Origin of the sequence: Actinomycetospora lemnae (assembly GCF_028737315.1) — a bacterium.
Classification (GTDB): domain Bacteria; phylum Actinomycetota; class Actinomycetes; order Mycobacteriales; family Pseudonocardiaceae; genus Actinomycetospora; species Actinomycetospora lemnae.
The window spans coordinates 1-54827 of sequence record NZ_JAQZAO010000002.1 but is presented as its reverse complement, the minus strand read 5'-3'; the positions used below and the strand labels follow the sequence as shown (position 1 = coordinate 54827).

60 protein-coding genes and 1 riboswitch (1 of these 61 running past the window's edge) are annotated in these 54827 nt (G+C 75.1%); of the genes, 30 read left to right on the top strand and 30 right to left on the bottom strand.

What is annotated here, in order from left to right; all coding sequences use genetic code 11:
* A protein-coding gene (locus tag PGB27_RS03980; protein ID WP_274199057.1) for an SRPBCC family protein crosses the window boundary here: on the top strand, positions 1-612 show its 3' portion. The gene continues 210 nt to the left of window position 1, outside the view; only the last 612 of its 822 coding nucleotides appear in the window; its start codon lies beyond the left edge, outside the window; it ends in the stop codon at positions 610-612.
* Between the two features lie 3 nt (positions 613-615).
* On the opposite strand, the gene PGB27_RS03975 is transcribed toward PGB27_RS03980, so the two are convergent.
* Positions 616-1530, bottom strand: coding sequence for an AraC family transcriptional regulator (locus tag PGB27_RS03975; protein ID WP_274199056.1), 915 nt, complete (start codon positions 1528-1530; stop codon positions 616-618).
* An 89-nt stretch (positions 1531-1619) separates the two neighbouring features.
* Between PGB27_RS03975 and PGB27_RS03970 the strand changes: the two genes are divergently transcribed.
* Entirely contained in the window at positions 1620-2354 is a 735-nt protein-coding gene (locus PGB27_RS03970) for a class I SAM-dependent methyltransferase (RefSeq protein ID WP_274199055.1), read from the top strand.
* On the opposite strand, the gene PGB27_RS03965 is transcribed toward PGB27_RS03970, so the two are convergent.
* Together PGB27_RS03965 and PGB27_RS03960 are read right to left on the bottom strand one after the other, a co-directional pair.
* Positions 2330-3730, bottom strand: a complete 1401-nt coding sequence (locus tag PGB27_RS03965; RefSeq protein ID WP_274199054.1) for a pyridoxal phosphate-dependent decarboxylase family protein — start codon at positions 3728-3730, stop codon at positions 2330-2332. The two genes, PGB27_RS03970 and PGB27_RS03965, sit on opposite strands and share 25 nt — an antisense overlap.
* 11 nt (positions 3731-3741) lie before the next feature.
* On the bottom strand, positions 3742-4476 hold the full coding sequence (locus PGB27_RS03960; protein ID WP_274199053.1) for a DUF998 domain-containing protein: 735 nt from the start codon (positions 4474-4476) through the stop codon (positions 3742-3744).
* A gap of 292 nt (positions 4477-4768) precedes the next feature.
* On the opposite strand from PGB27_RS03960, the gene PGB27_RS03955 reads away from it, so the two are divergent.
* Genes PGB27_RS03955 through PGB27_RS03940 form a run of 4 tightly spaced genes read left to right on the top strand, consistent with a single transcriptional unit; the run spans position 4769 to position 9364 of the window.
* Positions 4769-5797, top strand: a complete 1029-nt coding sequence (locus PGB27_RS03955) for a 3-oxoacyl-ACP synthase III (protein WP_274199052.1) — start codon at positions 4769-4771, stop codon at positions 5795-5797.
* Entirely contained in the window at positions 5794-6747 is a 954-nt protein-coding gene (locus tag PGB27_RS03950; protein WP_274199051.1) for an alpha/beta fold hydrolase, read from the top strand. The genes PGB27_RS03955 and PGB27_RS03950 overlap by 4 nt, the downstream gene beginning before the upstream one ends.
* Entirely contained in the window at positions 6744-8363 is a 1620-nt protein-coding gene (locus PGB27_RS03945; RefSeq protein WP_274199050.1) for a fatty acid CoA ligase family protein, read from the top strand. The genes PGB27_RS03950 and PGB27_RS03945 overlap by 4 nt, the downstream gene beginning before the upstream one ends.
* Positions 8360-9364, top strand: coding sequence for an NAD-dependent epimerase/dehydratase family protein (locus PGB27_RS03940; protein WP_274199049.1), 1005 nt, complete (start codon positions 8360-8362; stop codon positions 9362-9364). Before PGB27_RS03945 ends, PGB27_RS03940 begins: the two co-directional genes overlap by 4 nt.
* A 4-nt stretch (positions 9365-9368) precedes the next feature.
* Here the strand turns inward: PGB27_RS03940 and PGB27_RS03935 are convergent, their stop codons facing one another.
* Entirely contained in the window at positions 9369-10289 is a 921-nt protein-coding gene (locus tag PGB27_RS03935) for an acyl-CoA thioesterase (RefSeq protein ID WP_274199048.1), read from the bottom strand.
* Between the two features lie 101 nt (positions 10290-10390).
* On the opposite strand from PGB27_RS03935, the gene PGB27_RS03930 reads away from it, so the two are divergent.
* Positions 10391-10996 carry a class I SAM-dependent methyltransferase gene (locus PGB27_RS03930; RefSeq protein ID WP_274199047.1) on the top strand — a complete coding sequence of 202 codons (606 nt, stop codon included), beginning with the start codon at positions 10391-10393 and terminating at the stop codon, positions 10994-10996.
* Here PGB27_RS03930 and PGB27_RS03925 read toward each other — a convergent pair.
* Positions 10986-11780 carry an MmyB family transcriptional regulator gene (locus tag PGB27_RS03925; protein ID WP_274199046.1) on the bottom strand — a complete coding sequence of 265 codons (795 nt, stop codon included), beginning with the start codon at positions 11778-11780 and terminating at the stop codon, positions 10986-10988. The two genes, PGB27_RS03930 and PGB27_RS03925, sit on opposite strands and share 11 nt — an antisense overlap.
* A gap of 120 nt (positions 11781-11900) precedes the next feature.
* On the opposite strand from PGB27_RS03925, the gene PGB27_RS03920 reads away from it, so the two are divergent.
* Positions 11901-12317 carry a hypothetical protein gene (locus PGB27_RS03920; RefSeq protein WP_274199045.1) on the top strand — a complete coding sequence of 139 codons (417 nt, stop codon included), beginning with the start codon at positions 11901-11903 and terminating at the stop codon, positions 12315-12317.
* Positions 12318-12387: 70 nt separating this feature from the next.
* Here PGB27_RS03920 and PGB27_RS03915 read toward each other — a convergent pair whose 3' ends face one another.
* Positions 12388-13167: a YqjF family protein gene (locus PGB27_RS03915; protein WP_274199044.1), complete on the bottom strand. Its 780-nt coding sequence runs from the start codon at positions 13165-13167 to the stop codon at positions 12388-12390.
* A gap of 88 nt (positions 13168-13255) precedes the next feature.
* Between PGB27_RS03915 and PGB27_RS03910 the strand changes: the two genes are divergently transcribed.
* Both PGB27_RS03910 and PGB27_RS03905 read left to right on the top strand, forming a co-directional pair.
* Positions 13256-13912, top strand: coding sequence for a GOLPH3/VPS74 family protein (locus PGB27_RS03910; RefSeq protein ID WP_274199043.1), 657 nt, complete (start codon positions 13256-13258; stop codon positions 13910-13912).
* A gap of 76 nt (positions 13913-13988) precedes the next feature.
* Positions 13989-14786: a DUF427 domain-containing protein gene (locus tag PGB27_RS03905; RefSeq protein WP_274199042.1), complete on the top strand. Its 798-nt coding sequence runs from the start codon at positions 13989-13991 to the stop codon at positions 14784-14786.
* On the opposite strand, the gene PGB27_RS03900 is transcribed toward PGB27_RS03905, so the two are convergent.
* From PGB27_RS03900 to PGB27_RS03885, 4 genes are all read right to left on the bottom strand, one after another.
* The gene (locus tag PGB27_RS03900) at positions 14787-15359 is read right to left on the bottom strand and encodes a mycothiol transferase (RefSeq protein WP_274199041.1); all 573 of its coding nucleotides are present in this window, start codon (positions 15357-15359) and stop codon (positions 14787-14789) included.
* A gap of 58 nt (positions 15360-15417) precedes the next feature.
* Positions 15418-15897: a MarR family transcriptional regulator gene (locus PGB27_RS03895; protein WP_274199040.1), complete on the bottom strand. Its 480-nt coding sequence runs from the start codon at positions 15895-15897 to the stop codon at positions 15418-15420.
* 69 nt (positions 15898-15966) lie between these two features.
* Positions 15967-16941: a type I pantothenate kinase gene (gene coaA / locus PGB27_RS03890; RefSeq protein WP_274199039.1), complete on the bottom strand. Its 975-nt coding sequence runs from the start codon at positions 16939-16941 to the stop codon at positions 15967-15969.
* A 63-nt stretch (positions 16942-17004) separates the two neighbouring features.
* Positions 17005-17733 carry an SDR family oxidoreductase gene (locus tag PGB27_RS03885; protein ID WP_274199038.1) on the bottom strand — a complete coding sequence of 243 codons (729 nt, stop codon included), beginning with the start codon at positions 17731-17733 and terminating at the stop codon, positions 17005-17007.
* 51 nt (positions 17734-17784) lie between these two features.
* Between PGB27_RS03885 and PGB27_RS03880 the strand changes: the two genes are divergently transcribed.
* The 8 genes from PGB27_RS03880 to PGB27_RS03845 all read left to right on the top strand — a co-directional run bounded on the left by PGB27_RS03880 (position 17785) and on the right by PGB27_RS03845 (position 26666).
* Positions 17785-18258 carry a PPOX class F420-dependent oxidoreductase gene (locus tag PGB27_RS03880; RefSeq protein WP_274199037.1) on the top strand — a complete coding sequence of 158 codons (474 nt, stop codon included), beginning with the start codon at positions 17785-17787 and terminating at the stop codon, positions 18256-18258.
* Positions 18259-18274: 16 nt separating this feature from the next.
* Positions 18275-19636, top strand: coding sequence for a hemolysin family protein (locus tag PGB27_RS03875; protein ID WP_274199600.1), 1362 nt, complete (start codon positions 18275-18277; stop codon positions 19634-19636).
* Complete coding sequence (locus tag PGB27_RS03870; RefSeq protein ID WP_274199036.1) at positions 19633-20820, top strand: hemolysin family protein; 1188 nt, start codon at positions 19633-19635, stop codon at positions 20818-20820. The genes PGB27_RS03875 and PGB27_RS03870 overlap by 4 nt, the downstream gene beginning before the upstream one ends.
* Positions 20817-21800 carry an NAD(P)/FAD-dependent oxidoreductase gene (locus tag PGB27_RS03865; protein ID WP_274199035.1) on the top strand — a complete coding sequence of 328 codons (984 nt, stop codon included), beginning with the start codon at positions 20817-20819 and terminating at the stop codon, positions 21798-21800. The genes PGB27_RS03870 and PGB27_RS03865 overlap by 4 nt, the downstream gene beginning before the upstream one ends.
* A gap of 336 nt (positions 21801-22136) precedes the next feature.
* Entirely contained in the window at positions 22137-22928 is a 792-nt protein-coding gene (locus tag PGB27_RS03860) for a hypothetical protein (protein WP_274199034.1), read from the top strand.
* Positions 22929-23045: 117 nt separating this feature from the next.
* Positions 23046-24350, top strand: coding sequence for an MFS transporter (locus tag PGB27_RS03855; RefSeq protein ID WP_274199599.1), 1305 nt, complete (start codon positions 23046-23048; stop codon positions 24348-24350).
* Positions 24351-24462: 112 nt separating this feature from the next.
* Positions 24463-25869: an APC family permease gene (locus tag PGB27_RS03850; RefSeq protein ID WP_274199033.1), complete on the top strand. Its 1407-nt coding sequence runs from the start codon at positions 24463-24465 to the stop codon at positions 25867-25869.
* Entirely contained in the window at positions 25866-26666 is an 801-nt protein-coding gene (locus PGB27_RS03845) for a universal stress protein (protein WP_274199032.1), read from the top strand. The genes PGB27_RS03850 and PGB27_RS03845 overlap by 4 nt, the downstream gene beginning before the upstream one ends.
* Here PGB27_RS03845 and PGB27_RS03840 read toward each other — a convergent pair.
* Positions 26663-27619 (bottom strand): helix-turn-helix domain-containing protein, encoded by a 957-nt coding sequence (locus tag PGB27_RS03840; RefSeq protein ID WP_274199031.1) that lies wholly within the window; start codon positions 27617-27619, stop codon positions 26663-26665. The two genes, PGB27_RS03845 and PGB27_RS03840, sit on opposite strands and share 4 nt — an antisense overlap.
* Before the next feature lie 144 nt (positions 27620-27763).
* On the opposite strand from PGB27_RS03840, the gene PGB27_RS03835 reads away from it, so the two are divergent.
* From PGB27_RS03835 to PGB27_RS03825, 3 genes are all read left to right on the top strand, one after another.
* The gene (locus PGB27_RS03835) at positions 27764-28630 is read left to right on the top strand and encodes an alpha/beta hydrolase (RefSeq protein WP_274199030.1); all 867 of its coding nucleotides are present in this window, start codon (positions 27764-27766) and stop codon (positions 28628-28630) included.
* Positions 28631-28707: 77 nt separating this feature from the next.
* Entirely contained in the window at positions 28708-28923 is a 216-nt protein-coding gene (locus PGB27_RS03830) for a helix-turn-helix domain-containing protein (RefSeq protein WP_274199029.1), read from the top strand.
* Positions 28924-28939: 16 nt separating this feature from the next.
* The gene (locus PGB27_RS03825) at positions 28940-29485 is read left to right on the top strand and encodes a Clp protease N-terminal domain-containing protein (protein WP_274199028.1); all 546 of its coding nucleotides are present in this window, start codon (positions 28940-28942) and stop codon (positions 29483-29485) included.
* A 52-nt stretch (positions 29486-29537) separates the two neighbouring features.
* Here the strand turns inward: PGB27_RS03825 and gcvP are convergent, their stop codons facing one another.
* From gcvP to PGB27_RS03785, 8 genes are all read right to left on the bottom strand, one after another.
* Positions 29538-32510: an aminomethyl-transferring glycine dehydrogenase gene (gcvP, locus tag PGB27_RS03820; RefSeq protein ID WP_274199027.1), complete on the bottom strand. Its 2973-nt coding sequence runs from the start codon at positions 32508-32510 to the stop codon at positions 29538-29540.
* A gap of 201 nt (positions 32511-32711) precedes the next feature.
* A riboswitch (glycine riboswitch) is annotated at positions 32712-32815 on the bottom strand.
* 121 nt (positions 32816-32936) lie between these two features.
* Positions 32937-33554, bottom strand: coding sequence for a MerR family transcriptional regulator (locus PGB27_RS03815; RefSeq protein WP_408630005.1), 618 nt, complete (start codon positions 33552-33554; stop codon positions 32937-32939).
* A gap of 121 nt (positions 33555-33675) precedes the next feature.
* Complete coding sequence (locus tag PGB27_RS03810) at positions 33676-34149, bottom strand: bifunctional nuclease family protein (RefSeq protein WP_116710890.1); 474 nt, start codon at positions 34147-34149, stop codon at positions 33676-33678.
* A gap of 260 nt (positions 34150-34409) precedes the next feature.
* Complete coding sequence (locus tag PGB27_RS03805; RefSeq protein WP_274199026.1) at positions 34410-35318, bottom strand: MerR family transcriptional regulator; 909 nt, start codon at positions 35316-35318, stop codon at positions 34410-34412.
* Positions 35315-35782 carry a glycogen accumulation regulator GarA gene (garA, locus tag PGB27_RS03800; RefSeq protein ID WP_274199025.1) on the bottom strand — a complete coding sequence of 156 codons (468 nt, stop codon included), beginning with the start codon at positions 35780-35782 and terminating at the stop codon, positions 35315-35317. The genes PGB27_RS03805 and garA overlap by 4 nt, the downstream gene beginning before the upstream one ends.
* Positions 35783-36026: 244 nt before the next feature.
* On the bottom strand, positions 36027-36416 hold the full coding sequence (gene gcvH, locus PGB27_RS03795; protein WP_274199024.1) for a glycine cleavage system protein GcvH: 390 nt from the start codon (positions 36414-36416) through the stop codon (positions 36027-36029).
* Positions 36417-36496: 80 nt separating this feature from the next.
* Positions 36497-37093 carry a CDP-alcohol phosphatidyltransferase family protein gene (locus tag PGB27_RS03790; RefSeq protein ID WP_274199023.1) on the bottom strand — a complete coding sequence of 199 codons (597 nt, stop codon included), beginning with the start codon at positions 37091-37093 and terminating at the stop codon, positions 36497-36499.
* Between the two features lie 28 nt (positions 37094-37121).
* On the bottom strand, positions 37122-37871 hold the full coding sequence (locus PGB27_RS03785; RefSeq protein ID WP_274199022.1) for an SDR family oxidoreductase: 750 nt from the start codon (positions 37869-37871) through the stop codon (positions 37122-37124).
* A 24-nt stretch (positions 37872-37895) separates the two neighbouring features.
* On the opposite strand from PGB27_RS03785, the gene PGB27_RS03780 reads away from it, so the two are divergent.
* Positions 37896-39089: a glycosyltransferase family 9 protein gene (locus PGB27_RS03780; protein ID WP_274199021.1), complete on the top strand. Its 1194-nt coding sequence runs from the start codon at positions 37896-37898 to the stop codon at positions 39087-39089.
* Here PGB27_RS03780 and selD read toward each other — a convergent pair.
* From selD to PGB27_RS03765, 3 genes are all read right to left on the bottom strand, one after another.
* Entirely contained in the window at positions 39070-40071 is a 1002-nt protein-coding gene (gene selD / locus PGB27_RS03775) for a selenide, water dikinase SelD (RefSeq protein ID WP_274199020.1), read from the bottom strand. The genes PGB27_RS03780 and selD overlap by 20 nt on opposite strands.
* 9 nt (positions 40072-40080) lie before the next feature.
* Positions 40081-40848: a DUF742 domain-containing protein gene (locus PGB27_RS03770; protein ID WP_274199019.1), complete on the bottom strand. Its 768-nt coding sequence runs from the start codon at positions 40846-40848 to the stop codon at positions 40081-40083.
* Positions 40849-41285: 437 nt separating this feature from the next.
* Entirely contained in the window at positions 41286-41537 is a 252-nt protein-coding gene (locus tag PGB27_RS03765) for an RNA-binding S4 domain-containing protein (protein ID WP_408630004.1), read from the bottom strand.
* Between the two features lie 62 nt (positions 41538-41599).
* Here PGB27_RS03765 and PGB27_RS03760 point away from each other — a divergent pair, with 62 nt between their 5' ends.
* On the top strand, positions 41600-42343 hold the full coding sequence (locus PGB27_RS03760; protein ID WP_274199018.1) for a sulfite exporter TauE/SafE family protein: 744 nt from the start codon (positions 41600-41602) through the stop codon (positions 42341-42343).
* Between the two features lie 80 nt (positions 42344-42423).
* Here PGB27_RS03760 and PGB27_RS03755 read toward each other — a convergent pair whose 3' ends face one another.
* From PGB27_RS03755 to PGB27_RS03740, 4 genes are read right to left on the bottom strand one after another with little or no spacing between them, the layout of a single operon-like run.
* Positions 42424-43149 (bottom strand): SDR family NAD(P)-dependent oxidoreductase, encoded by a 726-nt coding sequence (locus PGB27_RS03755; protein ID WP_274199017.1) that lies wholly within the window; start codon positions 43147-43149, stop codon positions 42424-42426.
* Positions 43146-43601: a GatB/YqeY domain-containing protein gene (locus PGB27_RS03750; RefSeq protein ID WP_274199016.1), complete on the bottom strand. Its 456-nt coding sequence runs from the start codon at positions 43599-43601 to the stop codon at positions 43146-43148. Before PGB27_RS03750 ends, PGB27_RS03755 begins: the two co-directional genes overlap by 4 nt.
* A gap of 13 nt (positions 43602-43614) precedes the next feature.
* A complete protein-coding gene (locus PGB27_RS03745; RefSeq protein WP_274199015.1) occupies positions 43615-44346 on the bottom strand; it encodes an SDR family oxidoreductase in 732 nt (243 codons plus the stop codon).
* Between the two features lie 20 nt (positions 44347-44366).
* A complete protein-coding gene (locus tag PGB27_RS03740; RefSeq protein WP_274199014.1) occupies positions 44367-44711 on the bottom strand; it encodes a VOC family protein in 345 nt (114 codons plus the stop codon).
* Between the two features lie 87 nt (positions 44712-44798).
* Here PGB27_RS03740 and PGB27_RS03735 point away from each other — a divergent pair, with 87 nt between their 5' ends.
* Positions 44799-45362 (top strand): RNA polymerase sigma factor, encoded by a 564-nt coding sequence (locus PGB27_RS03735; protein ID WP_274199013.1) that lies wholly within the window; start codon positions 44799-44801, stop codon positions 45360-45362.
* On the top strand, positions 45359-46102 hold the full coding sequence (locus tag PGB27_RS03730; protein WP_274199012.1) for a methylated-DNA--[protein]-cysteine S-methyltransferase: 744 nt from the start codon (positions 45359-45361) through the stop codon (positions 46100-46102). The genes PGB27_RS03735 and PGB27_RS03730 overlap by 4 nt, the downstream gene beginning before the upstream one ends.
* Positions 46103-46220: 118 nt before the next feature.
* Here the strand turns inward: PGB27_RS03730 and PGB27_RS03725 are convergent, their stop codons facing one another.
* Together PGB27_RS03725 and msrA are read right to left on the bottom strand one after the other, a co-directional pair.
* Positions 46221-47027, bottom strand: a complete 807-nt coding sequence (locus PGB27_RS03725; protein WP_274199011.1) for a DUF1684 domain-containing protein — start codon at positions 47025-47027, stop codon at positions 46221-46223.
* Positions 47024-47551, bottom strand: coding sequence for a peptide-methionine (S)-S-oxide reductase MsrA (msrA, locus tag PGB27_RS03720; RefSeq protein WP_274199010.1), 528 nt, complete (start codon positions 47549-47551; stop codon positions 47024-47026). Before msrA ends, PGB27_RS03725 begins: the two co-directional genes overlap by 4 nt.
* Positions 47552-47671: 120 nt before the next feature.
* On the opposite strand from msrA, the gene PGB27_RS03715 reads away from it, so the two are divergent.
* Complete coding sequence (locus tag PGB27_RS03715) at positions 47672-48139, top strand: SRPBCC family protein (protein ID WP_332843744.1); 468 nt, start codon at positions 47672-47674, stop codon at positions 48137-48139.
* Here PGB27_RS03715 and PGB27_RS03710 read toward each other — a convergent pair.
* Positions 48078-48785, bottom strand: a complete 708-nt coding sequence (locus PGB27_RS03710) for a 2'-5' RNA ligase family protein (protein WP_274199008.1) — start codon at positions 48783-48785, stop codon at positions 48078-48080. The genes PGB27_RS03715 and PGB27_RS03710 overlap by 62 nt on opposite strands.
* Positions 48786-48850: 65 nt before the next feature.
* Here PGB27_RS03710 and PGB27_RS03705 point away from each other — a divergent pair, with 65 nt between their 5' ends.
* Genes PGB27_RS03705 through PGB27_RS03695 form a run of 3 tightly spaced genes read left to right on the top strand, consistent with a single transcriptional unit; the run spans position 48851 to position 52210 of the window.
* The gene (locus PGB27_RS03705; RefSeq protein WP_274199007.1) at positions 48851-49300 is read left to right on the top strand and encodes a helix-turn-helix transcriptional regulator; all 450 of its coding nucleotides are present in this window, start codon (positions 48851-48853) and stop codon (positions 49298-49300) included.
* A gap of 5 nt (positions 49301-49305) precedes the next feature.
* Positions 49306-49725 (top strand): VOC family protein, encoded by a 420-nt coding sequence (locus PGB27_RS03700; RefSeq protein WP_274199006.1) that lies wholly within the window; start codon positions 49306-49308, stop codon positions 49723-49725.
* A 49-nt stretch (positions 49726-49774) separates the two neighbouring features.
* Positions 49775-52210, top strand: a complete 2436-nt coding sequence (locus PGB27_RS03695) for an excinuclease ABC subunit UvrA (protein ID WP_274199005.1) — start codon at positions 49775-49777, stop codon at positions 52208-52210.
* Here PGB27_RS03695 and PGB27_RS03690 read toward each other — a convergent pair whose 3' ends face one another.
* Entirely contained in the window at positions 52211-53104 is an 894-nt protein-coding gene (locus PGB27_RS03690; RefSeq protein ID WP_274199004.1) for a LysR family transcriptional regulator, read from the bottom strand.
* Positions 53105-53188: 84 nt separating this feature from the next.
* On the opposite strand from PGB27_RS03690, the gene PGB27_RS03685 reads away from it, so the two are divergent.
* Complete coding sequence (locus tag PGB27_RS03685; protein ID WP_274199003.1) at positions 53189-54640, top strand: EamA family transporter; 1452 nt, start codon at positions 53189-53191, stop codon at positions 54638-54640.
* Positions 54641-54827: the final 187 nt, after the last annotated feature.

Here is a 54827-nt window from a genome sequence, read left to right as displayed (position 1 = left end):
TACGACGCCCCGGAGCGCTTCGCCACGGAGACCACCTGGTCGATCGGCACCGGGAGCACGACGCTCGCCACCGAGTGGCTGGTCAGCACCCGCGACGAGGGCACCTGCGCCGTGCGGATGGTGATGAGCGGCTTCGGCGCGGGCGACGACTGGGACGACGAGATCGACGCCCTGCGCGAGGGCATGGGGGTCGCGCTGGAGACCCTGCGCCTCTACCTCGCGCACTTCCCCGGCCGCCGGCCCGCGACGGTCCAGGCCGGCACACCGCTCGGCGGCCCGGCGCCGGACGCGTGGTCACGCCTGATCGGGGGCACCGGCCTGCCGGAGGCCCGGGTCGGCGACCGGATCGCGCTCCACGGCACGCCGGCGCTGGCGGGCACGGTCGAGCGCCTCTCCCCCGGCCGGTGGCACCAGGCCGCCGTCCTGCTGCTCGAGACGCCGGCACCGGGTCTCGCGGGCCTCGTCGCGGCGGGCCGGGACGCCCACGCGTCGGTGCACCTGACCTTCTTCGACGGGCCGGGGATCGACGCCGCCGCCGTCGCCGACCGCGAGCGGCCTCGCTGGCACGCCTGGCTGGAGACCGTCGCGACCTCCGCCGAGGAGCTCCGATGACCCTCAGGCCCCGCGCCACCGCCCGGGTGGGACGCCGTGCTCGGCACGGAAGCGACGCACGAAGTAGCCGGCGTCGCGGAACCCCACCCGGGCGGCGACGGCGGTCACGGTGAGGTCGGTGCCGGCGAGCAGCCGCCGGGCCTCGCGCAGGCGCCGCTCGGTGATCCACTGCTGGACCGTGCGGCCGGTGCGCCGGCGCACCACGGTCGTCACGTGACCCGGCGTCAGCCCGACCGCGTCGGCGACGTCACGCAACGACAGGGGCTCCCGGAACCGGTGCTCGACGACGTCGAACACCGCCGCGAGCAGGGGCTCGTCACGGTCGCGGAGCTCGTCGGTGACGACGGCGTCGAGCCGCGTGAGCCCCACGAGCAGCAGCGTCAGGTACGCCCGGACCGCCGCGCCGGCGCCCTCCCGGCGCTCGCGGAGCTCGACGTCGAGGGCGCGCACGTGCTCGACCCACCGCGCCCGCTCCTCGTCGGGGAGCGTGAAGCGCTGCCAGCCGACCCGTCCGTGGCCGACCAGCGGCGCGAGCAGCGGGTGCGAGCGCCACGAGACCAGCGAGCCGGTGGTCGCCGGGTCGACCACGTCGGCCGGGAACCAGACCATCCACAGGTCGGTGTCCGCGGCGAGGTGCCCGGCGTGCGGGGCGACGACCGCGCCGGGGGCGAGCACCGCGACGTCGCCCGCGGCGAGCGGGACGTCGCGGTCGTCCACCCGCAGCGCACCGGCGCCGGCCTCGACGAGCAGGAGCACGAGGAAGTCGTGCGCGTGCGGGGCGGCGATCGGGGTCCCGGCGGGCGGGAGGTCGGCGACGTGCGAGACGCCGCGGCTGTGGCGCACCGTGACGTCGAGGCCGTCCGGCGAGCGGGGGTAGTCGACGACCAGGACGCCCTCGGCGTCCGAGGATCGTCCCATCGCGCCCGACCCCCGTCCCTTGTCGCCTGGTGGGCCCCCGGGGAGCGTGGACGACGACACCGAATCGCGTCCCACGAGGAGATCCCAGCATGTCCGAGCCGGAGCCCGCCACCCCGGGACCGCGAGCCTTCCTGCCCGCGATGGCCCGGGAATCGTTCCTGCCCTGGTACGACCTGACGAGCCGCCTGCTCGGTGCCGGCCCCGCCCACGCCCGGCTCGTCGCGCAGGCGGCCCCGCCGGCCGGCGGGCGGGTCCTGGAGATCGGCTGCGGCACCGGCAACGTCCTGGTCGCCGTGGCCCGGCGCCACCCGGACGTCGAGCTGATCGGGATCGACCCCGACACGGCCGCCCTCGACCGGGCGCGCGGGAAGCTGCCGGACCGGGTGCGCCTCGAGCACGCCTACGCCGACGACCTCCCGCTGCCCGACGCCCACGTCGACCGCGTGCTCTCGTCACTGATGTTCCACCACCTGCCGCCCGACCAGCAGCGCGGCGCGCTCCGCGAGGCCCGCCGGGTGCTGCGCCCGGGCGGGTCGCTGCACCTCGTCGACATGGAGGGCGAGCTCTCGCGGGGTCCGCTGGCGCGGCTCGTGAACGCCGGGATGCGGTGGACGGCGCGGGGCCGGGGCGACCAGGGACACGGTCACGGACACGGGCACGGGCACGGGCACGACGACGGTGACGAGCCGCGCCGGCACCTCACCGGTGCCGACGAGGTCCTGGCGCTGATGGGCGAGGCCGGCCTCGTCGACGCCGCGGTGGTCGAGCGCCGGCGCTGGACGCTCGGGACGCTGGCGTTCTACTCCGCGCGCGTGCCTGCCTGATCGCGCGCCGCCGCCCTGATCGCCGCGACCGATCGGCTGATGTCCGCGGGTGTCGTCGACCAGTTCGACACCGAGAACCGCAGCGCCGGCCGGTCCTGCCACACCGTGGTGCCGACCCAGCAGGTGCCGTCGCGGGCGATCGCGGCGGCGAGCTCGCGGGCGTCGCCGTCGCGGGGCCGGACCAGGACCTGGTTGAGCACGACGTCGTTGAGGACCTCCAGGTCCGGGTCGCCGGCGAGCTCCTCGGCGGCCTGCCGCGCGAGCGTGCAGCAGCGCTCGACCAGCTCGGCGACACCCGCGCGCCCGAGGTGGCGCAGTGCCGCGTGCACCGGGAGCGCGCGGGCGCGCCGCGAGCTCTCCGGCACCCGGCTCGAGGGGTCGGCGCCGGCCAGCGGGAGGTAGGCGGCCGAGGTGCTCATCGCGGCCGTCAGCGCCGCCCGGTCGCGGACGATCGCCATGCCGCAGTCGTACGGGACATTGAGCCACTTGTGCGCGTCGACCGTCCACGAGTCGGCACGCTCCGCCCCGGCGACGAGGTGCCGGTGGGCCGGGGACGCCGCGGCCCAGAGCCCGAAGGCGCCGTCGACGTGCAACCACGCGTGCTCCCGGGTGGCGACGACGTCGGCGACCGCGTCGAGCGGGTCGCAGGCACCCGTGTCGACCTGGCCGGCCTGCCCGCACACGAGCACCGGGCCGTCGATGGCCGCGAGCAGGTCCCGCAGCACGTCGGCGCGCATCCGTCCGTGGTCGTCGGCGGGGACGCGCACCGCCCGCCCCGACCCGAACCCGAGCAGGCGCAGGGCCTGCAGGATCGTCGAGTGCGCGTGCGCGCCGATCACCACCGTCGGCACCGGCGCCCCGGCCAGCCCCTCCGTCCCGACGTCCCAGCCCACCGCGGCGAGCAGGGCGTGCCGGGCGGCCGCGAGGCCGACGACGTTGGCCATCTGCGCGCCGGTCGTGAACCCGACCGCGCACTCCCCCGGCAGCCCGAGCAGGTCGAGGACCCAGGCGCCGGTGACCTCCTCCACCGCCGTCGCGGCCGGCGACATCACGCGCGCGGCGACGTTCTGGTCCGCGGCGGCGGCCATCCAGTCGGCGCCGAGCGCGACCGGCAACGCCCCGCCGGTGACGAACCCGAAGTAGCGCGGCCCGGGCGTCGCCACCAGCCCGGGCTCGAGGGCGGCCGCGAGGTCGTCGAGCACCCGGTCGGCCGGCGTGCCGTCCTCGGGCAGCGCGCCGAGACGCGCGCGCAGGGCGGCACCGTCGTCCGCGTCGTCCACCGGGCGGCCGACGGGCCGGTCGGGCAGCGACGCGAGCCAGTCGTCGGCGAAGCGCCGGGCACGGTCGAGGACGGGGTCGAAGCGCGGGTCCGCCACGGGACCGGACGCTAGACCGTCGGGCGCTCGACGGCGGGGGCCTCGACGGCGGGGGCCTCGACGGCGGTGCGCCGCGCATGCGCCAGCGCCCAGGCGCCGAGCAGAGCGACGACGAGGACCTCGGCCAGCGCGAGGCCGCGCTCGAGCAGGCCCAGCGGCACCGCGCGCCACCACGGCACGCCGGTCACGCCGCGAAGGCCGATGGCCCCCACGATCGGCAGGAACGACGCGAGCGCCAACCAGGAGCCGAGGCGCACGCCGCGCAGGTGGGGCCGCGCGGCCGGGTCGCGACGGTGCCGGCGGGCGAGCAGCAGCGCCCCGAGCGGCAGCGCGAGGAACGCGACGAGGCTGGCGTAGCGGTGGATGTAGCCCGAGACGCTCGGGCCGATCGACCAGTTGGTCTTCTCGAACGCCACGACCAGCAGCAGCCCGACGCACCAGGCGCCGAGCAGGACCACCGACAGCGAGCGGGCCGGGGTCAACCGGGCCGCGACCAGCGCCGCGATCACCCCCGCCGACCCGAGCGCGAGCCCGACGACCGCGACGTCGAACAGCCAGCCGCCCTCGACCACGGCGTACTCACTGATCGTGCGACGCACCGGGTCGATGCGCGCGGACGGGCCGACGAGGTGCATCGCGCCGATGACCACGAGCGCCAGCAGCACGGCCGCCATCCCGGCCCGCGCACCGGGTGCCACCACGCGGTCCGGCGCCGCCCCGGAGGTCATCACGTCAGGGGTCGTCACGCCGGGACCAACGCCCGGCCGGTCGATCACGTTCCCGCGACCGCCCGCCGACTGCGGAGAATGTCGCAGATCGACGACGAGCCTACTGCGCGGTACTGCCGTAGCTTCCGCCGGAAATGCCGTGCCTCCTGCGGCACAGCATTCGCGGCCGTTCGGTGGAGAAAGTGCGGCGATCTTTCCTGTTACCGCCGTTCGTGCGACCGACGGTAGCAGTTCCCGTCATTATCCGGTACATCGTGTCCGGGACACCGGGAATCGGCGGCACACAATTCTCCCCGGCATGGTCGAGACCATGAGAGCGGCACAGCGCTACGACCAGGTCGTCATCACCGGGCTGGCGCACCTCGACGCCCCGGACGTCGTGAGCTCCACCGAGCTCGAGGACCGCCTGGGCGACACCCTGGCCCGCCTGCGCATCACGCCGGGCCTGCTCGAGAAGCTCTCGGGCATCGTCGAGCGTCGCGTCTGGGACGAGGGCACGATGCCCAGCGAGGTCGCCGCGCGGGCCGGCGAGGAGGCCCTGGCGCGCAGCGGCGTCGACCGCGACGCGATCGGCGCGCTGATCAACACCTCGGTCAGCCGCGACCACCTCGAACCGTCGACCGCGAGCATCGTCCACGGCCGGATGGAACTGCCCTCCGAGGCCGTGAACTTCGACCTCGGCAACGCCTGCCTCGGGTTCCTCAACGGGATGAACCTCGTCGCGACGATGATCGAGCACGGCGAGATCGACCACGGCCTCGTCGTGGCCGGGGAGACCAGCCGCTTCGCGATGGAGTCGACGATCGCGCGGCTCGCGGGCCCGGAGGCCACGCGCCACATGTTCCACGAGCAGTTCGCCACGCTCACCGTCGGCTCCGGCGCGGTGGCCATGGTGCTCTCGCGCGCCGACGGGCCGGGCGGGCACCGTTTCCTCGGCGGGCTCGGCCGGGCCAGCACCACCGGCAACGCCGACCTCTGCGTCGGGCAGGCCGACGAGATGCGCACCGACACCCGTGGCCTGCTCATGGCGGGCATGGAGCTCGCCGGGCGCACGTGGAAGGAGGCCGTCGACACCTTCTCCTGGGACGCCGCCGGCTACGACGTGTACTGCCTGCACCAGGTCAGCAAGGTCCACACCCGGGCCGTCGCCGAGCAGCTCCAGCTCGCCGAGGAGCGCTTCCCGTCGCAGTACCCGCGCCTCGGCAACATCGGTCCGGCCGGCGTGCCGACGGTGCTGAGCAAGGCCGTCGAGGACGGCACGGTCACCGACGGCTCGCGGGTGATGCTCATGGGCGTCGGCAGCGGGATCAACGCCGCGGCCGCCGAGGTGCTGTGGTGATCGGGTCGGTGATCGGGTCGGTGATCGGGTCGCTGCGGACGCGGCCCTCCCCCGACGACCTGGCCGCCCTGACCGTCGCGGGCCACCCGTCGACGCCGCGGTCGGTCGAGATCGGCGGGCACCGGATGTCCTACGTCGACGAGGGATCCGGCCCGCCCGTCCTGCTCGTCCACGGCAACCCGACCTGGTCGTTCTACTGGCGCTCGCTGCTCGCGGCGCTACCGGCCGCCGGGATGCGGGCGATCGCGCCCGACCACATCGGGATGGGCCGCTCGGCGCGCCCGAGCGCCGACGAGTACCCGCACACCCTGCGCCGCCGCGTCGACGACCTCGGCGCGTTCGTCGACGCCCTGGAGCTCGACGAGCCGATCTCGCTCGTCGTCCACGACTGGGGCGGGCCGATCGCGCTGTCCTGGGCCGTCGAGAACCTCGAGCGCCTCGACAAGGTCGTCCTGCTCAACACCGCGGCGTTCCCGCTCCCGGCGGGCCACCGCCTCCCGTGGACGCTGCAGGTCGCGCGGCTGCCCGTCGTCGGCGACGTCGCGGTGCGCGGCCTCGGTGCGTTCTCCCGCGGCGCCCTCGCGCTGGGCACCACCCGCCGTTGGCTGCCGGCCGAGGCCCGCCGCGGCCTGCTCGCGCCGTACGCGAGCCCCACCCACCGGACCGCGGTCCACGCGTTCGTGCAGGACATCCCGACCGATCCCGGGGACCCGGCGCAGCCCGTGCTCGAGCGCCTCGCCACGAGGCTGCCGCTGCTCGACGAGCTCCCGGTCCAAGTCTGGTGGGGCCTGCAGGACCCGGTGTTCGACGTGCGGATCCTCGACGAGCTCGCCACCTACCTGCCCCACGCCGAGGTCCACCGCCTCGCCGACGCCGGGCACTACGTGCTCGAGGACGCCGCCGATCGCATCGTGCCGGGCGTGCGGGACTTCCTGGCGGGGTCCCCTTGACCGCCGTCGGGTCCCCCACCTCGCTGGACGACCTGTTCGTCGCCCACGCCGCCGCCGACCCGCGACGCCCCGCGCTCGTGCTCCCGGGGCCGCTCGGCACGCACCGGACCGTCGACTTCGGCACGCTCGCGCGCCGCGTCGAGGACGCCGCCGCCGGGCTCGTCGCCGCCGGCATCGGCCCGGGCACGCGCACCGCGCTGCTCGTCCCCCCGACCGCCGACTTCTTCGTGCTCGCCCACGCCCTGCTGCGGGTGCGCGCGGTGCCGGTGGTCGTCGATCCCGGCATCGGCCTCGCGCGGGTGCGGGACTGCCTCGGCGAGGTCGCCCCGGAGGCGTTCGTCGGGGTCGCGAAGGCCCACCTGGCCCGCCGGGCGCTGGGCTGGTGCCCCGACGCGCGGATCGCGGTCGCCGCCGGGCCGGTGCCCGTCCCCGGCACCACGTGGCTGCGCCGGCTCGAACGCGACGGCGCCCGGACCGGCCCGGTCGCCGTCGTGCCGCCCCCGCCCGACACCCCCGCCGCGATCCTCTTCACCAGCGGCAGCACCGGCCCGCCCAAGGGCGTCGAGCACTCCCCCGCGGGCCTGCTCGCCCAGGCCGGGCTGGTCCGTGACCTCTACGGCCTCGGCCCGGGCGACGTCAGCCTCGCGACCTTCCCCCCGTTCGCGCTGTTCGGGCCGGCGCTGGGCATGACGACCGTGATCCCGCGCATGGACCCGACCCGCCCGGCGAAGGTCGTGCCGGGACGGCTCGTCCGCGCCGCCCGGCGCACCCGCGCGACGGTCATGTTCGGCTCCCCCGCGGTGCTCGACCGGCTCGGGCGCGGCGCCCCGGCGGGCACCCTGCTGCCCGACCTGCGCCGGGTCGTCTCGGCCGGCGCGCCCGTCCCCCGCGAGACCCAGCGCCGCGTGCTGGCCCTCCTCGGGGCCGGCGCCCAGGTCCACACCCCCTACGGCGCCACCGAGGCCCTCCCGGTGACGACGATCGGCAGCGACGAGCTGTTCGCCCTGCCCGACGACGGCATCTGCGTCGGGCGGCCGGTGCCCGGCGTCGACGTGACCCTGATCCGCGTCACCGACGGGCCGGTGAGCTCGGTGGCGGCGGCCGGCGAGGTCGCGCCCGGCGAGGTCGGCGAGGTCGTCGTGCGCGGTCCGGTGGTCCGCGCGGGCTACGCCGAGCGGCCCGAGGCGACGGCCGCGGCCACGGTCGACTGGGACGGGGTGCCGGCCCACCGCACGGGCGACCTCGCCTCACTCGACGCCCAGGGGCGGCTGTGGTTCGCCGGCCGGGTCGCGCACGTCGTCCACACCGCCGACGGCCCGCTGTACAGCGTGCCGTGCGAGGAGGTGCTCAACCGGCACCCGGCCGTGCGCCGCTCCGCGCTGGTCGGGGTCGGGCCGCGGGGTGCGCAGCGCCCGGTGCTCGTCGTCGAGCTCGCGGCGCCGACCCGGCTGGACGACGCGCTGCGGGCCGAGCTCCTGGACCTGGCCGCGGACGACCCGCGCACCGCGACGGTCCACACCCTGCTCGAGCACCCGGGCCTGCCCGTCGACCCGCGCCACAACTCGAAGATCGACCGCCCGGCGCTGGCGGCCTGGGCGACGCGGGAGCTGGCGTGAGGGCGCTGGTCACCGGGGGCGGCGGCTTCCTCGGCGGCGCGGTGGTCGACGCCCTGCTGGCGCGCGGGGACACGGTCACCAGCGTCGCCCGCGGGGACTACCCGGACCTGCGGGCCCGCGGCGTGCACACGGTGCGCGGTGACCTCGCCGACCCGGCGGTGGCGCGCGCGGCGGTCGAGGGCGCCGGGGGCGTCGACGTGGTCCTGCACGTCGCCGCGAAGGCCGGCATCGGCGGGCGCACCGCCGACTTCCGCCGCAGCAACGTCGAGGCCACCCGCGTGCTCCTCGACGCCTGCCGTGACGCCGGGGTGCGGCGGCTGGTGTTCACGAGCACCCCGAGCGTCGTGCACACCGGCGGCGACCTGCACGGCGGCGACGAGTCGTTGCCCTACGCGACGCACTTCGACTCCGCCTACCCGGAGACGAAGGCCGAGGCCGAGCGCCTCGTGCTCGCGGCGAACGGGCCCGACCTCGCGACCGTGGCCCTGCGCCCGCACCTCGTGTGGGGTCCCGGCGACACCCAGCTCGTGCCCCGCATCCTCGACCGCGCGCGGCGCGGGCAGCTGCGCCTCGTCGGGGACGGCTCGTCGGTGATCGACACGACCTACGTCGCCGACGCCGCCCGGGCGCACCTCGACGCCGCCGACCGCCTCGCGCCCGGGGCCGCCTGCGCCGGGCGGGCCTACTTCATCACCTCGGGCGACCCGCGCCCGATCCGCGAGCTCATCGACGGCATCCTCGGCGCGGGCGGGCTCCCGCCGGTCACGGGCACCGTGCCGCGGCCGGTCGCGGTCGCCGCCGGCGCGGCCGTCGAGGCGGTGTGGTCGCTGCTCGGGCGCACCGACGACCCGCCGATGACCCGCTTCCTCGCCCGCCAGCTCGCCACGGCGCACTGGTTCGACATCGGCGCCGCCCGCCGCGACCTGGGCTACGAGCCGCAGGTGCGGCTCGAGGAGGGGTTCGCGCGGCTGGCGCGGTCACTGGCGACGGCCTCGGGCTGAGGGCTCACGCGATCCAGCCGGACCCGTCGGCGTCGAACGGCCCGGCCGCGCCGATCCCGTCGGCGAGGCCCACGCAGCGCTCCCCCGCGAAGACGCCCGCGCGGTAGTGCAGGCCGTCCGGGGCGGTGTCGAAGGGTCGAGCTCCGCTGCGCTCCGTCTCCCGATCCACCGCGAGGACGACGTCGTAGGTGCGCGGATGGGCGACCTCGTCGACGTACTGCACGTCCCACGCCACCGGGGCGAGGTCCTCGGGCGGCCCGCCGTCGGGGTCCCCGAGCCGCGCGGACTGCCAGGACGCGACCGCGTCGGCGTACCAGGACAGGACGGCGACGTTGTTGACGTGCCGGTTGGTGTCCACGTCCCCGATCCGCGTGGTGATCCGGTGCGCGTGGGGGTAGCGCGCGTACTCGCGGCGCGCGGCCTCCGGGCGGGGCGCGGCGTCGCCGGGCTCGTCGATGACCAGCGCGGCGAGGTCGGCGCGCAGCTCGTCGGGCAGCCCGCTGGGGCCCGCGCCCGTCGCCAGCACCGTCACCGAGTCGGACACCGCGACGCACCGGTCGCCGGCGAAGACGCCGTGGCCCCAGGAGTACGACGACCTGCCGATGCGCCGCACGCCGGAGCCGATGCGGTGGTCCAGGCCGGGGGTCACCGGGGCGAGCCGTCGGATGCGCTGGGCGGCGAGCAGGATGCGGAAGCTCGAGAACCCGCCGTCCTCGACGAGCCGGCGGAACCGGGGCAGGCCCGCCGCGACCCGCGCCTCCTCGAACCACCGGCCCAGCGCCACCGTCGTCACCCGGCCGTCGCCGCCGAGGTCGGCGTAGCGCGGGGCCACGGTGCGCAGGACGGGGAAGGCGGCCGCGTCGGTCAGCGCGCCCTCGCCGGGCAGGGTCGGGCCGGCGGGGAGCACCGGGGCGGGGTCGGCCATGCGGGCCATCGTCCCCACCGCGTCCGCCCCGCACCCGGCGCCGCCGACGGGATCACATGTGACGGGCGACCCCGGGGCACCCGGGCGGTGTGACGCCGTCCGTGACCTTCCCGCCCGGGTTCTTCGACCGCGCCGACGACGGCGACGACGCCGCCTTCTACGGCCCGCCCCGCCTCGTCCAGCACATCGACGACGGCGCGATCGCCGCGGTCGGCGCGTTCTACGACGAGATCGGGGTCGACGGCGACGTGCTGGACCTCATGAGCTCGTGGGTGTCGCACCTGCGCACCCGCCCGCGCCACCTCACCGTGCTCGGGATGAACGCCGCCGAGCTCGACGCCAACCCGATGGCCGACGAGCGGGTGGTCCGCGACCTCAACGCCGACCCGACGCTCCCCTTCGCCGACGCGTCCTTCGACACCGTCGTCTGCACGGTCTCGATCGACTACCTGACCACGCCGGTCGCGGTGTGCGCCGAGGTCGGCCGCGTCCTGCGGCCCGGCGGCACCTTCGCGCTGACCTTCTCGAACCGCTGTTTCCCCACCAAGGCGATCCGCGGCTGGCTCGCCGCCGACGACCGCCAGCGCGCCGCGATCGTCGCCACCTACCTGCGCGAGGCCGGCGCGTTCGCCGAGCCGGTGGCGGAGCGGCGGGAGTCCACCGACGACCCGGTGATCGCGGTCCACGCGCGCCGGCTCACTCGCTGACGAGCCGCTCCAGCACCGCCCGCGTCTCGGCGTCGGCGGGCACGAACGACTCCAGCGACAGCTCGTCGAGCGTGACGTCCCAGGCGGCGCCGAAGTGCGTGATCGTGGAGTAGAGCCGCAGGTCGCCCGCGGGGAGGGTGAGGTGCAGCGGCAGCATCACGTGCGCCGCCCCGGCCGCCGGGCCGGTCGGGGCGGGCGGGGCGTAGCCGGTGAGCTCGTCGCGCAGCGCGACGAGGCGCGGGTCGCCGGTGAGGTCGGTGAGGCGCTCGAGGCGGTGCAGCAGGTGCCCGGCCCACTCGGCGAGGTTGCGGACGTGGGGCGCGAGCCCGTCGGGGTGCAGGCTCAGCCGGTAGACGTTGACCGGCGGCGTGAGCAGGGCCGGGTCGAGCAGCGCGAGCAGGGCGCCGACGGCGCGGTTGGCCATGACGACGTCGCCGCAGCGGTCGACGACGAGCGCGGGGAACGGTTCGTGGCCCGCGAGCAGGTGCTCCAGCGCGTCCCGGACGGCGTCGAGGGCGGCCGCGTCGAGGCGCGACTCGCTGTAGGTCGGGGCGAAGCCGGCGGCGAGCAGCAGGGTGTTGCGCTCGCGCAGCGGGACGTCGAGGTGCTCGCACAGGTCGACGAGCAGCTCGCGGCTCGCGCGGGCCCGCCCGGTCTCGACGAAGCTCAGGTGGCGGGTGGAGACACCGACGTCGAGGGCGAGGTCCATCTGGCTGCGCCGGCGGCGGGTGCGCCAGCCGCGCAGCAGGTCGCCGGGCGCGGGGCGGGACTCCAGGGTCGTCACGGGTGCCGACGTTAGGGCTGCGCCCGGGACGAGGGCCATGACCTCCGAGGTCATCGACCCGGTTACCCGCGCCGCCGCAGGCTTCTCCCCGACAGCCGCACCGGCCCCGAGGAGGACACCATGACCGCCACGACCACCCCCACCACCGCCCCCACCACCGACACGCACCGCGCCCTGCGGGGGTTCCTGCGCCTCGACGCCGCCGCGTCCGGCGCGCTCGGGATCGCCGCCGCCGCGGGCGCCGGGGTCCTCGACACGTGGCTGGGCCTGTCCGGTCCGCTGCTGCTCGGCGTGGGCGTGTTCCTCGTCGTGTACGCCGCCGGGCTGGTCGCGCTGGCCGCGCGGCCGGCGATCCCCCGCCCGCTGACCTGGGTCGTCGTGCTCGGGAACAGCGCCTGGGTGCTGATGAGCCTCGGGCTCGCCGTCGGCGCGTGGGAGCAGCTGACCGTGCTCGGCGCGGTCGTCGTCCTCGCCCAGGCCGCGGCGGTCGCCGTGTTCGCGGACCTGCAGTGGGCGACGGGGCTGCGCCGGCCCTGACGACCCGACGACCGGACGTGACGGCCCGTCCCGCTCGCCTCGCGAGCGGGACGGGCCCGTCGTCGTGCGCTCAGGACCGCCGGAGCAGCCCGGGCCGGCGCCACGGTCGCGGGAAGCCGAAGCGCACCGAGACCCCGGGCGAGGCGGCGACGTGGTCCGGCGGCCGTCCCGCGAGGTCGGGGAAGCCCGCGGCGGCGAGCAGGGTGTCGTCGAGCTCGCGCAGCTCGGCGTGGTGCAACGGCCAGGGCTCGTGCACGTTCGGGACGTACCAGTCGACGCCGAGGTGACGTTCGTGCAGGCCCCAGCGGGCGGTGAGGAAGTCCTCCAGCGAGCCGGAGCCTGCGGAGCTCGACCCGGGGGACGGTCCGCTCTCGACGGCCTCGCCCACCCGGATCCGCACCCGGCTGGGGTGTGGCCGCTCCGTGACGTAGGTCCGCTCGTCACCGTCGTCGGCGACCTCCATCGAGGCCCAGCGGTACGGCAGCCCGAACGCCGCCCGCGCCCCGGCGACCACCGCGAGCCGCGAGGCGTCGAGGCTCCGGAAGACGATGCCCCGCACCCCGCGCTCGTCGACGGTGTAGAGCCGGACGTTGGTCTCGGGGAACGTGCCCAGCCACGGGATCGACGGCCCGCGCAGCACTCCCGCACCGACCATCCGGAACGGCACGAGCCCCACCCAGGTCGCGCCGTCGTGCACGTCGGGGTGCACCCCGGGTGGGAGCAGCGGGGCCACCTGCGCCGGGTCGAGCGCCCAGTGCAGGAACGCGACGTCGCACCAGCGCTGGGTCATCATCGTCGGGCCCGTGTAGCCGGGGGCCTCGCGGGTGACGGGCTCGATGGAGGCGCTCACGCCGGGGTCATCCCCGCAGCGGACGGGACCACGCATCTCCGTCCCGGGAGGGACGCGGACGCGGGGTGGTGGGCGCCACGATGACGTCATGCGCACCGCCGAGGACCTGGCCCTGCTCCTCCACGAGCCCGACACCGGCGCGCCGCTCGTGGACTCCACCTCGCTGCCCCGCGCGCTGGCCGGGGCCGTCGTGCTCCAGCTGGTCCTGGACGGGCGTGCGCACCTCGCCGACGGCGGGCGCTGGCGCGGCACCCGTCTCGTCGTCGACGACCGCGGGCGCACCGGCGACCACGTCCTCGACCTCGCCCTCGAGCGCCTGCCCGACGACGCCTCCCCGAAGTCGGCGATCGAGAAGCTCCAGGGGCGGGTCCGCGACCCGCTGATGGCCGGCCTCGTCCACGACGGCGCGCTGCGCCTCGAGGAGCGCGCGTTGCTCGGGATCCCCCGCTCCCCCCGCTACCCCGCCGCCGATCGGACCCGCCGCGACGCCGTGGTGGCCCGCCTGCGGGCGGTCCTCGTCGACGGGGCCGCGCCGAGCCGGGACGACGCCGCGCTGGTCGCGCTCGTGCGCGCGGTCAAGGCCGAGCACGAGCTGCTCGACGCGCCGCGCCGGGAGCTGCGGGATCGCAGCAAGGTCGTCGCCGAGGGCGAGTGGGCCGGCGAGGCCGTCCGGCGCGCGATCGCCGACGTGCACGCCGCGGTGGCGGCCGCCGCGGGCGCGGGGGCGGTGGCGGCGAGCAGCTGACGTGGGGGCACGGGAACAACGCCTGCGGCGCGCCGGGTTGTGCCTGGCAGTCCCGCTCCCGTCCCAGGAGGTCCTCGTGGCCCTGACGATGTTCGGTGGCCCGCTGTCGCGGAAGGTCCCCGAGACCCGCACGTTCACGGTCGAGGGCCCCGCGCACTCGCTGCTGCTCGAGCCGTTCACGCGGCGCGTGCGGGCCGAGGTCGACGGGGTCACCGTGCTCGACACCACCGACGGCGCCCTGCTCTACGAGACCGGGCTGCCCCCGCAGCTCTACGTGCCCGAGGAGGACCTGCGCGCCGACCTCCTCGAGCCCAGCGACACCGTGACCCACTGCCCCTTCAAGGGCGACGCCTCCTACCGCTCGCTGCGCGTCGGCGACCGCGTCATCACGGACGCGGTGTGGGCCTACCCCGACCCGAAGCCCGAGGCGTCGTGGCTCGCCGGGCGCGCGGTGCTCGCCGTCGAGGCCGCCGACCGCTGGCTCGACGAGGACGACGAGGTCATCGGACGGCTGCCCGACCCGTACCACCGCGTCGACCTGCGCCGCACCGGCCGCCGGATCACCGTCACGACCACCGACGGCGCGCCCGTCGCCGACGCGGACGGCGGGGTCCTGCTCGGCGAGACCGGGCTGGTCGACCGCTTCTACCTGCCGCGCGAGGCCGTGACCGCGACCCTCGAGCCGTCCGAGAAGCGCACGGTGTGCCCGTACAAGGGCCACGCGACCTACTGGTCGGTCCGCCTGCCCGACGGCCGCGTGCTCACCGACGCCGCCTGGTCGTACGAGACGCCGACCGACGAGTCGCGAGCCATCGAGGGGCTCGTCTGCTTCGCGCACGACGAGCTGACGGTGACCGCGAGCGTCAGCCGCTGATCACTCCGGGACGGGCTCGGTGCCGGGCTCGACGTCCCGCCACCGCACCGCCGCGTCGCGCAGCACCTGGGCCTTGCCGGCGTAGCGGGCGGTCTCGGTGATGAGGTGGAGCAGGATCCAGCGCAGCTCGATGTGCCCGCGCCGGTCGTCGCGCACGGCGTCGTCGAGCGACTCGGCGCCGGCCAGCGCGTCGCGACCCTGCTCGCACGCCTCGAGGTAGGCGCCGACGACCTCCTGGGGCGTCTCGACGTCGGCGAGCCGGTAGCCGGGCTCGTCCTCGTCGACGTAGCTCGGCGCGTGCCGGCCGCCGCGGCCGCCCCAGCGCTCGACGAGCCAGGTGCGCTCGACCTCGGTGAGGTACTTGACGATCGCGAGCAGGCTCGGACCGTCGGCGGGCACCCGCCGCCGCAGGGTCGCCACGTCCAGCCCGTCGAGGGCCACGACGACCAGCGCGCGGAAGTAGTCCAGCCAGCCCTCGAGCGCCTCGCGCTCGTCGGCCACCTCGGGTGGCGAGGGTCGGCGTTGCAGGGGCGCCTGGAACAGCACCGGCTCTCCCGGAGTCGTCTCGCTCACACCTGACACACCGTCTGTCGTCGACCGGACGCGGAACGTTACACGCCGAGAGTGATCGTCATTCTTCGACGAGGATCTCGAGCGCGGGCAGGGCGGCCTCGAGTGCCGCGCGCTGCTCGGCGTCGAGCCGGTCGAGGCGCTGCGCCAGCGAGGCCGTCCGCTCGGTGCGGATGCGCCGGATGGCGTCGTGCCCCTTGTCCGACAGGTGGATCAGCGCCGACCGGGCGTCCTGCGGGTCGGGCGTGCGCACGAGCAGGCCCGCGTCATCGAGCGCGGCCAGCACGCGGCTCATCGTCGGCGGGGTGACCGCCTCCCGACGGGCGAGCTCGGAGAGCCGCAGGGGGGCGTGGTCCTCGAGCGTGGCCAGCACCGACGTCTGCAGGGGCGGCAGCGCGGCCGCGGAGTCGACCCGGATGCGGCGGTTCAGGCGGCCCACGGCCAGCCGCAGGCGCGACGGGAGGTCGGGATCGGACGAACCGGACCCACCGGACGGCCCGCTGAACGGCTCGGCCTGGGTCCCGGCGGCGGAAGTGGACATACCGCATGGTCCCACGACGAGGGTCGGCGCAGGTGGAGGCGCAGGCCTCACCTGGACGCGGCACCCGGCTCAGAGCTTGCGCAGCCGGATCCGCCGCACGGTGTGGTCCCCGCCCTTGGTGAGGACGAGGTCGGCCCGCGAGCGGGTCGGCGCGATGTTCTGCCGCAGGTTCGGGCCGTTGATCTCGTCCCAGATCGTCCCGGCCCGCGCCCGCGCGGCGTCCTCGTCCATCTCCGCGTAGCGCCGGAAGTAGGACGCCGGGTCGCGGAACGCCGTCTCGCGCAAGGCCAGGAACCGCTCGACGTACCAGCGCCGCACGTCGCTGGGGTGGGCGTCGACGTAGACGGCGAAGTCGATGAGGTCCGAGACGGCGAGCGCGCTCGCCCGCTCGCCGGTCTGCGGCGCCGGCTGGAGCACGTTGAGGCCCTCGAGCACGAGGATGTCCGGGCGCGAGACCACCCGCTGCTCGTCGAGGACGTCGTAGACGAGGTGCGAGTAGACCGGCACCGGGACCTCGGGCTTGCCGGCCTTGATGTCCGAGACGAACCGCAGCAGCGCGCGCCGGTCGTACGACTCGGGGAACCCCTTGCGCCCCATGAGCCCCCGTCGCTCGAGCTCGGCGTTGGGGTGCAGGAAGCCGTCGGTGGTGACGAGGGCGACGTCGGGGTGGTCGGACCAGCGCGCCAGCAGCAGGCGCAGCAGGCGCGCGGTCGTGGACTTGCCGACCGACACCGAGCCCGCGATGCCGATGACGAACGGCGTCGCCTCCTCGTCCTGGCGCAGGAAGGTGCGGTAGGCGTCGAGGAGACCGGCATTCGCGCGGACGTGCAGGTCGAGCAGGCGCGAGACCGGCAGGTAGACGTCACGGACCTCGTCGAGGTCGACCGGGTCGCCCAGCGACCGCAGCTCCTCGAGCTCCTCGGCCGTCAGCGGCACCGCGCTCGTGTCGCGCAGCTGGGCCCACGACGCGCGGTCGAAGTCGACGAACGGGCTGCCGCTCACGGGCCCGTCATCCCCCGCGCTCCGTCGCACATGGCGGGACATTGTTCTCGCGACCGTGGGGTCCGCCGCCACCGCGTGCGGCGCAGGTCACCGAACCGGGCCCGCTCACGCCTGCTGGGCGGTCGACGTCAGGGCGTACTCCACCACGCACACCTCCGGCGGCAGGCCGAGCACGTGCACCACGGCGGCTGCGATGTGCTCGGGCGTCAGGCCCAGGGCGTGCATCCGTTCGCGGAAGGATCTGACGTCCTCGCGCCCCGGCTCGTCGGCGGCCAGGAGGTCGGTGGCCACGAAGCCCGGCGCCACGGTGGTCACCCGCACGCCGCGCGGGCCCGCCTCGCGGCGCAGGGTCTCGTCGACGGCGTGGGCGGCGTGCTTGCTCGCCGCGTACACCCCGCCGGCGGCCGTCGGCACACGCCGCCCGGACATCGACGAGATCGTCACGAAGCTGCTGCCCCCGCCGAGGTGCGGCAGCGCCGCGTGGGCGGTCGCGAGCAGGCCGGAGACGTTGACGTCGAACACCTCGCGCCAGCGCTGCGGGTCCGTCTCCCCCACCGCCCCGAGGTGCAACGTCCCGGCCGCGGCCACCACGGCGTCGAGCCCGCCGAGGTCCCGGACCAGCCGGTCCACGGCGTCGGTGACCGCCGTCGCATCGGTGACGTCGGCGACGGCGGCGTGGCCCCCGACCTCGTCGGCCAGCGCTGCCAGACGATCCGCACGCCGGGCCAGCAGCCCGACCACCGCGCCGGCGTCCGCGGCCGCCCGCGCCACCGCCGCCCCGATGCCCGACGACGCGCCCGTGACCAGGACCCGCCGGCCCTCCAGTGCACCCACGGCCGATCACCGTAGAGGGGACGGCCGGTACCCGCGGCTACGCTCGTCGCCATGGCGAACGTGGCGACGAACGACCGGGTCTCCCGCGAGGAGCTCGACGCGTTCCTGCGCACGCGGCACAAGGCGATCGTCGTCACCCACCGCCGCGACGGGGGTGAGCAGACCTCCCCGGTGACCCTCGGGATCGACGCCGAGGGCCGCCTGCTCGTGTCGACCTACCCGGAGCGGGCGAAGGTCGGCAACGTGCGCCGCGACCCGCGGGTGGCGATGTGCGTGCTCTCCGACGACTTCGACGGCCCCTGGGTGCACGTCGAGGGCACCGCGGAGGTGCTCGACCTGCCCGACGCGCTCGAGCCGCTGTGCGAGTACTTCCGGTCCATCTCGGGCGAGCACCCCGACTGGGACGAGTACCGCGAGGCGATGGCGAAGCAGGGGAAGTCGCTGATCCGGCTGACGGTCGAGCGGTGGGGGCCGATCGCCACCGGCGGGTTCCCGGCCCGGCTGACTCGGTTGACGACGGGCTGAGGCGGGGACTCGAACGATCGTGGACGTCCTCCTGTCGGTGCTGGGCCTGGTCGGGTTCGTCGCCGTCACCTTCACGACGGCGATCTTCGTCGCCGCCGAGTTCTCCCTGACCAGCCTCGAGCGCAGCCAGATCGACAACCACGTCGCCGAGGTGGGCGACCGCCGCGCCAAGATCGTCCAGCGGGCCCACCGCAACCTGTCGTTCGAGCTCTCCGGCGCCCAGCTGGGCATCACCATCACCACGCTGATCACCGGCTACCTCTCCGAGCCGGCCATCGCGACGCTGATCTCCCCGCTGCTCGAGGACGTCGGCCTGCCCCCGGGCGCGGCCGTCGGCACGGCGGCGATCATCGCGCTGGTCGTCGCCACCGCGCTGTCGATGACCTTCGGCGAGCTCGTGCCCAAGAACCTCGCCATCGCGCGCCCGCTGGGCACGGCGCGCATGGTCGCCGGTCTCCAGGCCGGCTTCTCCCGGATCTTCTCCTTCTTCATCAGCGGGCTGAACGGCTCGGCGAACTGGATCGTGCGGCGGCTCGGGATCGAGCCCGCCGAGGAGCTGCGCTCGGCGCGCTCGCCGCAGGAGCTCGGCTCGCTGGTGGCCACGAGCGCCCAGCAGGGCACGCTCGACGAGGGCACCGCCGAGGTCATGGCGCGCTCGCTGCGGGTCAGCGAGCGCCGCGCCGACGAGCTGATGACCCCCCGCGTGCGGGTCGAGTCGCTCTCCCAGGACGACACGGTGGACGATCTGCTCGCCGCCACCGTGCGCACCGGCTTCTCCCGCTTCCCCGTGGTCGACCGCGACCTCGACGACATCAAGGGCGTCGTGCACGTCAAGCAGGCGTTCTCCGAGCCGCGGGCCCGGCGGGCCACCACGAAGCTGCGCAACCTCATGCGGACGGCCACCACGGTGCCCGACTCCCTCGACGGCGACGAGCTGCTCGACCGCCTGCGCGGGGCCGGGCTGCAGATGGCGCTGGTGGTCGACGAGTACGGCGGCACCGCCGGCATCGTCACCCTCGAGGACCTCGTCGAGGAGATCGTCGGCGACGTCCGCGACGAGCACGACCGCGGCGAGGCGGCCCGCGTGCGCGGCGAGGGGCCCGACAGCTGGATCGTCTCCGGCATGCTGCGCCCCGACGAGCTCGAGGACCTGGTGGGCTGGGGATTCCCGGAGAGCGAGGTCTACGAGACGCTCGCGGGCTACGTCGTCGCGGAGCTGCAGCGCCTGGCCAACGTCGGTGACGCCGTGACCCACGACGACTGGCAGCTCATCGTCACGCGCGTCGACGGCCGCCGGATCTCCGAGGTCCGGGTGGTGCGCCCGCCGAAGGTCGAGGCGGCCGCGGTCACCGTGAGCGGGGCGGAGGAGGGCTCGTGAGCGACACCGTCGCGCTGCTGCTGATGATCGCGCTGCTCGGGGCCAACGCGTTCTTCGTCGGCGCCGAGTTCTCGCTGATCACCGCACGCCGTGACCGCCTCGAGGCCCTGCAGGCCGAGGGCACCTCCGGCGCCTCCACCGTGCTGCGCGCCTCCGAGCACCTCTCGATGATGCTCGCCGCCGCCCAGCTCGGGATCACGATCTGCTCGCTGGCCCTCGGCTCGCTCGGCGAGCCCGCCGTGGCCCACCAGCTCGAACGCGTGCTGCTGCCGGTCGGGGTGCCCGAGGTGCTCATCCACCCGATCGCGTTCGTGGTCGCGCTGACCATCGTGACGATCCTGCACATCGTCATCGGCGAGATGGTCCCCAAGAACATCGCCATCGCCGGGCCGGAGCGCACGTCGCTGTGGCTCGTCCCCGCGCTGGTGGCCTTCCTCAAGGTCACGCGGCCGGTCATCGTGGTGCTCAACTGGGTGGCCAACCACGTGCTGCGGCTCTTCGGGGTGACCCCCGTCGACGAACGGGAGGCGGCCTACACGCCGCAGGAGATCGCCGACATGCTCTCGGAGTCACGCCGCGAGGGGCTGCTCGACGCCTCGCAGACCCGGCGGCTGACCCAGGCGCTGAGCTCGGCGGAGCACACCGTCGCCGACGTCATGATCCCGCTCGACCGGGTCACCGTCCTGCCGCCCAACCCCACGGTCGGCGCGGTGGAGGAGGCCGTCGCCCGCACCGGCTTCTCCCGCTTCCCCGTCCAGGCCCCGCTCGCCCCCGACGCCCACCCGCGCCTCGACGTCCACCGCCACGAGCTCGGCACCACGCCGATCTCCCCCGGCGAGGGCGACGAGGTGCCCGACCACGAGCCGGTGGTCGCCCTCGACGGGTACCTGCACGTCAAGGACGTCCTCGACCTCGGTGACGCGGACGGCGACGGCCGCTCCGACGACGAGGCGGGCGACCAGCCCGTCCCGGCCGACCGGGTCCGGGCGCTGCCCGAGCTGGCGCTCTCCGCGCCGGTGGACGAGGCGCTGGCGGCCCTGCGGCGCGAGGGCTCCCACCTCGCGCGGGCCGTGGACGAGGAGGGGTCGACCGTGGGCCTGGTCGCCCTGGAGGACCTCGTCGAGGAGTACGTGGGCACGGTGCGCGACAGCACGCACGTCTACCGGTCGGGGGCGCGGACGTGACGGGTGCCGGCACGCCGCCGGTGCGGTCCGACGTCCTCGTCGTCGGTGGCGGCATCAGCGGCATCGCCTGCGCGCGGGCGCTGGCCGCGGCCGGCACGCCCGCCCGGGTGCTGGAGCGCGCGCACCGCGTCGGCGGGCGGATGACGAGCCGGCCGCTGCCCCCGGGCGCCGATCACGTGGTGGACCTCGGGGCCGCCTACTTCACGGTGCGCGACGACGAGTTCTCGGCCGTCGTCGACGACTGGCACGCCCGCGGGCTCGCCCGCCCCTGGACCGACACGCTCGCGAGCCACGACGCCGACGGCACCTGGTCGTCGAAGCAGGGCCCGCAGCGGTGGTGCGCGCCCGGCGGGCTGCGCTCGCTGGTCGCCGACCTCGCCGAGGGGGTGGACGTCGCCACCGGCCACACCGTCGAGGTCGTCACCCCCGGCCCCGCCGTCGACGGGCTCGCGGCCCGCGCGGTCGTGCTCGCGATGCCCGATCCGCAGGCCGCCCGCCTCCTGCACCCTGCCCTGCGCGCCGGCGAGGTCGTCGCCGGCCGGGCGTGGGAGCCGGTGATCTCCGTGGCTCTGGGCTACGGGCACCGCTCCTGGGAACGCTTCCCCGCCGCGTTCGTCAACGGGCACCCCGACGTCGACCTCGTCGCCGACGACGGCGACCGGCGCGGCGACGACGCCCCGGTGCTCGTCGCGCACTCCACCGCCGAGCGCGCCCGCCGCCACCTCGACGACCCCGACGGCGCCATCCCGCCCGTGGTCGCCGCGGTCACCGCGCTGCTCGGCCTGGACGACGCGCCGGCCTGGACCCACGCCCACCGCTGGTCGTACGCGAGCCCGGCGGAGCCGCGCGAGCACGACTTCCTGCTCACCGACGACCTCGTCGGGCTGTGCGGCGACGGCTGGGGCAGCCCGAAGATCGAGACGGCCTGGCGCTCGGGCACCCTGCTCGGCCGGGCGATCGCGGACCGTCTCGCCTGCTGAGGACGCCGCCCGTCGACGGTGGTGACGACGAGCGGTCCCGGCGTCGCGCGGCGTGACCGCCGACCGCGCGGTGCTCCCCGCCCGCCGTGGAGCAGGCAACCCCGCCGGATCCCCGCGTCCGGTTCGTCTACTGTCGCTCACGGAACGGTCACGAGCAGGTCACGGCTCCCCCCACGGTTGACCTCGCTCTCCCCGATCGGCGACCACCGACCCCGACGGTGTCGCCGGGCCGTTCCCGTGAGTGGAAGGCAGCACGTGACACGGCAACGCTCCCCCAGGGGCCGTGACGCGCACGAAGCACCGCGTCGACGCGAGCCCCGCACCGTCCCGTTCGTCATGCCCGTGGGCGCCGTCCGCGGCGGCTCCCGGCACCGCTCCCCCGGTCGCTCGGCGATCCGGCACGGCGCGCTCGCCGCGGGCCTGACCGGCAGCGCGCTCGCCCTCGTCGGGCCGGCGGTCATCGCCCTGCCCGACCAGGACCCGCAGGGCGCCGCGACCACCCTCGAGCTCTCCGCGCAGGGTGCCGCCCTCGCCGGCCCGTCCTCGTCGGCGTCCGGTGCGCGCTCGGCCGTCGCCCCCGTCAGCGGCCCGGGCACGAGCGCCGCGTCGGCGGACCTCATCAAGGCGACCGAGCGCGACCGCGCCGCGGACGCCGCGACCGCCCGCGAGGCCCGGGCCCGGGCCGCCGAGGAGCGGCGCGCGCAGCAGGCCGCGCAGGAACGGGCGGCCGAGCAGGAGCGCACCGCCTCGGTGACGAACTGCGGGGCCTCGGGCTCCTACGGCGGGGTCGCCGACTCCGTCCAGGAGGTCGGCAACGCGATGGAGTGCGTCTTCCCCGGCCACGACGTGCTCGGCGTCGGCAGCCGCGGCGGGCAGTCCGACCACCCGGACGGCTACGCGCTCGACTTCATGACCACGAGCGGCGACGCGATCGCCGACTGCATCGTCGAGAACAAGGACGAGCTCGGCGTCTCGTACGTCATCTGGGACCAGCGGATCAACACCGGGTCCGGCTGGGAGGGCATGGAGGACCGCGGCGGCGCCACGGCCAACCACGAGGACCACGTGCACATCTCGTTCGAGCGCGGCGGCTCCCCCGACGTGTCGGCACTGCGCAGCTGCAAGTAGGACTTCACAGCGCCGTGACACGCCTGGTCCACTGAGCGGGTGTCGACGGAGACGAGCGGACCGAGCACGGACAGTGATCTCGGCCGGCGGACGCTGCGCAAGGTCGTCCGCCGGCTGATGCCCCTGCTGGGGCTGCTGTACTTCGTCAACTACCTGGACCGCGTCAACATCGGCTTCGCCGGCCCGAACGGCATGAACGCCGAGCTGGGCCTGACCGCGACGGTGTTCGGGCTGGCGTCGGGGATCTTCTTCGTCGGCTACCTGCTGCTCGAGGTGCCGAGCAACCTCGCCCTGCACCGCTTCGGGGCGCGGCGGTGGATCACCCGGATCCTGGTGTCCTGGGGGATCGTCGCGACGGTCATGGCGTTCACGCCGAACGCCACCGTCCTGATCATCCTGCGGTTCCTGCTCGGCGTCGCCGAGGCGGGCTTCTTCCCCGGGATCATCCTGTACCTGACCTTCTGGTTCCCGGCCGAGTACCGGGCGCGGGCGGTCGGCTGGTTCATGGTCGCGGTGCCGGTGTCGACCGCGGTCGGCTCGACGGTCAGCGCCCTGATCATCCAGGCGGGCGACGGGCTGTTCGGCCTGTCGGGCTGGCGGGTGATGTTCCTGTTCGAGGGCATCCCGGCGATCCTGCTCGGGTTGCTCACCCTGTGGGCGCTCACCGACCGGCCCGAGGACGCCCGCTGGCTCGCCGACGACGAGCGGCGCTGGCTGCGGGCCCGCCTCGACGCCGAGTCCGCCCAGGTCGAGGCCGCCGGCCACTGGCCGCTGCGCCGGGCGCTGACCGCGCCCCGGATCCTCGTGCTGGCCTTCGTCTACTTCGGCGTCACCTACGGCCTCTACGCGCTCGGCTTCTTCCTGCCCACGATCGTCGCCGGCTTCGAGCAGCAGTTCGGCACGAAGCTCGACACGATCGAGAAGGGCCTGGTCACGTCGGTGCCCTACGCCGTCGCCGCGATCGGGATGGTGCTGTGGAGCCGCGCGGCCGACCGGGCCGCCGCGCGCACCGACGGCGGCTTCCTCGCCGGCGAGAGCGGGCGGCGCTGGTGGCTCGCACTGCCGATGCTCGTCGGCGGCATCGCCATCCCCATCGCGCTCTACCTGCAGGACCCGTTCTCGGCGATCGCCGCGGTGACCGTCTGTGCCGTCGGCATCTGCTCGGCGCTGCCGACGTTCTGGCCGCTGCCCTCGCAGTTCCTCACGGGCGCCGCCGCCGCCGGCGGGATCGCGCTGATCAACTCGCTGGGCAACGTCTCGGGCTTCGTCGCCCCGTACGTCACCGGCGGCCTCGCCGACCTGACCGGCAGCCAGCGCGCCGGACTGTGGGTGGTCGGCGTCGTGACGGTCCTCGCGGCCGTCGTCGCGCTGGTCATCGGACGCCGGACGAGTCACGGGGCGGCCGCCGCGAACGCGCGTTAGGCTGCCGTTCCTCCGCTCGAGGGTGAGGGGACCGACGTTCGCACGCTCGAGAGGGACGGCCGTGCCGACACTCGACCGCGCCGCCTGGTTGCGGCGCAAACCGGTCACCACGATGGCTGCCGAGAGCGGCGCCGACGCCTCCGCGGGGCACGAGGGCGGCGAGCTCAAGCGTTCGATCGGCCTCGGCCAGCTCGCGGCGATCGGCATCGGCGCCACGGTCGGCACCGGCATCTTCTTCGTGCTCTCCGAGGCGACGCCGGAGGCCGGGCCCGCGGTGGTCCTGTCGTTCGTCATCGCCGCGATCACGGCCGGGCTGACCGCGCTCTGCTACGCCGAGCTCGCGTCGGCGGTGCCGGTGTCCGGGTCGTCGTACTCCTACGCCTACGCGACGCTCGGTGAGGCGGCGGCGATGGCGGTCGCGGCCTGCCTGATCCTCGAGTACCTCGTGTCGTCGGCCGCGGTCGCGGTGGGCTGGTCGGAGTACCTCAACGCGCTGTTCGAGGCGACGATCGGCCTCCGGGTGCCCGACGCCCTGTCCGGCGCGCCCGGAGCGGGCGGCGTGTTCAACCTGCCCGCCGTCGTCCTCGTCGTCCTCTGCACGCTGCTGCTGGTGCGCGGGGTCAGCGAGTCGGCCGCGGTCAACGCCGTCATGGTGGTGATCAAGCTCGGCGTGCTGCTGCTGTTCGTGGCCATCGCGTTCACCGCCTTCACCGCCGACAACTTCGCGCAGTTCGCGCCGCTCGGCGTCGGCGGCATCGGGGCGGCGGCGGGCACGGTGTTCTTCTCGTTCATCGGCCTCGACGCGGTGTCGACGGCCGGCGAGGAGGTCCGCGACCCGCGCCGCAACCTGCCGCGCGCGCTGGTGCTCGCGCTCGTCGTCGTCACCGTGGTCTACCTGCTCGTCGCGGTGTCGGCGCTCGGGGCCCAACCGTGGGGCGAGTTCGAGGGCCAGGAGGCCGGCCTCGCCGCGATCATGGGCGAGGTGACCGGGGCGGCCTGGCCGGGCATCGTCATCGCGGCGGGTGCCGTCATCTCGATCTTCAGTGTCACCCTGGTGACGATGTACGCGCAGACGCGGATCCTGTTCTCGATGAGCCGCGACGGGATGCTGCCGCCGCTGCTCTCGCGGGTGAACCCCCGCACGCTGACCCCGGTGCCGACCACCCTGCTCGTCGGCGTCGGCGTCGCCGTGCTGGCGGGGCTCGTGCCGCTCGACGTCCTCGCCGACCTGGTCAGCGTCGGCACGCTGGTGGCGTTCTGCGTGGTGTCGGTCGGCGTCATCGTGCTGCGGCGCACCGCGCCCGACCTGCCCCGCGGGTTCCGCGTCCCGGGCTATCCGGTGACGCCGATCCTCTCGATCGCGGCGTGCCTGTACCTCATCGTCGGGCTGCAGTGGATCACGCTGGTGGTGTTCGTGCTCTGGCTCGCGGTGGCGCTGGTGTTCTGGGCGTTCTACGGGGCACGGCACTCACGCCTGGCCGCCGCGGCGGGCGACGCGACCGGTGGGGAGCGCCCGTGACCGTCCTCGTCGGCCACCTGCCCGGCACCGACCCCGACGGCCGCGCGATCGTGCTCGGCGGGCGCCTGGCCCGCGCGCTCGGCGGCCCCCTCGTCCTGTGCACCGTCACCGGCCACGGCGAGGACCCGGCCCCGGAGCCGGCGACGCCCGCGGTCGAGGGCGTCGAGGTCGAGGTGACGTCCATCGCCGACCGCTCGGTGCCCGGCGGCCTCGCCCGTGCCGCGCACGCCCACCAGGCCGCGGTCGTCGTGCTCGGCGACGCCCCGCCCGGCCCGGGCTCGATCGGCGCCCGCCTCGCCCGCGCCGCCGACGTCCCGGTCGCGCTCGGGGGCGACGGCGCCCTGCACGAGGGCCCGATCACCCGTGTGACCTGCGCGTGGGGCGGCGGGCGTCACGCCGGGCGGGTGCTCGCCACCGCCGCCGACCTCGCGCGGCGCACCGGCGCGACCCTGCGCGTGGCGTCGTTCGGACCCCAGCGCGAGCGCACCGTGCCGCCCGAGGCGGGGCTGCACGCCGAGCAGATCGTCGTCGAGCAGTGGCGCGAGCAGATGCAGGACGCCCAGCGCGCGGCGCTCGCCGCGCTCGGGGTGACCGACGCCGAGACCCTCGCCCACGCCGCCGCCACCGTCGAGGACGCGGTGACGGGCATCGGCTGGGACCCCGGCGAGCTGCTCGTCGTCGGCGCCAACGCCGCCGGCACCGCCACCCGCGTCCTGCTCGGCGACCCCGGCGCCGCGGTGCTGCGCGCCGCGCCCGTGCCCGTCGTCCTCACCCCGGGGACGACGACCCTGTCCTAGGTGTCCTCGGCCCTCCCCCCGGTGGCCCCCGCCGCGCGCCGCTCCCGCGGGGTCATGCCGTAGGCCTCCTTGAACCGGCGGCTGAAGTGCGCGGCGTCGCGGAAGCCCCACTCGTGGGCCACGGTCGCGATGCCCTTGTGGCGCGCGCCGGGCCGGCCGAGCTCGTCGTGGGCGGCCTCGAGCCGCCGGGCGATGATCGTCTGCTCGAGGCTGGTGCCGGCGTCGGCGAACAGCGCGAAGAGCCGGCGTCGCGAGACGGCGTGGACGGCGGCGATCTCGTCGGCGTCGAGGTCGGGGTCGCGCAGCCGCTGCCGGACGTACTCGTGGACCTGCGCGAGCAGGGTCTCCCGGCGCACGCCCGGGTCGCGCCGGCTGGTCGAGGCGAGCAGCGCACGGACGAGGTCGATGGTCGCCGACCCGATCGCCGCGGCCTGCTCGGAGGCGGCGAGGCGGTCGGCGGCCTCGAAGAGGTCCACGATGTGCCGCGTGACGAGCCCCGCGAGCGGGCCGGCGTCGAGGCGGGGCCCCGCGTCGCGGACGACCTCGACGGGCAGGGCGAGCGCGTCCAGCGGCACCTGCAGGGCCCGCGAGGCGCCCGACGTGGCCCAGGAGAAGGCGAAGGGCGCCGAGAGGTCGACCACCATGAGCCGCCCCGGGGCGACGGTCTGCTGGTGACCGAACTGCTCGTGGCGAGCGGTGCTGCGCTCCTGGACCGCGAGCGCCACGATCGGCGTCTCCTCCCGCCGCGCGCGGCGCACGTCGCGGGACATGGCCACACCCGACGACTCGCTGCGGAAGAGCGCGAGGCGGCCGAGCTGCCAGAGGTCCATGCGTGCGTGGAGGTCGGCGTGGGGCGCCAGCGTGACGGTGGCGGCGCTCGTCTCGGCCATCAGCGTCGTGACGAGCTCCGCACGCGCGGCCGGCGGGGCGTCGCGGGAGTCGAGCACGAGCATGGTGACCGAGCGTAGAGACCCCGGACGGAGACTCCAAGGCTCCGGGCGCACCGTGGGGCAAGAACCGCGCACGCTGCGACAACTCCGGCACCAGTGCTCTACCTACGGTGATCACACCGTAGTCCGATCGAGGAGAGCACCGGGATGACCGACGCCCAGCAGACCCCCGACACCATCGTCCTCGTCCACGGCTTCTGGGTGACCCCGCGCTCCTGGGAGCAGTGGGTGGCCCACTACGAGGCCAAGGGCTTCCGGGTCATCGCGCCCGCGTACCCGGGCTTCGAGGTGGAGGTCGAGTCCCTCAACGCCGACCCCTCCCCCGTCGAGGCCCTGACGATCCCCGCGATCATCGAGCACCTCGAGGAGATCCTGCGCGGTCTGTCGTCCCCGCCCATCATCATCGGGCACTCCGCCGGCGGGGCGTTCACCCAGATCCTGCTCGACCACGGCTTCGGGGCCGCCGGCGTCGCCCTGAACTCGGCGCCCACCGAGGGCGTGCCGGTGATCCCGCTGTCGCAGGTCAAGGCCACGTTCCCGGTGCTGAAGAACCCGGCCAACCGCCACCGCGCGATCCGCTACGACTTCGCGCACTGGAACTACGCGTTCACCAACACCTTCCCCGAGGAGCAGGCCCGCGCCCTCTACGAGCGCTATGCGATCCCGGTGTCGGGCAGCATCGTGTTCGAGGGCGCGCTCGCCAACCTCACGCCCGGCCACCAGGGCACGTGGGTCGACTACCACAACGACCGCCGCGCGCCGCTGCTGTTCGTCGCCGGGAGCTGCGACAACATCATGCCGCCGAAGGTGCAGTGGTCGAACGCGGCGCACTACCAGAGCGAGAAGACGATCACCGAGGTCGTCGAGTACGGCGGCAGGCCCCACCTCCTGCCCGCCGCGCCGGGCTGGGAGGAGATCGCCGACTACGTCCTGGCCTGGGCGCTGCGCCACGCCACGACCCCACCGCCGATCGTCCCCGAGGCGGAGGCGCCGACCGAGGCGATCACCGTCTGACCGCGTGGTCGTGCCCCACCGCCGTCGGTGTCAACGGCGGTTGACAGGCCCGGGTGTGTCAACCTAGATTGACGGCCATGGCTGATGCGACGGCGGTGGCGGCGGCGGCCTCCTCGCGGGACCCGGCGACCGGGCTCGCGGCGGTGGCGTCGTTGCGGACGCTGCTGGAGTCCCTCGAGGAGCTGCAGGTGCGCAACGCGCGCGATCAGGGGTGGTCGTGGCAGCAGATCGCCGACGGGCTGTCGGTCAGCCGGCAGGCGGTGCACAAGAAGTACCGCCGCGTCGTCGACTGACGTCCAGGAGGGCGATGTGTTCGAACGGTTCACCGACCCGGCGCGCCGGGTCGTCGTGCTCGCGCAGGAGGACGCCCGCGAACGCGGGGACGACACGATCCGCAGCGAGCACCTGCTGCTCGGCGTCTGCCGGGCGACCGACACCCGCGGCGCCGCGCTGCTCGCCGCGCGCGGGGTGACGCTGCGGGTCGTCGAGGACGATCTCCGCCGCTCGGTGGTGTCCGACCGGGACGCCCTGGCGAGCGTGGGGATCGACCTCGACGAGGTCCGCGAGCGCGTCGAGGACACCTTCGGCCCCGGCGCGCTGGAGAACACCCGGGCCGCGGGCATGCGCCGGCGGCGCCGCTGGGGTCACATCCCGTTCGACCGCGGCGCGAAGAAGGTCCTGGAGCTCGCGCTGCGCGAGGCCATCCGGCGCGGCGACCGGACCATCGGCACCGAGCACGTGCTCCTCGGGATGCTGCACCGCGAGACCGGCCGGGCGTCGACGCTGCTCCACGCCCGCGGCGTCTCCCTGCGCGAGGTGCGCTCGGCCGTGGACGTGTGGCCGTCGGCCATGTGAGCAGGAAGAAGGGCTACAGCCCTTCTTCCTGCTCACCTGCGCGGAACGCACCTCAGTCGGCGAGCTCCTCCAGCGGCGGGCAGGAGCAGACGAGGTGGCGGTCGCCGTGGGCGGCGTCGATCCGGCGCACGGGTGGCCAGATCTTCGCCGGGCGCCCGCCGGCCGGGAAGGCGGCCTCCTCGCGGGTGTAGGGGTGGTCCCACGTCCCGCCGAGCACCGACCGCGCGGTGAACGGCGCGTGGACCAGCGGGTTGTCGTCGGCCGGCCACTCCCCCGACTCGACGCGGGCCACCTCGCCCCGGATCGCGATCATCGCGTCGCAGAACCGGTCGATCTCGGCGAGGTCCTCGGACTCGGTCGGCTCCACCATCAGCGTGCCGGCCACGGGGAACGACATCGTCGGGGCGTGGAAGCCGTAGTCGGCGAGGCGCTTGGCGACGTCGTCGACCGAGATGCCCGAGGCCTTCGTCAGCGGGCGCAGGTCGAGGATGCACTCGTGGGCGACGAAGCCGTCCGGCCCGGTGTAGAGCACCGGGAAGTGCTCGTGCAGGCGCTTCGCGACGTAGTTCGCCGCGGCCACGGCCGTCAGCGTCGCGCGACGCAGGCCGTCGACGCCCATGAGCCGGACGTAGGCCCAGGAGATCGGCAGGATCGATGCCGACCCCCACGGCGCGCCCGCCACCGGGCCGACCCCGGTCGCCGGGCCGGCCGTCGGCTGGGCCGGGTGGTTCGGCAGGAACGGTGCGAGGTGCTCGGCCACGCCGACCGGGCCGACGCCCGGCCCGCCGCCGCCGTGCGGGATGCAGAAGGTCTTGTGCAGGTTCAGGTGGCTGACGTCGGCGCCGAAGCGGCCCGGCCGGGCGAGCCCGACCAGCGCGTTGAGGTTGGCGCCGTCGACGTAGACCTGCCCGCCCGCGTCGTGCACCGCGGCGCAGACCTTGCGCACGTGCGGCTCGTAGACGCCGTGCGTCGACGGGTAGGTGATCATGATCGCGGCCAGCGCGTCGCCGACCTCCGCGATCACCTCGCCCAGGTGCTCGCGGTCGACGTCCCCGCGGTCGGTCGTCTTGACGACCTTCACCCGCATCCCCGCCGAGATCGCCGACGCGGCGTTGGTGCCGTGCGCCGAGGCCGGGATGACGCAGACGTCGCGGTGCTCGTCGCCGCGGCTGCGGTGGTAGGCGCGGATCGCGAGCAGCCCGGCGAGCTCGCCCTGGGAACCGGCGTTGGGCTGCAGCGAGACCGCGTGGTAGCCGGTGAGGTGGACCAGCCAGTCCTCGAGGTCGTGGATCACCCGCAGCATCCCCGGCGCGTCCGACGCGGGCGCGAACGGGTGCAGCTCGGCGAAGCCGGGATAGGTGATCGGCTCCATCTCGGCGGTCGCGTTGAGCTTCATCGTGCAGGAGCCCAGCGGGATCATGCTGCGGTCGAGCGCGACGTCCTTGTCGGCGAGCTCGCGCAGGTAGCGCAGCAGCGCGGTCTCGCTGCGGTGCCGGTGGAAGACCGGGTGGGTGAGGTACGACGACGTGCGCGCGAGCGACGCGGGGATCGCGTCGCCGGTGGCGGCGTCGAGGTCCTCGGCGTCCATCTCCCCCGCGCCCAGCGCCCGCCACAGCGCGCGCAGGTGCTCGCGGGTGGTGCGCTCGGAGCAGGAGACGCCGACGTGGTCGGCGTCGACCTCCCGCACGAGGATTCCCTCGGCACGACAGGCCGCCACCGCGCCGGCCGCGCCGCCCGGGACGTGCACGAGCACGGTGTCGAAGAACTCGCGGTGGACGACCTCCACGCCGCCCTTGACCAGGCCCGCGGCGAGCACGGCCGCCATGCGGTGGGTGCGGCGCGCGATCGTGCGGAGGCCCGTGGGCCCGTGGTGCACGGCGTACATCGCGGCGATCACCGCGAGCAGCACCTGCGCGGTGCAGATGTTGCTCGTCGCCTTGTCGCGGCGGATGTGCTGCTCGCGCGTCTGCAGGGCCAGGCGGTGGGCGGGGTCGCCGTCGGCGTCGACCGACGTGCCGACCAGGCGCCCCGGCAGCTGGCGGGCGAGGCCCTGGCGCACGGCGAGGAACCCGGCGTGCGGGCCACCGAAGCCCAGCGGGACGCCGAAGCGCTGGGTCGAGCCGACCGCGACGTCGGCGCCGATCTCCCCCGGCGGGGTCACCATCGCCGCCGCGAGCAGGTCGCAGGCCACGACGACCGCGGCACCGCGCGCGTGAGCGGCCTCGACGACGGCGCGGTGGTCGCGCAGCGCGCCCGAGGCGCCGGGGGCGGCGAGCAGCAGGCCGAAGAAGTCGTCGGTGGGCAGCGCCACCCCTTCTCCCGTCGCTCCGCTCGCCCCGGTGGTCACGTCGACCACCTGCAGCTCGATCCCCAGCGCCTCGGCGCGCGTGTGCAGCACCGCGATCGTCTGCGGCAGCGTGTCGGCGTCGACGAGGAACCGCGACGACTTCGTCTTGTCCGCCCGGCGCAGCAGCAACATCGCCTCGGCCGCGGCGGTCGACTCGTCGAGCATCGACGCACCGGCGACGTCGAGACCCGTGAGGTCGCAGACCATCGTCTGGAAGTTCAGCAGCGCCTCGAGCCGGCCCTGGGAGATCTCGGGCTGGTACGGCGTGTACGCGGTGTACCAGGCCGGGTCCTCGAGGACGTTGCGGCGGATCACCGGTGGGGTGATCGTGCCGTGGTAGCCGAGGCCGAGCATCGGCTCGAGGACGGTGTTCTGCGCGGCGAGCCCGCGCAGCTCGTCGAGCACCTGGGCCTCGGTCGCCGGCGGGGGCGGCGCGGCGCCCGTGGCGTCGTCGGACCAGTCGGCCGGGTCCGTGCGGATCGACGTGGGCATCGCCCGGTCGGCGAGCTCCTCCAGCGAGCCGACGCCGACCGTGTCGAGCATCCGGGCGAGGCCGCGGGCGTCGGGACCGATGTGGCGGTCGGCGAAGGGGACGCCGTGCTCGAGAGCGGCGAGCGGGGCTGCATCCCAGGACGAGTCCCAGGACGAGGAGGGTGCGGGACCGTGCGATGCGTTCATGACGCCTCCGGTGCAGGGCGGGCTGGGGCCTCGCGCTCCGGACGTCTCCGTCCGTCACGCGGCCTCCCCCTCTGCCGCTGCCCGCTCCCGTGCGGGCGCCTGAGAGCTTCGCCGGTGAGGTGGGCTCACCCTCGGCTTGCACCATCGGCGGGCTCGCGCTCCGGGCAGGACCCGGACCGGTCACCACTTTCCAGAGGTCGTCTCCTCCGCGCGGTCGGGGTGCCTGAGAGGTTCCGGGGAGGAGTTGCTCCTTCGGCGCCTGCGTCCAGAGGCTTCTGACTGCAGGTCTCTCCCGCGCGGTGTCCAAGAACGACGCGATGAGGGTAGCGCAGATGGTGCCGACGCCCCAGGACCCGCGTGGCCGCCGTCACCCGGCTCGTCGCGCCTCGGGCGCTCGTCCGACCGGGCCCCTCGCCGGCGATGCCGTCAGCCGGCGGTGCGCGTCCCCCGGGCCCGGCGGGAGGCCAGCTCGTCCTCCGGCGCGTGCTCGACGACGGCGGCGTCGGCGCGCTCGGCCGGGAAGCGCGAGATGCTGCCGGAGATCTCGCGCATGGCCCCGCCGACGGCGATGCCGAAGACGCCCTGGCCGCCCTGGAGCAGGTCGACGACCTCCTCCGGCGAGGTGCACTCGTAGACCGTGACCCCGTCGGAGAACAGGGTGATGCGGGCGAGGTCGCGCACGCCGTGGCGGCGCAGCTGCTCGACGGCGACGCGGATGTTGTTCAGCGAGACGCCGGTGTCGAGGAGGTTCTTGACCACCTTGAGGACCGCGAGGTCCTTGAACGAGTACAGGCGTTGCGAGCCGGAGCCGGTGGCGGTACGGATGCTCGGCACCACGAGCTTCGTGCGCGCCCAGTAGTCGAGCTGGCGGTAGGTGATGCCCACGATCTGGCACGCGGCCGGACCGCGGTAGCCGAGGACGTCGCCGGTGCCCGGACCCGTGTCGCCGAAGAGCTCGTCGGCGAACAACAGGCCCTGCTCACCCTCCGGGCCGAGGGGCTCGAGCTCGGGGCCGGCGGGACCGCCGTCCTGACCACCGCTCACCGACTGCCTCCCTCGTACCGTGGTGTCGCCGACGGTACGAGCGGCGGAGACGGGGGTCAACGCGACGCGCGGCGACTCTCGACCTCGAGTTCAGGGTGAGAGTAGCGGGCCGCCGGACACGCTATGTGTCCGCCCCTCGGAAGTCCTCCGGGGACACGGAGTCGAGGAACTCGCGGAACTTCTCGACCTCGTCCTCCTGCTCGTCGGGGATGACGAGCCCGGCCTCGGAGAGCACACCCTCCTCGGCGTGGATCGGCACGCCCACGCGCAGGGCGAGGGCCACCGAGTCGCTGGGGCGGGCGGACACGCGCACGTCGCCGTCGAAGACGAGCTCGGCGTAGAACGTGCCCTCCTGCAGATCGATGATCCGCACCTGCTCCAGGCGCCGGTCCAGCGCGCCCAGCACGTCCTTGAGCAGGTCGTGCGTGAGCGGACGGGCCGGCTTGACGCCCTGCTGCTCGAGGGCGATGGCGGTGGCCTCCACCGACCCGATCCAGATCGGGAGATAACGGTCGCCCTCGGCCTCCCGCAGGAGGAGGATCGGCTGGTTAGCGGGGAGCTCGACCCGCACACCCACGACACGCATCTCGCTCATGCGACTCGCCCTCCTCCTGGTCGGGCCCGCAGGCTCCGTCTCCCAGCCCTCGGTCGACGACCCGTGACGCTACACGCTCCGCGACCGCCGCGCGCGCGTCCGAGGGACCCGCCCGGAGCGCGTCGCCGAGCGGGCGCGGGCCTCGTACGGAGGGCTCGTGCCGGGGTCGTGACGCTCCTGTCACGGCGATGTGACGGCCGTGCCGGGCGCCCCGCTGAACGGTGTCAGCGCTCGTGTCAGGGCGGGTGTCAGGGCGGGTGTCAGCGCCGCAGGCCGTGGCGCAGACCCGCGCCGACGAGCAGGGCGTGCAGGCGCCCGGAGAGCGCCGCCAGCTCGGCCGAGAGCTCCTCGGCGCGCCGGGCCGCCTCGGGGCCGCGGCTGCGCGCCACCGGCGTCACGAGCTGCGCGAGCAGCCCGACCTCGCGGTCGGCGCCGGCGCGCACGGAGCGCAGCAGGCGGGGCTCGACGCCGAGCCGGGCGAGCGACGCCGCGGTGCGCGCGACGAGCACGTCCTCGGGCTCGTAGCGCCCGTCGGCGTCGGGACGCAGGATGCCGTGGCTCTCGAGGCCGTCGAGCAGCGTGGCGTCCACGCCGTCCTCGGCGAGCAGCACGTCGCGGCCCACGGTGTCGCCGCGCGCGACCCCGGCGATCGTGCCGTCCGGGTCCTCGTCGGGCTCGACGCGGTCGGCGACCGAGGCGAGGCTGCGCACCCGCGCCGTCGCCCCGGCGCTGGGGCCGCCGCCACCCGTGGAGGGACCCGAGGGGCCGCCGGGGCCACCGGGTCCGCCCGGTCCGCCCGCGTCGACGGCCGGACCGCCCGCGAGGGCCACGCCGGTGTTCCCGGCACCCCCGCCGACCGGCAGGTCCCCGGGTAGCGACGGGCCGCCGGGCACCGGGTTCCGGTCGAACTCCTCGAGCCGGGACCGGATGACCTTGAGGGGCAGGTAGTGGTCGCGCTGTGCGGACAGGACGAACCGCAGCCGGACGACGTCGTCGTGCGAGAACTGGCGGTACCCCGCCGGCGTGCGGGCCGGGCGGATCAGCCCCTCGGACTCGAGGAACCGGATCTTGGAGATCGTGATCTCCGGGAACTCGGCCCGCAGCGCGTCCAGGACCGAGCCGATCGAGAGGGGGGCTCCCCCCGGCTCGGGCAGCCCGGCGGCGGTCACTCCAGCCCCGCCCCCGCCCCGGCCGACCCGCCGTCGCGGGGGCCGGTGAGGAACACGAGACGGAACTTGCCGATCTGCACCTCGTCGCCGTTGGCGAGCACCGCGGTGTCGACCGGCTCGCGGTTGACGTAGGTGCCGTTGAGGCTCCCGACGTCGACCACCACGAACTCCGCGCCGTCGCGGCGGAACTCCGCGTGACGGCGGGAGACGGTGACGTCGTCGAGGAAGATGTCCGAGTCGGGGTGGCGACCGGCGCTCGTGGTGTCGCGGTCGAGCAGGAAGCGCGAGCCCGCGTTCGGACCGCGCTTCACCACCAGCAGCGCCGAGCCGGCCGGCAGCGCGTCGACCCCGGAGACCGGGGCGCCGCGCGACTCGGTCTCGGGGTCGGCCAGGAAGTCGGCCCGGAAGACCGACGTCGTCTCGCCCTGACGCTCGGGGGGGACCGGGGGACCGCCTGTGCTCACCGTGCTCCTCCGTCGTGTCGTGCTCGTCCAGGTCGTCCCGCCCGTCCCCGGAGGCCGTCGCGCGGCGCGGTGGAGGCGCCGGTGCGGGGCTCGGTGACGGATCGTCGCGAGGTGGCCGACACGGTACCGGTCCCCGTCACGGGGTCGAGGCCCTCCCCACCCACCGTGAGCGGACATCGGCGTGCCGTGGCGGAGCGTGCAGGGCGGTGCCCCGTCGAGTGCCGCCGGCCACCCCGACCGTGCGTCAGGAACCGTCGACGAGGTCCTGGTAGCCGGCCGCGTCGAGCAGCTCGTCGACGGCGCGCGGGTCGGGCACCCGCAGCTCCATCATCCAGCCCGAGCCGTAGGGGTCGGAGTTGATGAGCTCGGGGGTGTCGGACAGCGCGTCGTTGACCGCCGTCACCTCGCCGTCGAGCGGCGCGTAGATCTCCGAGACCGACTTCGTCGACTCGACCTCCGCCACGGACTCGCCCGACGTCACCGACGCCCCCACCGACGGCAGCTGGACGAAGACCACGTCGCCGAGCTGGTCCTGCGCGTAATCGGTGATGCCGACCCGCACGACGGAGGGGTCGGCCTCGGTCGCCGTGATCCACTCGTGCTCGGCGGTGTAGCGCAGGCCCTCGGGGACCACGGGCGGCTCCTCATCTCGTCGGCTCACACGGCTACCGCCGCGTACGGGCGGCGGCAGGCTAGCGGGCGAGCGGGGCGATGTCATGGTCGAGCGTTGCTCGGCTCCCTCTCCGAAGGCGCGCGGACGAGCTGGATCAGGTAGAGCGCCCCCGACCACAGGTGCAACGCGATGCCCCAGGCGGTGAAGGCGTAGGCGAACGGTCGGGCGAGGTCGGCGCCGGGCCAGTCCATCTGCGCCAGCAGGAGCAGCGGGAACGCGTAGAGCAGGTTCAGCGTCGCGGCCTTGCCCAGGTAGAGCACGGGGAACGCGAGGTAGCCCTTGCGGCGCAGCAACGGCAGGGCCAGGGAGACGACGAGGTCGCGCCCGAGGATGAGCGCGAGCACCCACCACGGCACGATCCCGCGGATGAGGAACGCCACGAGCGCCGCGACGGTGTAGAGCCGGTCGGCGAGCGGGTCGAGCAGCTCCCCCAGACGGCTGTACTGGTCGAGGGCGCGCGCGATGCGCCCGTCGAGCCAGTCGGTGACGCCGCTCGCGACCAGCACGACCAGCGCCCAGCCGTCCGCCTGCGGCCCCAGGAGCAGCCACAGGAACAGCGGCACCCCGAGCAGGCGCACGAAGCTCAGCGCGTTGGGGACGGTGAGCCAGCGCTCGTGGGCGAGCTCCCGGAGGGTCACGCGCGCAGTATCCCCGCGGCGCTCGCCCTCAGCGCGCCGTCCAGCCCATGTCCATGATCACGGGCGAGCCGGTGAACGACGACCCCGCGCGCGTCTGGAGGAAGGCGACGACGTCGGCGACCTCGGCGGGCTCGATGAGCCGCTTGCTCGCGTGCGGGGTGAGGATGACCTCCTCGAGCACCCGGTCCTCGCTGATGCCGTGGGCGCGCGCCTGGTCGGCGATCTGCTTCTCGACCAGCGGGGTGCGCACGTAGCCCGGGCAGACGGCCGTGGCGGTGATCCCGTCCGCCGCGCCCTCGAGCGCGAGCGTCTTCACCAGGCCCAGCACCCCGTGCTTGGCGGACACGTAGCCCGCCTTGAACGGGGACGCCGCCAGCGCGTGGGCGGAGGCGATCGCGACGAACCGCCCGCCCTCGGGCGCGGCGCGCAGGGACTCCCAGGCGTACTTGGCGAGCAGGAACGGGCTGGTCAGGAGGATCCCGAGCAGCGCGTCCCAGCGGTCCTCGTCGAAGTCGGCGACCGGGGACACGTGCTGGAACCCGGCGTTGGCGACGACGAGGTCGAGGCGCCCGAAGTGCTCGAGCGCGGTGTCGACGGCCGCGCGGTTGCCCTCGCGGGTGGTGAGGTCGGCGCCCAGCGAGGGGCCGGGCAGGGTCTCGTCGCTCTTGAGGTCGACGCCGAGGACCGACCACCCGTCGCCGTGGAGCCGGTCGACGATCGCGCGCCCGATCCCGCTTCCCGATCCGGTCACCACGGCTGCTCGCTGCTCGCTCTCCATGCCCCGACCGTAGGCTCTCGCGGCGTGATCGTCCCCGACCCACGGGTCGCTGCGTCCCCCGACGGCCCCCCGCACGGCCGTCCTGACGGCCCGGCCCTGGGCCTCCCGGCCCAACCCGCTCCCCCGGTGCCCGACGCCCGGCGGATCGCGATCCTGCGCGCCAACGGCATCGGCGACTACGTCGTGGCCGAGCCCGCGCTCTCCGCGCTGCGCGACGCCTACCCCGACGCCGAGATCACGCTGCTCGGCGCGAAGCACCACGAGGCGCTGCTCGCGGGCCGGCCGTCACCGGTGGACCGCGTCGTCACGGTGCCGCTCGTGCCCGGTGTGCGGGTGGGTCCCGACCCGGACGCGAGTGAGGAGGAGGTCGAGGCCTGGTGCGCGGAGCGCCGCGCCGAGGGCTACGACCTGGCCGTGCAGCTCCACGGCGGCGGGCGGAACTCCAACAAGCTCCTGCTGCGCCTGGGCGCGGAGGTGACCGTCGGCGCCGCCACCCCCGACGCGCCGCGACCCGACCGCTGGGTGCCCTACTGGCCCTACCAGCACGACACCGTCCGCTGGCTGGAGGTCGCGGCCGCGGCGGGCGCGCCCACCCGTCGCATCGAGCCCCACCTCGCCGTGACCGAGGCCGACCTCGCGGCCTCGCGCGCCGTCGTGCCGCCCGGCGACGCCCCGCTGCTCGTCGTGCACCCCGGGGCCACCGACGCCCGCCGCTGCTACCCGGAGGAGCGCCTCGGCGCGATCGCCCAGGACCTCGCCGACCTCGCCGACCTCGCCGACGGCGCCGGCCGTGGCGCCCGCGTCGTCGTCGCCGGCGGGCCGAGCGAGGCCGACCGGGTCGCGCGGGTGGTCGCGGGCATGCGCACCGAGCCCGAGACGGCCGTCGGCACCCTCGACCTGCCCGCGCTGGTGGGGCTCCTGTCCCGCGCGACGATGGTGCTGGGCAACGACTCGGGCCCGCGCCACCTCGCGGGCGCGGTGGGCACGCCGACGGTCGCGGTGTTCACCTACGCGAACCTCGCCGACGTCGCCCCGCTCACGCGCACCTGGCACCGCGTGCTCGTCTCGTGGCACGGCGGCTGCCAGGTGTGCGGGCGGCGCGTGCTCGACGGCTGGTGCGGGCACGAGGCCAGCGCCACCCACGACGTGCCCGTCGAGGAGGTCCGCGAGGCGGCGCTCGACCTGTGGGGGCAGGCGCTCAGCGCACGCGGAGGGTGACGCCGTCCTCGGGCGCGACGATCTCGCCGATCACCGGGTGGCCGGGGATCTCGCCGGCGAGCAGCAGCCCGCCCGAGGTCTGGGCGTCCGCGAGCAGGAGCGCCGTGGTCTCGTCGACGTCGATCCGCGCGTGCGGGCGGACCCAGTCGAGGTTGCGCCGCGAGCCGCCCGGCACGTTGCCCGCCGCGGCCGCCTCGCGGGCGCCGTCGAGGAACGGGACGGCGGCGCTGTCGATCACCGCGGTGACGCCGGAGGCGCGCGCCATCTTGTGCGCGTGGCCGAGCAGGCCGAAGCCGGTGACGTCGGTGCCGGCGCGGATGCCGGCGGCGAGCGCGGCGCGAGAGGCCGCGGCGTTGAGCGTGGTCATGACGGCGATGGCCTCCGCGAACGACTCGCCGGTGGCCTTGTGCCGGTTGTTCAGCACCCCGAGCCCGAGCGGCTTGGTCAGCGTCAGCGGCGTGCCCGGGCGGGCGGCGTCGTTGCGGATGAGCGCGTCCGGGTCGGCCGTGCCCGTCACGGCCATGCCGTACTTGGGTTCGGGGTCGTCCACCGAGTGGCCGCCGGCGACGTGGCACCCGGCCTCGTCGGCGACCGCCAGCCCGCCCCGCAGCACCTCCGCCGCGAGGTCGTAGGGCAGGACGTCGCGCGGCCAGCACAGGAGGTTCAGCGCGATCACCGGCCGCCCGCCCATCGCATAGACGTCGGAGAGCGCGTTGGCGGCGGCGATGCGGCCCCAGTCGTAGGGGTCGTCGACGACCGGGGTGAAGAAGTCGGTGGTCGCGATGATCGCGAGCCCGTCGCGGATGCGCACCGCCGCGGCGTCGTCACCGTCCTCGAGCCCGACGACGAGCTCGCCCTCGCGCGCGGTCGACGGGGACGGGGTGAGGCCTCGGACGACGTCCTCGAGCTCGCCGGGCGGGATCTTGCAGGCGCAGCCGCCACCGTGGGCGTAGCCGGTGAGGCGAGGGGTCGTGGTCGTCACACCCCTGTTCTACAGGCGGTGCAGGCCGTCCAGCACGCGCTGCATGATGTCGAGCGACGGCGCCCCGGACGTGGCGACGGCCCGCGGGTGCACGAGGAGCAGTCCCGCGCCCGCCATGTCGTCGATGATCACCCGGGCCACGCCGAGCGGGACCGCGAGCAGCGCGGCCACCTCGGCCACCGACCGGGGGTCGTCGACGACGTCGCCGACCGCGACGTGCTCCGGGTCCTCCAGCGGAGGGCGCGGGGACGGGATGGACACGAGGGTCTCGACGGCGAGGTCGGCCCGCGCCCGGGTGCGCCCGCGCGTGCGGACGTAGGGGCGCACGCGGGTGCGGGTGCTCTCCGGCGGCGGGGGCGCGGTGATGAACAGCGGGATGGTCGGCGCGTCGTCGGGCTCGGGCTGGCGACGGGCCGGCGGCGGCGCCTGCTCCGGGACGGCGGCGTCCTGCTCGGCGGCGCGGGCGGCCTCCTTGCGGGCCCGGCGCGCGTGGGAGCCGAACCGGGCACCGGTGAGCGGGAGGCTGCCCGACTCGCCGGGCAGGACGAGGCCGCCGGACGCGTCCGCGGTCCCCTCGGCGGTCCCGTCGGCGGTCCCGTCGGCCGTCCCGTCGGTGGTCCCGTCGCTGCTCCCGGGCGTCGCGTCGGGGGTGTCCTCGGGCTCGGGGACGTCGTCGTCGAGGGGGCGCGGGAAGCGGGCGCCGGTGCGCCCGACCCGCCCGCGGCGGCGGCGGCGTGCGCCGACCGGGCCGTCGGACCCGCTCTCGCCTTCGCTCACGCTCCGCTCCCCCTCGGTGGCCACGAACGGCCCAGTGCGGACCGCTGTCCCCCGCCCGCGCGACGGACGCGACGGTCACCGGACGAACAGGAGGCAGGGTCACGATAGAGCAGGTCTCGGTCCGATCACACCGTCCGCCGGGCCCGGTGGGTGAGAGCGCGATCGTCGTGACGTGGCGTGACATGTCCGTTACTCGGTGACAGTGACGTCACGTCCGTGGGACGAGTCGATAGCGACCGGATCGGACGCGGTGTCCTCCGGCGACGGCCCGCTGTGCAGGGACTAAGCTCGTACCCAGCCCCATCTCGGACCTCTCTCCGTGGGGCTGTTTCCACATCGGGGCTCGGGGTCGTCGTCGTTCCACCCGGTTCGCCGGGACGGCGATTCCGGGCCCCGTTGCAGGCTCCGTCGCGGGCTGCCTCGCGCCGCCGGTCGCGCTACCCCTGGGGACCGCGCACGCGGATCCGCTCGTCACCGAGGGCCACGACGTCGCCCGGCACCACCTGGCGACCCCGTCGTGACTCCCCGCGTCCGTTGACCGTGACCTCGCCGGCCTCGAGGACCTCCCGGGCGGCCGCGCCGTGCTCCACGAGGTCCGCGAGCTTCAGCAGCTGGCCGAGCCGGATGGTCTCGTCCCGGATCTCGACGTCCCTGATCGGACTCCGGCCCGCGGGCGCTCGCTGCTCCACCGGGCGAGTGTGCCCCGCGCCTCCCCCGCGGAACCCGGCACCGTGCGTGAGCCGGTGGTGTGATGGCGCCGATGGTCGCCCTGCTCGTCGTCGCCGGGTTCGCTGCCGGGCTGTCGGGCTCGATGGCCGGGCTGGCGTCGCTCTTCTCCTACCCCGCCCTCCTGGCGGTCGGCCTCTCCCCCGTCGCCGCGAACCAGACGAACACCATCGCGCTGGCCGTCAGCAGCGTCGGCTCGATGCTCGGCTCGCGCCCGGAGCTGCGGGGCCAGGCGCCCCGGGTGCTGCGGCTGCTGCCGCTGACGATCCTCGGCGGCGCGATCGGCGCGGGCCTCGTGCTCGTCACGCCGTCGGAGGCCTTCGCGCTCATCGTGCCGTTCCTCGTCGCCGGTGCCTCGCTGGTGCTCCTGCTGCGCCCGCGCCCCGACGCCGCGCCGGTCACCTCGCGCGGCGGCCGCGCGGCCACGGTCGTCGGCGTCGTCGCCGTCGGGGTGTACAGCGGCTACTTCGGCGCGGCCGCCGGGGTGGTGATGATGGCCCTGCTCGTGCGGGCCCTCGCCGACAGCCTCGTGCGCGTCAACGCCGTGAAGAACGTGCTGCTCGGGGCGTCGAACGCCGTCGCGGCGGTCGGGTTCGCGGTGCTGGGCGAGGTGTCGTGGTCAGCGGCCCTGCCCCTGACCGCCGGCCTGCTCGTCGGCAACTACTGCGGCCCGGCGATCGCCCGCCGCCTGCCCCCGACCGTCCTGCGCGTCGGGATCGCGCTCGCGGGCCTGGTCCTCGCCGCCGTGCTGCTAGCCCGGGCCCTGTAGGCGCACCCGTATCGCCGCGAGGGCGTCCCTCGCTGCGTCCCACGCCGCCAGGGCGTCCCTCGCTCCGCGACCCTGCGCGCCTACAAGGTCTGGCCGCCGTCGACGGTGATCGTCTGCCCCGTGATCGCGCGGCTCTCGACGAGCCCGAGCACCGCGCGGGCCACGTCCTCGGGCGTCGTCTCGCGGTCGAGCAGCGCCGACGCCGCGAGCTCCCGGCCGCGCTCCTCGTTGCCGGCCCACCACCGGGTCAGCACGAGGCCCGGCGCCACCTCGTTGACCCGCACCGGGGCCAGGGCGCGGGCGAGCGAGCGCGTCAGCCCCTGGAGCGCCGACTTGCTCACCGCGTACGGCAGCGACGACCCGTTGCCGGTCTGCCCCGCGATCGAACCGATGTTGATCACCACGCCGTCGTCGGCGGCGCGCAGGTCGTCGGCCGCGGCCCGGGCGCAGTACCAGGGCGCCATGAGGTTGATCGCGAGCAGCTGCTGCCAGACCTCGTCGGTGGCGCCCTCGAGGTCGTCGAGGGGCAGCGGCACGGTGGCGCCGGCGTTGTTGACGAGCACCTCGACCGGCCCGAGCCGTTCCCGCACCTCGTCCACCATCGCGCGGACCGCGGCGTCGTCGGTGACGTCCGCCCGGACCGCCAGCGCGCGGCCGCCCTCGGCCTCGATCTCGGCGACCGTGGCCTCGGCCTCGTCGGACGAGCGCCGGTAGGAGATCGCGACGGCGCGCCCCGAGCGGTGCAGGGTGAGGCTGCAGGCGCGGCCGATGCCGGTGCCGCCGCCGGTGACGAGCGCGGTGCTCACGAGCTCAGCTGGCGCTTGACCTCGCCCGACACGCGCCGCCCGTCGGCGCGCCCGGCGACCCGCGGCTGCACGACCTTCATCACCTGGCCCATCTGCCTGGGCCCCTCGGCGCCCGTCTCGTCGATGGCCGCGGCGACGAGCGACGTCAGCTCCTCGTCGGAGAGCTGGGCGGGCAGGTAGTCGGTGAGCACGGCCTGCTCGGCGCGCTCCCGTTCGGCGAGCTCGGTGCGGCCGGCGCCGTCGAAGGCCTCGGCGGACTCGCGGCGCTTCTTCGACTCGCGCCCGAGCACCGTGACGACCTCGTCGTCGGTGAGCTCGCGGTGGCTCTCACCCGCCACCTCCTCGGTGTTGATCGCGGACAGCGCCATCCGCAGCGTCGCCACCCGCACCTCGTCGCGGGCCTTCATCGCGGTGGTGAGGTCGCTGCGCAGTCGCTCTTTCAGCTCGGCCACGACCCCACCGTAGTCACGTGACCCGACGCAGGATCGGCGTCGGCATGACGCGCAGGACCCGGCCGAGGACCGCCCACGGCCAAGCCGGCACGTAGGCGTGCGCCGGCGCCTTCTCGATGGCGTCGACCATGGCCCGCGAGCCGGTGGCGGCGTCGACCGAGAACGGTCTGCTCAGGCCGCCGTTGAGGTCGGTGCGGATGTAGCCGGGCGCCAGGGTGGTGACGCGGATCGGCGTGCCCGCGACGTCGACGCGGATGCCCTCGGCGAGGTGCGAGAGCGCCGCCTTCGTCGCGGCGTAGGTCGTCTGCGCGCCGCGCAGCCCCCGGTCGGCGGCCACCGACGACACGACGACCAGGTGCCCGGAGCCCTGCGCCCGGAAGATCTCCATGGCGGCCTCGCACTGCGCCAGCGCGGCGACGAAGTTGGTGCGCGCCGTCGCGAGGTTGGCGTCGAACCGCCCGGTGCCGATCGGCGCGCCCTTGCCCAGCCCGGCGTTGACGACCACCCGGTCGAGGCCGCCGAGCTCGTCGTGCAGCGCACGGACCGTCCGGAAGACGGCGTCGTGGTCGTCGACGTCGAGCGCGGCGACGGCGACGCGGACACCGGTCGGCGCGAGCTCCTCGCGCAGCGCCTCGAGACGGTCGAGGCGGCGGGCGACGAGCGCGAGGTCGTGGCCCCGGGCGGCGAGCTCGCGGGCCATCCCCGCGCCCAGGCCGGAGCTCGCTCCCGTGATCAGGGTCGGCATGGACCGACTGCCTACCAGGCTCACCGGTGCGCGAGCACGTTCACCACCACGCCCTGCGGGGTCCGGACGAAGAAGCGCCGCACGCCCCAGGGCTCGTCGGTGAGCGGGTGGACGATCTCGTAGCCGGCCGCGACCGCCTGCGCGTGCACGGCGTCGACGTCCTCCACCTCCACCGACACCCGGCTGTCCTCGGGCGCGGTGGCGTCGCGGGAGATGAGCTGCACCTGGACGGCGTCCGCGGCGCGGTGGTTGACCACCCAGCCCATGTCCATCGGCGTCTCGAGCCCGAGCAGCCCGGTCCAGAAGGGGGCGTCGGCGACGGGGTCGGCGACGGTGAGGTTGGGGACGATGCGGCGCACGGTCATGGCGGCGAGCCTGCCCCGGGCACGGTCGACCGTCTTGCAGGAATCGGAGGCCGCCACGGAGTCCGCGGCTGTGGTGTTCTCCCCGACGTGGCGGACGACGAGCAGCTGCGCGCCGCGCTGAGCGAGGACCTCGACGCGGGGTTCGAGGCGCTGGTGCGCACCCACGGGGACGTGGTGCACGCGGTCGCCCGGCGCACCGCCGAGCGGGCCGCCGACGCGGAGGACCTCGCCGCCGAGGCGTTCCTCCGGGCCTACCGGGCGCTGCGCGGCTACGACCCCGACCGCATCGCCCGGCTGGACCTGCGGCCCTGGCTGCTCACGATCCTGCTCAACACCGCCCGCAACGACCGCCGCGACGCCGCCCGCCGCCCCCGCACCGACGGCGCCGCCGACCCGCCCGACCGCGCCAGCCCCGCTCCCGGACCCGCCGAGCGGGCGGAGGGCACCGACCTCGGCGACCGGCTCGCCGCCCTGCTCGCGACGCTGCCCGTCGCCCAGCGCACCGCGGTGGTGCTGCGCCACGTCGTCGACCTGCCCGTCGCCGAGGTGGCCGCGGTGCTCGCGTGCAGCGAGGGCACCGCCCGCTCGCACGCCGCCCGCGGGCTCGCCGCCCTGCGCACCCGCCTGACCAGCACGGAGGAGACCTCATGACCGACCCGGTGCTCGCGGCGCTCCGCGACCTCGCCGAGCCCGCCCCCGCGACCCTCGCCGACCGGGTCGTCGACGGCTGGCTGCGCGTCCCCGGCCCGCTCGGCGAGGTGTACGCCGTCGTGGGTGCCCGGGGTGTGCGGCTGCTGCGGCCGGCGGCGTTCGCCGGCGAGCTCGACGCGTTCCTCGAGGACTACCGCAGCCGCCACGGCCGCCCAGTGCGCCCGGCGCCGCGCGCCCCCCGCGGGCTGCTGCCGGCGCTGCGGGGCCGCGGCGAGGGACCCGCCCTCGACCTCGGGGACCTGACGCCGTTCGCCCGCGAGGTCCTCGCCGTCACCGCCCGCATCCCCGCGGGTCAGATCCGGCCCTACGGCTGGGTCGCCCGGGAGGCCGGGCACCCGGCCGCGGTGCGGGCCGTCGGCACGGTGCTGGCGCGCAACCCGGTGCCGCTGCTCGTGCCGTGCCACCGGGTGGTGCGCTCCGACGGCGACGTCGGGCAGTACCTCTCGGGGCGCGCGGACAAGGTCGCCCTGCTCGAGCGCGAGGGGGTGGAGCTCGCGCACCTCGAGGCGCTCGCGGCCGCGGGCACCCGGCTCGTCGGCAGCGACACCACGGGCGTCGTATGCTTCCCGACCTGCCACCACGCCCGCCGGATCACCACCGCCCACCGGCACGGCTTCCCGAGCCTGGCGCGCGCCCGCGCCGCGGGCTACCGCCCCTGCCGCGACTGCCGCCCCTCGTGAGCGGACTCTCCAGCCATAGCTCGCAAGTCCGCTCACGAGGGCTCAGCGCGCCGGGGAACCCGCGTCGACGGCAGCAGGTCGCCGACGTCGGGCACGAGGGTCGGACAGGTCGGACAGGTCAGACGGGCGTCTTCTCCCCCGCCGCGACCGGCACGGTGACGGTGTTGCCCGCGGGCGGGAGCGGGCAGGTCGCCGAGGCCGTGAACGCGCACGGCAGGTTGATCGTGCGGTTGAGGTCGATCGACACCGACCCGTCGGCCGCCGGCGGCGCGGTGCGCAGGACGCGCCCGCCGCCGTAGGTGCTCTCCCCCGAGGTGCCGTCGCGGAAGTGGAGCTTGAGCTCCTCGCCCGGCTCGCCGTCGCCCAGGGCCACGAGCTCCTGCTCCTCGCCGCCGAGGGTGAAGCGCACCGTGCCCACGGCCGTCGGGTGGAACCCGAGGCCGTCGACGACGGTGTCGACGTCGATCCGGCGCGGCGCGTCCCAGGCCTCGAAGCGCCCGGTGACGATCCACTCGGCGTCGACCGGGAACGCCGGCACCCCGGCGAACCGCTGCCGGGTCGGCGCCTGCGGGTCGCGGATACGCAGCGCGAGGTGCTCCTCGCGACGGATCACCTCGACGCGCCGCTCCCCCACCGCGACGAGCACGCCCGGCTTGCCGTCGACGGGCTCGACGCGGGTGGTGCCGTCGACGGGCGCGCCGTCCACGGACACGCCGTCGGCCGCGCTCGCCGAGATCTCCACACCGCCGTCGACGGCCCGCCACGTCCCCGGGAGCTCCGGGTAGGTGCGGGCAGCGTCATCGGCCCCGTCGAGCCAGTACAGCGCGGTGAGGCTGAGCCACCCGTGCGGGGCGCGGAGGGTCTCCTCGCGCTCTGCGTGCCAGGCGGCCCAGCTCGTCGCGAGGTCCTCCTCGACGGCCGTCACGCCTGGCTCGTCCCGGTGCTCGCCTCGCGCTTCGGCAGGACCCAGCCCGGGCGGACGAAGTGGCAGGTGTAGCCCCAGGGCATCTTCTGCAGGTAGTCCTGGTGCTCCGGCTCGGCCTCCCAGAACTCACTGGCCGGCTCCACCTCGGTGACGACCTTGCCCGGCCACAGGCCCGAGGCGTCGACGTCGGCGATCGTGTCGCGCGCGACGCGCTCCTGCTCGGGAGTCGTGTAGTAGATCGCCGACCGGTAGCTGCGACCGATGTCGTTGCCCTGCCGGTTCTTCGTCGACGGGTCGTGGATCTGGAAGAAGAACTCGAGGATCTCGCGGTACGAGATCACCTCGTCGTCGAACACGACCTCGACGGCCTCGGCGTGGTCGCCGTGACGCCGGTAGGTGGCGTTCGGGGTGTTCGGGTCGCCGGAGTAGCCGACCCGGGTCGAGAGGACGCCCGGCCGCTGGCGCAGCAGCTCCTGGGCACCCCAGAAACACCCGCCGGCCAGGATCGCGGTCTGAGTGGCCACCGATTTACCTCCTCGGTCTCGCCTGCACTCGACACAACGCGGCGGGCCGGACGGCTGTTCCGGCGGAGGCCGGACGGGTGCAGACGGTTGTGTGCCACTCGTGGTGACATGCTCCGCGCCGTGAGCGAGCAGCGCATCGAAGTCACCCGGTGGATCGACGCCGAGCCGGCGACCGTCTTCGACGTGCTGCGGGACCCGCACGGCCACGTCGCCATCGACAGCTCGGGCATGCTCATGTCCGCGACCGGCGAGCCGGTCCAGGGCGTCGGCGACCGCTTCACCGTCCACATGGACCGCGAGGCCCTCGGCGACCGCCCGCTCGGGCGCTACGACGTCGACGTCGTCATCACCGTCTACGACCAGGACCGCGAGATCGCCTGGACGATCGAGGGCCAGGTGCGCCCGTACATCGGCCACGTCTACGGCTACCGGCTCGAGCCGGCCGAGGACGGCACGCGCGTGACCTCGTACCACGACTGGTCGGCCATCCACCCCGAGTGGGCCGCCCGCGACATCTTCCCGGTGATCAACCCGCACTCGATCCAGGCGACGCTGGGGATCCTGGCCCGGACGGTCCAGAAGGACTGACACCAGGAGCGACGCCCAGCGGCACCTCCGCACCGACGTCCCACGTCTCGGTGCGCACGAGGAGCTGCACGGCCTCGACGCGCACGGTCAGCGGCAGCCGGGGCGCGAGCGCGGCCTCGGCTCGGCGCAGGGCCGCGGTCGAGGCGGCCCGGCGCAGCCCGACCGTCAGGTGCGGGACGAGCTCGCGGTCCTCGCGCGCCAGGTCGGGGAACGCCGCGTGGACCCGCTCGGCGATCTCCCGAAACGCGTCCACGGCGTGCTCCCCGTCGGGCGCCAGCCACAGCACGCGCGACCCGAACCACCGCAGCTCGCCGAAGGTGCACGAGAACGCCGGGACCGGCGCCACCGCCGCCCGCAGCGTCGCGAGCGTCGTCGCCGTGACCTCGGCCGGGACGACGAACGGGTACACGAGCGTGAGGTGCGCGCCCAGGCCCCGGCGCGCCGTCGGGTCGAGCTCGTCGCGGAACGCCCCGACCAGCGGCTCGGCCTCCGGGACCAGCGCCGCGATCATCGTGCGACGCGCGGTCGGGTCGATCGGTGGGTCGATCGGTGGGTCGGCGGGCGGGTCGGCGGGCGGGTCGGCGGGCGGGTCGGCGGGCGGGTCGGCGGGCGGGTCGGCGGGCGGGTCGGCGGGCGGGTCGGCCACGACCCGAGCATGCCGCCCGACGAGGCGCTCCCGCAGGTCGGGCGGCCCGTGGCACGATCCACCCGATGACCGGCCGAGCGTCCCACGAGGAGCACCTGCGCGACCTCGCGCGGCTGCGCCGCGTCCGCGACCGGATCGACCGTGAGTACGCCCAGCCGCTCGACGTCGAGGCGCTGGCCCGCGGGGCGCACATGTCGGCCGGGCACCTCAGCCGGGCCTTCCGCCGCGCCTACGGCGAGTCGCCCTACAGCTACCTCATGACCCGCCGCATCGAGCGGGCGATGGCGCTGCTGCGCCGCGGCGACCTCAGCGTCACCGAGGTCTGCTTCACCGTCGGCTGCTCCTCGCTGGGCACGTTCAGCACCCGCTTCACCGAGCTCGTCGGCATGTCGCCGAGCGCCTACCGCCGCGACGCGTCCCACGAGGCCGAGGGCATGTCGCCGTGCGTCGCCCGCAAGGTCACGCGACCGATCAGGAATCGAGAAGCACCGGCCGCGGCGCCCTCCCTAGCGTGAGCGCCATGGCGAGCACCGACATCACGATCTACCAGGCCTACCTCCCGCACGACGACGCGAAGGCCGCGATCTCCTTCTACCGCGACACCCTCGGCTTCGAGGTGCGCAAGGAGGTCGAGTACGGCGACATGCACTGGATCACCGTCGGGCCGCCCGGCCAGCCGGGCACGTCGATCGTGCTGCACCCCCCGACGGCCGACCCGGGGATCACCGACGACGAGCGGCGCGTCGTCGCCGAGATGATGGCCAAGGGCACCTACGCCGGCATCAACCTCGCCACGCCGGACGTCGACGCGACCTTCGAGCGCCTGCAGGCGGGGGACGCCGACGTCGTCCAGGAGCCCACCGACCAGCCCTGGGGCGTGCGCGACTGCGCCCTGCGCGACCCCGCCGGCAACATGATCCGCATTTTCGAGGTGAAGTGACGGCCGTCCCGCCGAGCACCCGACCGACCAGCAGGGAGACGGAGACCCGATGAGCACGGCCACGACGGAGACCACCTGGTCGGACGGGACGGCGGGCGCCCATCCCGCCGACGGCCACGACCGCATCCGCGTGCACGGCGCCCGCGAGAACAACCTCAAGGACGTCAGCGTCGAGCTGCCCAAGCGCCGCCTGACCGTGTTCACCGGCGTCTCCGGGTCGGGCAAGAGCTCGCTGGTGTTCGGCACGATCGCCGCCGAGTCCCAGCGGATGATCAACGAGACCTACAGCGCGTTCGTCCAGGGCTTCATGCCGACACTCAACCGTCCCGACGTCGACGTCCTCGACGGCCTGACCACGGCGATCGTCGTCGGCCAGGAGCGGATGGGCGGCGACGTCCGGTCGACGGTCGGCACCGCCACCGACACCGGGGCGATGCTGCGGATCCTGTTCAGCCGGCTCGGCGAGCCCCACATCGGCGGGCCGCAGGCGTTCTCGTTCAACGTGGCCTCGATCAGCGGCGCCGGGGCGGTGACGTTCTCCAAGGGCGGGCGCGAGATCAAGGAGCGCCGCGACTTCAGCATCACGGGCGGCATGTGCCCGCGGTGCGAGGGCCGGGGCACCGCGTCGGACTTCGACCTCACCGCGCTCTACGACGCGAGCAAGTCGATCAACGAGGGCGCGATCACGATCCCCGGCATGAGCATGGACGGCTGGTTCGGCCGCATCCTGCGCGGCTGCGGGTTCTTCGACCCGGACAAGCCGATCGCGCGCTTCACCGAGCGCGAGCTGGACGACCTTCTCCACAAGGAGCCGACGAAGCTCAAGATCGAGGGCATCAACCTCACCTACACCGGGCTCATCCCGCAGATCGAGAAGTCCTTCCTGTCCAAGGACCGGGAGGCGATGCAGCCCCACATCCGCGCCTTCGTCGACCGCGCGATCGTCTTCACCGCCTGCCCCGAGTGCCACGGGACGCGCCTGTCCGCGGCCGCCCGGTCGTCGACGATCGCGGGGAAGAACATCGGCGAGGTCTGCGCGATGCAGATCAGCGACCTGGCGGAGTGGGTGCGGGGCCTCGGCGAGGCGACCGGAGACGGAGCGAAGCGGAGCTCGACCATCGAGGGCGTGGCGCCGCTGCTCGGGTCGCTGTCGGCGACGCTCGACTCGTTCGTCGAGATCGGGCTGGGCTACCTCTCGCTCGACCGGCCGGCGGGCACGCTGTCGGGCGGCGAGGCGCAGCGGACGAAGATGATCCGGCACCTCGGGTCGGCGCTCACCGACGTCACCTACGTCTTCGACGAGCCGACGATCGGGCTGCACCCGCACGACATCGCGCGCATGAACGACCTGCTGCTGCGCCTGCGCGACAAGGGCAACACCGTGCTCGTCGTCGAGCACAAGCCGGAGACGATCGCGATCGCCGACCACGTCGTCGACCTCGGGCCCGGCGCCGGCACCGCCGGCGGCGAGATCGTCTACGAGGGCGACCTCGAGGGGCTGCGGCGCAGCGGCACGCGCACCGGGCGGCACCTCGACGACCGGGCGTCGCTCAAGACGTCGGTGCGGACGCCGACCGGGGCGCTCGAGGTGCGCGGGGCCGACGCGCACAACCTGCAGGGCGTCGACGTCGACATCCCGCTCGGCGTGCTCGTCGCCGTCACCGGCGTGGCGGGGTCGGGCAAGAGCTCGCTGATCCACGGATCGATCGCCGGCCGGGAGGGCGTGGTGGTCGTCGACCAGGCGCCGATCAAGGGCTCGCGGCGCAGCAACCCGGCGACCTACACCGGGCTGCTGGAGCCGATCCGCAAGGCGTTCGCCAAGGCCAACGGCGTGAAGCCGGCGCTGTTCAGCGCGAACTCCGAGGGCGCCTGCCCCAACTGCAACGGCGCCGGGGTGATCTACACCGACCTCGGGATCATGGCCGGCATCTCGACGGTGTGCGAGGTGTGCGAGGGCAAGCGGTTCGACGCCTCGGTGCTCGAGTACCGGCTGGGCGGGAAGGACATCAGCGAGGTCCTGGGGATGCCGGTGGCGGAGGCCGTCTCGTTCTTCGGGTCCGGCGACGCGAGGACCCCGGCAGCCCACAAGATCCTCGAGCGGCTCGTCGACGTCGGCCTCGGCTACCTCACTCTCGGGCAGCCGCTGACGACGCTGTCCGGCGGCGAGCGCCAGCGGCTCAAGCTGGCCACGCAGATGGCCGACCAGGGCTCGGTCTACGTCCTCGACGAGCCGACGACGGGCCTGCACCTCGCGGACGTCGAGCAGATGCTGGGCCTGCTCGACCGGCTCGTCGACTCGGGGCGGTCGGTGATCGTCATCGAGCACCACCAGGCGGTCATGGCGCACGCCGACCACGTCATCGACCTCGGACCGGGCGCGGGCCACGACGGCGGGCGGGTGGTGTTCGAGGGGACGCCGGCGCAGCTCGTCGCGGACCGCTCGACGCTGACCGGGCGGCACCTGGCGGAGTACGTCGGGGCCTGATCAGGACGTGGCTGTCCGGGCGACCCGGTCCAGCACGAGCGCCAGCGGCGGCCACGCGGCGTGTCCCCGGCGCGTCACCGCCGACGCCCGCAGGTGCACGCCGGGGTCACGCAGGGGCACGACCGCGATGCCGGGGCGGCGCGGGCGGTCCTGCGGCAGCAGGCCGACGCCGAGGCCCGCGAGGATGAGGTCCTCGACGAGGTCGAGGCTGTCCGCCTCGTGCGTGATGCGCAGCGGGAAACCGGCCATCGAGGCGAGGGTGCGCAGGACCTGCTCGTCGGCGGTGTTGCGCGAGTTGCCGATCCACGCCTGGTCGCGGAAGGCCGCGACGACGCCCGCGGCGTCGGGGGTCGCGTCCGGCGCCGCGGCCTCGGGCACGGCGAGGCCCCACGGGGTCGACCACAGCGGGGACGCCGTGAGGTCCGGGTCGAGGGGTGCGGGCGCGAGGTCGTAGTCGTAGGTCAGGGCGAGGTCGATGCGGTCGGCCATGAGCATCGCGTGCGCCTCGGCCGGCTCGTACTCGCGGATCGTCAGCGTCACCAGCGGGTGGGTCGCGGCGAGCGCGGCGACGGTCGGCATGAGCGCCCGGCGGATCGCCGTCGCGAACCCCGCGACCCGCACCTGCCCGCGCGGCTCGGCGTGCGGGTCGAGGTCGCGCTCCGCGGTCTCGACCGCCGCGAGGATCGTGCGGGCGTGCTCGGCGAGGCGGTGGCCCGCGGCGGTGAGGCGGGAGCGGCGGCCGTCCGGCTCCACCAGCGGCGCCCCGGTCTCGCGGGCGAGCGCCGCGATCTGCTGGGACACCACCGACGTGCTCGTGCCCATCGTCTCGGCCACGACCCGCATCGACCCGTGCCGTGCGAACTCGACGAGGTAGGGCAGGCGGCGGGTGTCCACGACGCACATTGTCCGTGATCTGCGGACGGTTCGTGAAGGATTCTCACGTGGACGTGGACGTTCGCGCGCTCTTGGATGGATGCCGTGACGCCCACGCTCCCCGCGAGTCCCTCGACCTCCGCCCGCACCGGGGCTGCCATGGCGCTGGCGGCCATGTTCTCCGTGCAGCTCGGGCTCGCCCTCTCGGTGGGTCTGTTCGAGCGGATCGGGCCCGCGGGCACGGCGTGCCTGCGGCTGGTGCTCGCCGGGGTCCTGCTGCTCGTGATCGTGCGGCCGCGGCCGACGGCGTTCACCCGCGCGAGCCTGCTGGCGTGCGTGGCGCTCGGGACGGTGACGGCCGGGCTGACGATCCTCTTCACCGAGGCGATCGCCCGCATCCCCCTGGGCACGGCGTCCGCGCTGGAGTTCCTCGGACCGCTCGGGGTGGCGCTCGTCCGCGGTCGGGGGCGTGCGCGGGGCTGGGCGCTGCTCGCCGCGGTCGGGGTGGTGCTGCTGACCCATCCCTGGCAGTCCGGCCTCGACCCCGCCGGCGTCGCGTTCGCCTTGGCCGCGGCGTGCTGCTGGGCCGGCTACATCGTGCTCACCCAGCGGGTCGGCGACCACGTCACGGGCATCACCGGCCTCGCCGTCTCGATGCCCGTCGCCGGGCTGGTGGCAGGGGCCGTGGCCGGGCCGGGGTTGGTCGCTTCTGCCGAGGCCGGCGGCCTGGACGCGACGGTGCTGCTCGCGGGCCTCGGCATCGCGCTGCTGCTGCCGGTCCTGCCGTTCACCCTGGAGCTGCTGGCCCTGCGCCGGCTCACCACCGCTGCCTTCGGCACGCTCATGTGCCTCGAGCCCGCCATCGCGCTCGGGATCGGGGCGGTGCTGCTCGCGCAGGTGCCGACGCTCGAGGCCGTGGTCGGCATCGCCGCCGTCGTCGCGGCGGGTGTGGGGGCGGAGCGGTCGGGGGCGCGAGCCGGCTCGCCCTCCGGGTCAGGCGGCGGCGACGAGGCCGACGAGGCTGCCGATCGCGGCGAGCACGGCCAGCGGCACCCCGACGACCAGCGCCGTCCGGACGTGGCGGAGCCGGCCCGTCGCCCACATCGCGACGGCGGGCAGGAGCGCCAGGACCGCCACGCCGAGGAACGGCACGGCCAGGGCGGTGAGCACGCCGGCGGTCCCGGTGGGCACCGCGCGGCCGGTCTCGGTGTCGAGCCGGGCGCGGACGACGTCGCCGGCCTCGGAGTCCGGGGTGGCGTCGACCGCGATCGCCGGGTCGCCGCTGTCGGGGACGAAGGTGCCGTGGCAGTCGTAGCGGCCCTGGCCGAGGGTGATGCACTCGTCGACGGTCAGGGTGCCCGGGACGCCGGCACGGCCGGTGGCCAGCTCCAGGTCGCCGACCGAGGCGACCAGGGGCATCACCCCCATCACGATCCACAGGACCAGCAGGACCGCCCGCCCCGCGGGGCCGGGACCGCGCCCGCGGGTGGGGGTCGGGGCGCCGAAGAACTCCGTCACGGCGCCAGCATGATCGAGCCCGGGGCCCGGGGGTACTGAGGGAACTCTGTGGACTCGGCTGCTCGGCGGGGCGTCCGCCCCGCGGTGCCCGGGTTCAGAGGGGACGCGGGGTCGGCCGCCGGGTCGGGGTCGTTGGTCGGGGTCGATCCAGGGTGGTGGGGTGAACCAGGGCAGCCCGTCGACGATGGTGACCTGCCACTGGCCGTGGTGGATGAGCCGGTGGTGG

Excerpts from the sequence above, each read along its gene's own strand:
- PGB27_RS03830 (WP_274199029.1), top strand. The coding sequence starts at position 28,708 with ATGGCTGATGCGACGGCGGTGGCGGCGGCGGCCTCCTCGCGGGACCCG.
- gcvP (WP_274199027.1), bottom strand. The coding sequence starts at position 32,510 with ATGAACGCATCGCACGGTCCCGCACCCTCCTCGTCCTGGGACTCGTCC.
- PGB27_RS03880 (WP_274199037.1), top strand. The coding sequence starts at position 17,785 with ATGGCGAACGTGGCGACGAACGACCGGGTCTCCCGCGAGGAGCTCGAC.
- PGB27_RS03850 (WP_274199033.1), top strand. The coding sequence starts at position 24,463 with ATGGCTGCCGAGAGCGGCGCCGACGCCTCCGCGGGGCACGAGGGCGGC.
- PGB27_RS03840 (WP_274199031.1), bottom strand. The coding sequence starts at position 27,619 with ATGCTCGTGCTCGACTCCCGCGACGCCCCGCCGGCCGCGCGTGCGGAG.
- PGB27_RS03760 (WP_274199018.1), top strand. The coding sequence starts at position 41,600 with ATGGCGCCGATGGTCGCCCTGCTCGTCGTCGCCGGGTTCGCTGCCGGG.
- PGB27_RS03970 (WP_274199055.1), top strand. The coding sequence starts at position 1,620 with ATGTCCGAGCCGGAGCCCGCCACCCCGGGACCGCGAGCCTTCCTGCCC.
- PGB27_RS03895 (WP_274199040.1), bottom strand. The coding sequence starts at position 15,897 with ATGTCCACTTCCGCCGCCGGGACCCAGGCCGAGCCGTTCAGCGGGCCG.
- coaA (WP_274199039.1), bottom strand. The coding sequence starts at position 16,941 with ATGTCCCGCCATGTGCGACGGAGCGCGGGGGATGACGGGCCCGTGAGC.
- PGB27_RS03740 (WP_274199014.1), bottom strand. The coding sequence starts at position 44,711 with ATGACCGTGCGCCGCATCGTCCCCAACCTCACCGTCGCCGACCCCGTC.
- PGB27_RS03835 (WP_274199030.1), top strand. The coding sequence starts at position 27,764 with ATGACCGACGCCCAGCAGACCCCCGACACCATCGTCCTCGTCCACGGC.
- PGB27_RS03705 (WP_274199007.1), top strand. The coding sequence starts at position 48,851 with ATGACCGGCCGAGCGTCCCACGAGGAGCACCTGCGCGACCTCGCGCGG.
- PGB27_RS03920 (WP_274199045.1), top strand. The coding sequence starts at position 11,901 with ATGACCGCCACGACCACCCCCACCACCGCCCCCACCACCGACACGCAC.
- PGB27_RS03745 (WP_274199015.1), bottom strand. The coding sequence starts at position 44,346 with ATGCCGACCCTGATCACGGGAGCGAGCTCCGGCCTGGGCGCGGGGATG.
- PGB27_RS03860 (WP_274199034.1), top strand. The coding sequence starts at position 22,137 with ATGCCCGTGGGCGCCGTCCGCGGCGGCTCCCGGCACCGCTCCCCCGGT.
- PGB27_RS03700 (WP_274199006.1), top strand. The coding sequence starts at position 49,306 with ATGGCGAGCACCGACATCACGATCTACCAGGCCTACCTCCCGCACGAC.
- PGB27_RS03730 (WP_274199012.1), top strand. The coding sequence starts at position 45,359 with ATGACCGACCCGGTGCTCGCGGCGCTCCGCGACCTCGCCGAGCCCGCC.
- PGB27_RS03955 (WP_274199052.1), top strand. The coding sequence starts at position 4,769 with ATGAGAGCGGCACAGCGCTACGACCAGGTCGTCATCACCGGGCTGGCG.
- PGB27_RS03935 (WP_274199048.1), bottom strand. The coding sequence starts at position 10,289 with ATGGCCGACCCCGCCCCGGTGCTCCCCGCCGGCCCGACCCTGCCCGGC.
- PGB27_RS03695 (WP_274199005.1), top strand. The coding sequence starts at position 49,775 with ATGAGCACGGCCACGACGGAGACCACCTGGTCGGACGGGACGGCGGGC.
- PGB27_RS03785 (WP_274199022.1), bottom strand. The coding sequence starts at position 37,871 with ATGGAGAGCGAGCAGCGAGCAGCCGTGGTGACCGGATCGGGAAGCGGG.
- PGB27_RS03810 (WP_116710890.1), bottom strand. The coding sequence starts at position 34,149 with ATGAGCGAGATGCGTGTCGTGGGTGTGCGGGTCGAGCTCCCCGCTAAC.
- PGB27_RS03910 (WP_274199043.1), top strand. The coding sequence starts at position 13,256 with ATGCGCACCGCCGAGGACCTGGCCCTGCTCCTCCACGAGCCCGACACC.
- PGB27_RS03855 (WP_274199599.1), top strand. The coding sequence starts at position 23,046 with ATGCCCCTGCTGGGGCTGCTGTACTTCGTCAACTACCTGGACCGCGTC.
- PGB27_RS03975 (WP_274199056.1), bottom strand. The coding sequence starts at position 1,530 with ATGGGACGATCCTCGGACGCCGAGGGCGTCCTGGTCGTCGACTACCCC.